This is a genomic window from Pannonibacter phragmitetus, assembly GCF_050510895.1.
Taxonomy (GTDB): domain Bacteria; phylum Pseudomonadota; class Alphaproteobacteria; order Rhizobiales; family Stappiaceae; genus Pannonibacter; species Pannonibacter phragmitetus_B.
Genome location: NZ_JBNINT010000001.1, coordinates 4,107,179 through 4,155,000, shown reverse-complemented (window position 1 = coordinate 4,155,000; position 47,822 = coordinate 4,107,179). Strand labels below are relative to the sequence as shown.

Sequence of the window (47,822 nt, the reverse complement as noted above, 5' to 3'; positions counted from 1 at the left end):
GGAAAGATATTGAGCCCGGAACTGTTGATCATCCGCTTGTCACGGCCAGCGAGATAGAGAAAGCCCGCCTCATCGATCCAGCCCCGGTCACCGATGGTCAGCCAGCCATCCTGCCAGCGCACTTCTTCGCCGCCGCCGCAGATATAACGATCGAACAACAATGGGCTGCGCACCCACAGATGCCCAACCTGACCAGGAGGCAGAACGCGGCCCTGCGCATCGCGGATACTGGTATCCACACCCGGAAAGGGGCGGCCGACCGAGGCTTCGGGGGCCGTTCCATCCTGCAGGGAGATGAAACTCATCTCGGAGGCACCGTAGAACTCACAAGTCCGCGCGCCGGGGAGATGGCGGGAGAGCATCTGCCGATCCTCTGGCTGCAGCTTGGCGCCGCTCGACAGGACAAGCCGCAAGGCCGGTGCGGTCTCCACATCACGCAGGATCAGCTGCAACTGGGTGGGGGTAGCGTAAAGGATGGTCATCCCGGCGTCTGCCAGACGGCGGGCAACGGCCTTCGGCTGAAAGCGCGGCATCACCTCGACGCTGGCGCCGGCACAAAGCCCTTCAACCGCCGCATAGAGATGCAGTGAATGCACAAGCCCTCCGCAGACCAGCACCTTGTCCTCAGGTGACGTGCCAAATGCAGCTGCGCTCAGGCGGAAGCTCTCTGTCCAGGAGCGGTGGGTACGGGCAAAGCCCTTGGGTACACCAGTGGAGCCGGAAGTGAAGCCGGCATAGAAAAGATCTTCGGGCGCGGGAAAGGGCAGCGGCGCCCCCGCCGTTGCCTTCCGGTCCTCCGGACCTGCCAGCAGCGCCGGAAAAGCGGCAGCATCAATGACAAGGTCAGGAACGGAGGCGGCCAGAATCTGATCGCGCAGCGCATCGGGCCATGTGGTGTCGAGCATCAGCGCAATGCCCCCGGCCCGGCCCGCAGCGAAAAAGGCCAGCAAGGCCTGCAGGGGATCTTCAAGAAAGACACCGATGCGAGGCTGGCCTTGCTGCGGCGAAGGCAAACACCCGCTTATCTGAAGGGCCAGTGCTTCGATCTGCTCGTGGAGTATGGCAAAGGTCAGGCTTTCTTCGCCGCAGACGAGCGCAGTCTGGCCGGGACGGGTGGCCGCGTGATGCGCCAGCTCCGCCCCGGTGAAACTCATGGCCGGCTCAGCAGGGCACGCGGCAGGCCACGGGCAACCGTCTGTGCCACGACAGCGGTGATCGCGACCTTGATCAGGTCACCCGGCAGATAGATGGCAGTGCCGGCCAAGGCCTTGGCGAAAGGCAGATCCGCCAGAACCATCAGGCCAGGAATGCCGAAGAGATAGACAATGCCAACGCCCCCGCGGCTGCCGAAAGGGCGGCGGCGGCAAGCACCGGCAGATTGCGGCTGCGCTCCATGATGAAGCCCGCCACGAAGGCGCCGACCGGCCAGCCGATGAGGAAGCCGGCAGAAGGACCGGCAAAGACGGCAAGCCCGCCGCGCCCGCCCGCCAGCAGGGGCGCGCCGAGCGCAACAACAAAGAGGAAGAGCAACATGGAAAGGCCGCCGCGCACAGAGCCCAGCATCACGCCAGCCAGCATCACGCCAAGCGTCTGCGCGGTGATGGGCACGCCTGCCAGAAACGGAATCGCGAAGGGCGGAAACTGCCCCAGCACAGCAATCAACGCCGCATAAAAGGCGATCTGTACGAGTGCGTAATCCTTGCTTGCCATGAGCGTGCTCCGTTTATCGTCAAAAATAACAGTCCATACGCGCATCCATCTCGGGTTTTAATCCCATCCGGCAGCCAGTGCAAATCCCCGGAAAGGCCGAGGGACATTGCACTGGCACAGGCCTCTATAGGGTGGCAGACACGGGACACTGCCACGGTTCGCAGCGCATGAGCAGCACCAGTTCAACGGCCAAGGTCATGCTCCGGATTGGCGCTGATGTGGTGGATGGACAGATCCGCACCCCGGAACTCCTCTTCCTGGGAGAGACGCAGCCCGATGATGGACTTGATCACTCCGTAAACAAGAAAACCAGCCAGCAGCGCAAGAAGCACCCCTGCCCCCGTGCCCGCAATCTGGGCCAGAGGCGACACACCGCCCATGCCGCCAAGGCTTTCCAGACCGAAGACCCCCGCCGCAACGCCGCCCCAGGCACCACAAAGGCCATGCAGCGGCCAGACACCGAGAACATCATCGATCTTCAGGCGGTTCTGGCAGATCTCGAAGCCCTTGACGAAGATGACACCGGCAATTCCGCCCACCAGCAGCGCACCCACCGGGTGCATCACGTCGGAACCCGCGCAAACGGCAACAAGGCCGGCAAGTGCGCCATTGTGTACAAAGCCCGGATCGTTGCGTCCGGCGATGAGTGCGGTGAGAATTCCGCCGACCATGGCCATGAGGGAGTTGAGCGCCACGAGGCCGGAGACATTTGCCAGCGAGGCTGCCGTCATCACGTTGAAGCCAAACCACCCCGTACACAGCAGCCAGGACCCGAGCGCGAGCCAGGGAATGGAGGACGGCGGGATGCCAATGGCGCGTCCGTGCTTGTCATAGCGCCCGCGCCGCGCGCCCAGCAGCAGAACGGCGGCCAGAGCCACCCAGCCGCCGAAGGCATGCACCACAACGGACCCGGCAAAGTCATGGAACTTGGCGCCAAATGCCGCCTCGACCATGGCCTGAAGACCGAAATTGCCATTCCAGACGATGCCTTCAAACAACGGATAGGCGACGCCGACGAGCACCACGGTCGCCAGGCATTGCGGCAGGAAGCGCATCCGTTCGGCAATGCCACCGGAAATGATGGCGGGAATGGCTGCGGCAAAGGTGGTGAGGAAGAAGAATTTCACCAGACTGAGGCCCTGCGGCTCGAATGTGCCGTCCGCACCGGCGAGGACCTGCGCACTGACGAAGAACGTGGTGCCGTAGGCGATGGCATAGCCGGCGAAGAAATAGGCCAGCGTGGAAATGGCAAAATCGGTGAGGATCTTCACCAGAGCATTGACCTGGTTCTTGTGGCGGACGGTACCCGCTTCGAGAAAGGCAAACCCGCCATGCATGGCAAAGACGAGAATGGCCCCGATCAGCACAAAGAACACATCGGCGCCAGCCGGTGCAGTGGACATGAATTGCCTCCCAAACGTGCAATCCGCCTCTTCATGGGGCGGCGTCAGGGGAACGCCAGAACAAGATGCGTGCCAATCGGGCAAATGGCGAAAATCAGGGCTTTCCGCCGGCTTCCTTTTGACCTGAACGCCAGAGATTTGGGCACAAGGCGATCAAAACGAATGCAACAGAAGAAAACATGCCCACTTTAAGGGCAGCACCAAACAAAATGACCCGGGGCATATGCCCCGGGCCTGAGGTTTGGCCATATGGCCTGCTCCTGGGAGAGCTGGTCCGGATCAGAGGCGCTGAGAGCCCTGACCGAATTCCGGATAGGCTTCGACGCCGATTTCCACCTTGTCGAGACCGAGAGCCTCTTCCTCGGGGCTGACGCGAATGCCGACGGTGGCCTTGAGGATCATCCACAGAACCAGCGAGGTCACGAAGATGAAGGCGCCATAGGCAGCAACGCCGACCAGCTGGATGCCATACGAGGTCTCGGCATTGGACAGCGGCACGATGAGGGTGCCCCAGATGCCGCAGACGAGGTGGACCGGAATGGCGCCCACCACGTCGTCGATCTTCAGCTTGTCGAGCAGCGGCACGACGAAGACGACCAGAACACCGCCAACGGCACCGATGAAGACGGCCTGTGCAACAGTCGGGTTCAGCGGCTCGGCGGTGATGGACACGAGGCCAGCCAGCGCGCCGTTGAGAGCCATGGTGACGTCGACCTTCTTGTAGAGGATCTGGGTCAGGGCCATGGCAGCAACCACACCACCAGCAGCAGCCATGTTGGTGTTGGCGAAGATGCGGGAGATGTCGGTCACGTCACCGATGGTGCCCATGGCGAGCTGCGAAGCACCGTTGAAGCCGAACCAGCCGAGCCACAGGATGAATGTGCCAAGGGTGGCCAGCGGAATGGAGGAACCCGGCATCGGGATGACCTGGCCGCTGGAGGTGTACTTGCCCTTACGCGCACCGAGAACCAGCGCCCCGGCAAGAGCCGCCCAGCCGCCGACAGAGTGCACCAGTGTGGAACCGGCGAAGTCGGAGAAGCCCATCACCGACAGCCAGCCCTTGCCCCACTGCCAGGAACCGGCAATCGGATAGAGCAGGCCGGTCAGGACGACCGTGAAGAGCATGAAGGGCCACAGCTTGACGCGCTCGGCAAGCGTGCCGGACACGATCGAGGCGGCGGTCGCGACGAAGACCATCTGGAAGAACCAGTCAGAAGCGGTGGAGTAGCCCACGCTCAACGCGTCGCCGCCGACCGGATCGAAGGAGTAGGGACCGAAGGAGCCCATGAAACCGCCGTCTACGCCGGTGTACATGAGATTGTAGCCGGTGAGCCAGAACAGGATGCCGGCGACGGAGTAAAGAGCAATGTTCTTCAGGCACTGCATCGATACGTTCTTGGACCGCACAAGGCCCGCTTCCAGCATGGCAAAGCCCGCTGCCATCCACATCACAAGGAAGCCGCCCATCAGGAACAGCAGTGTGTTGAAGATGTAAGCCGTATCAGCGGCAAGAGCGTAAACCGGAGCCTCGGCTGCAGCGGCCGGAGCTTCGGCGGCAGCGGGAGCGGCAGTCTGGGCAAGGCCCGGATCGGCCATCAGACCGAGGACCGCCATGCCGATTGCGGCATAAGCGAAAGACTTCTTCATGTTACTCACCCCTCAAAGCGCTTCTGTGTCGGTTTCGCCGGTACGGATGCGAACCACCTGATCGATCGAATAGACGAAGATCTTGCCGTCGCCGATCTGGCCGGTCTTGGCGGCGCCGGAGATGACTTCCACCACCTTGTCGACGGACTCGCTGGAAACAGCGACTTCGATCTTGAGCTTCGGCAGGAAGCTCACTGCATATTCGGTGCCGCGGTAGATCTCGGTGTGCCCCTTCTGGCGCCCGTAACCCTTGACCTCGGTGACTGTGAGTCCCTGGATGCCGATGCTCGTGAGGGCGTCACGCACCTCGTCGAGCTTGAACGGCTTGATGATGGCCATCACGATTTTCATGCTCGTTACCCGTTTCCCCTGTTTGTCACCGGTCCGGGACTGGACCGGTCTGGCCACCGGGCCCGCGTTCCCTGCGCCTTGGGAGGAACCTGCGCTGAGGGCGGGCCGGGCCGGCTTTCCCCTTCTCATAAACAAGGACCGTGCCAACTTTGGCAGGCGGCCGAAAAATGCCAGATTTCCGCCAGATTCATGAAAGGGACCGGAAGCATGGCGATCACTTGACCGTTCAGGAGGCAGCCGCAACGCAACATATCTGCCTATTTTTCACCCATTTCCCAAAATTTGCATACGTTATAGGCAAACTCAAAAACAGAAACGCCACCGCTGCTTTTTAAGGCAGCGATGGCGTCCTGCTCGAAGAGAACCATTCGAGGGAAATAGACGGGCAGCCTCTGATCTCAGGCCGAAAAACCGCCATCGGCCAGATAGGCCGCCTCGTCCTCAGTCGTTTCGCGCTCAAGCACATGGTTGCGGTGAGGGAAACGGCCAAAGCGGCGGATCACGTCGAGATGGATGAGGGCATAGAGATAGAATTCCTTGTCCCCGAGGCGGCGGAACAGATCGACGGATTTTTCCTGCTCGCCCATGTCTTCTGCATGCTCGAACGGCAGATAGAAAAACGCGCGGGCATCCTTCGGGAAGGCCTTGTCAAAGCCTCTTGCCAGGGCAGCAGCCGCGATGACCCGCGCCTTTGCATCCGTCGCAAAGGCGCGTTTGTCCTGACGGTAGACATTGCGCGGGAACTGGTCGAGCAGAAGCAGGAGGGCCAGCGCGCCATGCGGCGTTTCCTGCCAGTGATCCAGCGCGCCCGAAGCCGCATCATCCATCAGCGGCACGAAATGACTGCGGATATCCGCGTCAAAAGCATCGCTGCGCGTGAACCAGGCCTCCCGGCCCGCCTCCCACCAGAAATCAAGAACGGTCAGGGGATCAGCGTCGGAAGCATGGGTGGACGTGCTGGTCACAGGCAGTTTCCTTCTCGTTTGCGATCTTTCAGGTCCCTTTCAATGTCGGCCATTTCGGCAGTGTTTCAAGCCTTTGCGGCTTGACGCAGTGTTCACGGCAGGACAAGAGCTGGAGGCAGAACAAGACCATGCGGGATATCATGACGGCACCAGACACATGGACAGCGGAGCAGCATCTGGACCTCAGGGGCCTCAAGTGCCCTCTGCCCGTGCTGCGCAGCCGCAGGGCACTGACAGACCTGAAGCCGGGCACGGTGCTTGTGGTGGAAGCAAGCGACCCGATGTCGGTGATCGACATTCCGCATATGTGCAACGAGGACGGGCACGAGCTGCTGGCGCAGGAGAAACACGATGGCTCCCTGCGCTTCACAATCCGCCGGGGCGCAAGGAAAGACGCAGACTGATCAGCTTGCCCGCGCGGCGATACGGTCCATTTCTGCGGCCAGCTCCACGTCCAGCGCCGTCAGCCCGCCCGCATCATGGGTGGACAGCGTCACCTCCACCGTGCGGTAGACGTTTGACCATTCAGGGTGATGGTTCATCCGCTCCGCCACCAGCGCCACTTGCGCCATGAAGCCGAAAGCCTCGACAAACCCGGAGAAAACAAAGCGCCGGGTGATGGCATCACGCCCGTCTACCAGCCGCCATTGCGCAAGCCGGGCCAGCGCTTTTTCACGCTCTTCATCCGTCAGACGTTCCGCCATCTGCATCTCCCGTCTTGAAATCCGCCGCGTCGCGGGCATCTTCTCCCGCGTCCATACGAATATAGGCCGGGAGACACCTCTGGCCAGCACCACATCATACGAAGGCTCAGACGCCGCACGGGCTTGACCAAATCCCGATGAGTCAAGCTCATCAGAATTTGGATCACACAGGAGCCCAGCCATGACCTCCGTTCTCTTCGTCTGCCTTGGCAACATCTGCCGCTCACCGCTCGCCGAAGGCGCCTTCCGCAAGGTGGTGGAGGATCTGGGCGCAAAGAACCGGGTGCTGATCGATTCGGCCGGCACCGGCGGATGGCATCAGGGCGAAGCGCCCGACCCGCGCTCCATCGCGGTGGCAGCCCGCCATGGCATCGACATTTCCGCCCAGCGCGCAAGGCAGGTGGTGAAGACAGATTTCAGCCGCTTCGAGCACATCCTCGCCATGGACAGCAGCAATCTGACCAATCTGCGCAAGCTGAGCCCGGCGGAGGCCCCTGCCAGTATCCGGCTGTTTCTGGAGACAGATGAAACGGACGTGCCCGATCCCTATTACGGCGGGCCTGCCGGTTTCGAGACCGTCTTCCGCATGGTGATGAAAGGCGCAGAGGATCTTGCCGCGGAGCTGGGGCTTGGCCGCTGACGTGCTTTAACGGAACTTTGCCACAAATGCCCGCAGCGCACGGCCAATGCCAGCCAGAACCGGCGGCACGGCGCGGCGCAGGCGGAAGCCGGCCGCGGACAGGCCAGCATCAAGGCTCTGGTCCTGCGCCCAGCGCGGCGTCTTCACATAGAGCAACCAGTGGACAGACAGGATCACCAGGAAGGTCAGCCCCCAGGCCAGCAGCGTGTCGGAGAGGAAGTGGCCGCCAAAGGCAACCCGGTTCACCGACAGCGCCAGCATCAGCGGCAAAACGGTCAGAACCACAGCCGGACGCCAGCTCTTGGGCACCACGAAAGCCAGCGCCATCAGCCACATGCTAGCCGAACCCTCGCCCGAGACGAAGGAGCAATTGGTGCTGCACCAGTCCGTCTTGAGCCAGACCGGCATGAACGGCATGTCGCCGCCGAACTGCTCCACCATCACCGGGCGCGGACGGCCCCAGTTGTTCTTAAGGATGCTGTTGACCAGGATGCCGGGGCCCAGCACCAGCGTGGACAGCAGAAAGACCGGCTTGCGCAAAGGCATCACCGGCGGCAGCTCCGGCAACAGCAGCTTGAGAAGCAGGGTGAGCACGCAAATGATGGCCACGGTCTGCACCAGATAGGGGCCGAGATAGCGCAGCTTCTGCAGGAAGGGGAGGACGCTGCCGTGAAGCCTTCGCCGGGTGTGTAGAACAGGCCGCTGGCCAGAAGATCGAGATCCGGCACCGTCAGAAACACGAGTGACACAACGCCCGTGAACGTGAAGGCTGCCCCGAATGGGTGGGCGCGGCACCAGCGCATGATTGCACAGATCTGAGCGCGGGCACGGGAGAAAGCGGAAGGAGCAGCGGTATCGGTCATTCGGGCTCTCTAGCCTATTTTCTCAAGCTCGGCCAATATCTGCGCAGCGGCGGGGCGCCGCAGACGGACCAGATGTAAGAGGAATTTTCCATGCAGCAACGGCCGAGGCTCGATTTCTGGTTCGAATTCGCCTCCACCTACAGCTACCTCACCGCCATGCGCATCGAAACCGTGGCCAAGGACCGGGGTATCGACCTGGTCTGGCGGCCGTTTCTGCTCGGCCCCATCTTTGCCCGTCAGGGCTGGGACACGTCGCCCTTCAACCTGTTTCCGGCCAAGGGCCGCTACATGTGGCGCGAGATGGAGCGGATGTGCGAGGACATGGGCCTGCCGCTGACCGTGCCCGACCCCTTTCCGCAGAACGGCTTGATGGCGGCCCGCATCGCCCATGCCGGGCGGCTGGAGCCCTGGATCGGCAGCTTCGTGCGCGCCGTCTATATGGCAGAGTTTGGCGAGGGGCGGGATATCAGCGACACTGGCCTTCTGGCCGGCATCCTCTTGGAACTGGGGCTGGATGCAAAGGCGCTGCTGGCAAAAGCAGAGAGCATCGAGGTGAAGATCGGCTTGCGGGCAGCGGTCGCGGAAGCAGAGGCAGCCGGGGTCTTCGGGGCGCCAAGCTTCGTCACCGCAGACGGGGAGCTCTACTGGGGCAACGACCGGCTGGAAGATGCCGTGGAATGCGCCCTGCGTCTCACCCGCTAGCCTTCACAGCACCACGATGCCCGAGTGCTTGGCCTTGTGCTCGGGCTCCACATGGATCGTTACCCTGGCCCCTGACAATGCCTTGCCAATGGCCTGCTCGATCCGGTCGCAGATGTCATGCGCCGCATCAACGCTCATCTCGCCGGGAACCACGAGGTGGAAATCCACGAAAGTGACCCGCCCGGCTTGCCGGGTACGCAGATCATGGGCCTCGATGGCCCCTTCCCCATGTTCGGAAATCAGCCCGCGCAGCATGTCCTGCACATCGGTGGAAGCAGCTTCATCCATAAGGCCGCTGACGGAAGCTTTCATCAGAACCCAGCCGGACCACAGGACGTTGAGCCCGACAAGCCCGGCGAGCAGCGAATCGAGCTGCCGCCAACCGGTCAGAAAGACAAGAATGACGCCCACAAGGACACCCACGGATGTCACAACATCCGTCATCAGATGCTGGCCGTCAGCCTCCAGTGCCGGAGACCCGTTCTTGCGGCCAAAACGGATCAGCAGCACTGCCCAGCCGCAATTGAGCACACTGGCAAGACCGTTCACGGCAAGGCCCTTGACCGTGTAATCGGCCATTTCCGTGGCGTGATAGCCCTCCCAGGCCGCATTGAAAATCGACAGTGCGGCAAGCACGATCATCACGCCCACAAGAACCGCAGCGAAATACTCCGCCTTGTCATGACCATAGGGGTGATTGGAATCGGCAGGCTTGGAGGCATACCAGACCGCCAGAAGCGTGGCGAAGGATGAGGCCACATTGACGATGGATTCCAGCGCATCTGAGTAGAGCGCCACGGATCCGGTCAACACAAAGGCCAGATACTTCAGGCCAAGAACGGCGGCACCGACGATCACGCTGCCGAGGGCAATGCGCAGACGCAGGCTCATGGCTACCTCACGGATTGAGGGCGCGGCACTCCGCGCGCCCTTTCAGGAGGCGGCCGCCTTGATGGCGCACCGTCCCGTTCGGGCAAGGCCTTAGGCATGTTTCAGGCAGAACGCAAGGGCGTCGCGGGCAGAGAGGCGCTAGATTCCCGTATCCCACAGGTTGGAGGCTGCCCCAATAATCCGCCCCGGCCCGCTGTCATCTTCAAGCTGGACAATGACCGCGCAGCGCTTTCCGCCCTTTTTCATGGGACGCTTGGGCAGCTTCAGCTCCATCTGGCCGCCAGACCACATGCCAACCGCTTCCAGCCGCTTCACCACATTGACATAGGTGACCTGGCGCCCCTCATTCTCGCCCCGGCCGACCTCCACTGTCTTGGAAGGCATGACATGGAGCAGATAGACAGTCGCCATCTTCGCCCCTTCGGGCAGCGTTCCGTCGATGGTGACTTCCAGCATGTCCGGCGTCGAATGCAGCGAGACCGAGGCCGTCATTTTCGTGGCGCGGTCCAGCGCGGCCTTCACCGCCGGTTCATCACCGCCCACCACATGCTCACCTCCGTTGATGACGATCTGCGGCGTATAGACCGACCTGTCACCACGGCGGGCCGAATACAGCCGCTGGCGCTCGGAGTTTTCCGGAGAGGCGAGCGTGTCCTTCCAGCCCAGATAGTCCCAGTAGTCGACTGGCAGGGAGAGAGCGAGGATACCGGCGTTTTTCGCCAGATCCTGGAGCAGCTTATCAGCCGGCGGACAGGACGAGCAGCCCTGGCTGGTGAAAAGTTCCACAACGACCGGAGGCGTTTTTTCCTCTGCGGCAGACGCATTGCCCGGCAGGGCCATAACCAGCAGCCCAGCGGCAACCGCCAGCCGTGAAATCAGCATTCGCACAGGGCCCATGGCCGGGGAACTCTCTCTTGTCTTCCAAGTCTCTCTTCTGCTCAAAATACATATTCTTCGCCGCCGCGCGAGTCACGTCGCGGTGAGACCCTTCTGACCGCAGACGGCGGCCGGAGTGCCGGGAAGATGTCCGCAGGCTTTAACCGGCAGGAAACAATGCCATTTTGACAGACCGCAGCCGCAGCCTATAAAATATTACGATATTTCATGATCAGCAGAACATGCGCAGACAGTGTGCGGCGCTGCCGGAGAAGGAAGCATCGGAAGATGGCGCGTGCACCCAGCGATTCCAGCCACACGGAAAACACGGAGCCTGATCAGGCGAAGCGGCGCAATTCGGTCAATCTGTTTGAACTCGCCTATGAACGGCTGGAAGACCTCATCGTCAGATGCGAGCTGAGCCCCGGCAGGTTCCTGTCGATCCAGGACCTGCAAACACTGACCGGCATCAGCCGCACACCGGTCCATCAGGCGGTTGGCCGCCTTGCCGAAGATACGCTGATCCATATCCGCCCGCGCCACGGCCTGCAGATTGCGCCCATTGATCTGGCCCGCGAGCGGGTGCTTCTGCGGCTGCGGCGGGATCTGGAACGGTTCGTCATCAAGCTTGCGGCAGAAAACGCCTCCCCGGCACAGCGGAACCAGATGCTGCATCTGGCAAAGGTCATACGGGAGCGCCGCGCAACCATCTCGATTGACGACTTCAACACATTCGACCGGCGCATCGACACGCTCATTCTGGCGGCTGGCAACGAGCCCTTTCTCGTCCACACCCTAAGGCCACTGCACACGATCTTCCGCCGGATCGGCTGGATTCATCACAACCACACCTCCGGCAGCCTCAGCCTCGACGGTACGGTTGATCACCATCTTGCCGTGCTCAATGCGGTGGCAAACCGCCATGTCGAGCAAGCGGTGGACGCCTCCGATGCGCTCATCGGGTTCGTCAATTCGATGTTTGACGTGATGGAGAAGGAAATTGATCCTTCCCTGCTCGACTGCAGCATCGAGCCGCTGATCCCCGAATAACGGAAACGCCTCCTTCCCGAACGCAATCCTGCTGGAGCGGCCCTGGAGCAACGGGCGTGCCGCAGAAGCGGCACGCCAGTGCCCTGCCCACGGACAGGAGCCACCCAGGCGATGGCCCTGTAAACGTCATTTTTTCAAACACTTAATCCATCCTCAGATGCCTGGATCGAGCGGACTTGATCTCCGCGTTGCAGCGTTTGAAATTTTGTGATATTTCACGACATATCAATTAGGCGCCCGGGAGGTGGGAGCCTTGTTGAAATGGGAGGAAATCAGCATGAATATTCTTCGCACCGGTCTTGCCGGAGCTGTTGCACTTGGCCTTACCGTAATGGCGCCTGCAACAAGCCAGGCCGCAGACCCCACGACGCTGCAGTTCCAGACACATCACAGCGCGTCATCGCTTCAGGGCAAGGCATTGCTGCGCTTCGCCGAACTGGCGAACAAGATGTCCGGCGGCTCGCTTCAGGTGCAGATGCTTACGGACTCCTCCGTGGTGAAGGCGTCCGAAGCCTTTGAGGCAGCAGCAACCGGCATCATCGACGGCGACGCCACGGGCGCAGGCTATGTCACCGGCAAGAATCCCGCGTTCCAGTTCTACGGCGACGTCATGGGCGGCTACTCGACGCCTTACCAGATCCTTGGCTGGTACAAGAACGCGGGCGGGCTGGATCTCGCCAACGAGCTCTACGAACAGTTCAACATGCATCTGATCGGCACCTTCGTCGCCACGCCGGAATCACTCGGCTCCACGACGCCCCTCGCCGGTATCGATGACCTGAAGGGCTGGAAGTTCCGCTCCCTCCCGGCATGGAATCCGAAATCTTCCAGAAGCTTGGCGCGGCTCCGGTGGTCATGCCGTTCGGCGAGGTCTTCACCGCCATGACCACGGGCACCGTTGCAGGCGCAGATGCCTCGACACTGGCCGTCAACAAGGGCCTTGGCCTTTATGACGTCGGCAAGTTTGCCACCTACCCCGGTTTCCACTCCATGCCGATCGAGCATGTCACCATCAACCTCGACAAGTGGAACTCCCTGACCGACGAGCAGAAGCAAGTCCTTCAGTCGGCCATCGACACCATTGCCATCGAAGTAGCCACGCAGTCGGAGATCAACGACCGCAAGGCAGCGGCAGAACTGAAGGCCGCCGGCGTGACCATCCAGGACTGGAGCGAGAAGGATCGTCTGGCCTTCCGCAAGGTGGCACAGGAAATCTGGGCTGACTGGGCAAACCGCAGCCCGGAAGCTCAGGCCGCCTATGATTCCCATGTCGCCTACATGAAGTCGCTCGGCATCCTCGACTGAGCCGCATCTGACTGTTCCGGAAGACAGGGGCTGGCGGACTTCATAGCGCCGCCAGCCCGTCCCCCGGATCTGCGAGGCCCAGCAGGCACCACCCACCCTTGCGGCCGCACATTGCCTTCAGCCAGACGAGGAAATCATGCCGGCACCATCCGAAAGTCCTGATCCCAAGTTCACCCCGAAGGCGGCGCTGCTCGCCTCTCCCCTGCTCGTCATCGTTGCCATCACACTTTACGAGGTGGCGGCGCGCTATCTTTTCGGCAGTCCGACAAGCTGGGTCAATGAACTGGCCTTGTTCCTGTCAGCTCTCGTCTATCTGGTGGCAGGTGTCTACGTCATGGCACTGGATGATCACCTGCGGATCTCGGTGATCTACGACGTAGTGCCCCGGCCCGTCCGCCGTGTCTTCGATTTCATCACTCTGGCTGCAACCCTGGTTTTCTGCGGTGGGCTTGCCTACTTCGGCGCACCGACCGCATGGCGTGCCCTTGTCACCTTCGAGCGGTTCGGCACGGCCTGGAATCCGCCAATCCCGGCAATCGTCAAACCTTTTGTCGTCGTTGCAGCGGCCCTGATGGCTGTCCTTGCAATCATCAACTTCCTGCGCGCCAGCCGGCATCCCCGGCCCGGCAGTGACCGGATCGACTGAGGCTGCCATGACCATCCTGACAATCTCGATCATCCTGCTTCTTGGCATCTTCGCACTGATGGCCGTGGGCGTGCCACTGGCCTTTGCCGCCGGTTCACTGGCGATGGTGGTTGCCTATCTGAAATTTGGCCTGCCGGTTCTCGCCATCGCGCACAAGACCGTCTACGGGCTTGCCACCGAATACAGCTTCCTGTCCGTGCCGATGTTCATCCTGATGGCATCATTGCTGGAGCGGTCCAGACTGGCCCGCGATCTCTATGATGCGCTCAACAGCGTCTTCGGCCGGGTTCGCGGCGGCATCGGCTATGTCACACTGGTGATTTCAGTGCTGCTTGCCGCAATCAGCGGCATCATCGGCGGCGAGATCGTGCTGCTCGGCCTGGTCGCCCTGCCGCAGATGCTGCGCCTCAAATACGACCGCAATCTTGCCATCGGCATTGTTTGCGCGGGCGGCTCGCTGGGCACCATGATCCCGCCGTCTATTGTTCTGATCGTCTATGGCTTGACGGCCGATGTCTCGGTGCACAAGCTGTTCCTGGGCTCGTTCATTCCGGGCTTCATGCTGGCAGTCTTCTATCTGATCTACATCGCCATCCGTTGCTGGCTCGATCCGGCGGCCGCGCCAAAGCCATCGGAGGTGCGTCCCGCCCCCTTCTCCCTCTCCGTCTTCCTGCGCGGCGTCCTGCCCACCGGCGTGCTGATCTTCACGGTCTTTGGCTGCATCTATGGCGGTATTACCTCCATCACCGAGGCAGCGAACATCGCTGTTGGCATGACGCTGGTGATCATTGCGCTGCGCGGCGAGTTGAGCGTCGCGATGCTGGCTCAGGCCCTCACCCAGACCTTGCGCGCCTGCGGCATCATCCTCTGGGTCACCTTCGGCGCAGCCGTCATGGTGTCGATCTACAATCTGTCCGGCGGGCAGAAATTCGTGACAGACCTCATTCTCGGGCTGAACATCTCGCCCTTCCTTACGATACTGCTGATGATGGCAATCTTCGTCATCCTCGGCATGTTCATGGACTGGATCGGCATCCTGCTTCTGTGCATGCCCATCTTCGTGCCGATCGTTGCAACTCTCGGCTACGATCTGGTGTGGTTCGGCGTGCTCTTCTCGATCACCATGCAGGTTGCCTTCCTGTCGCCCCCTTCGGTCCGGCCGCGTTCTATCTGCGAAGCGTGGCCCCCCGAAATCACCCTCCCCGTGATCTACAGGGCACTCTGGCCTTTCATCCTGATCCAGCTGTTCATGCTGGCCCTGCTGCTGGCCTTCCCTGACATTTCGCTTCTCCTACCCAATCTCGCACGCTGATGTGATCCGGAGCTTTCCGATGAAAATTACTGCCATCAAGACCTACCGCCTCGAAGAGTTCGCCAACGTCCTGTGGGTTCATGTCGAAACGGATGCCGGCATCACCGGCCTGGGTGAAACCTTCTATGGCGCCGGTGCCGTCGAAGCCCATATTCACGACACCCTGGCAGGCCGTCTGCTCGGCAAGAATCCGCTGCACATCGAAGCCCTGCACAAGGAAATGGTGTCGCTGCCGATGGCCCAGTCTTCGACCGGCGCCGAATACCGGGCAGCTTCCGCCATCGACATTGCCCTGTGGGACATCTTCGGCAAGGTCTGCGGCCTGCCGGTGCACCAGATGCTGGGCGGGCAGTGCTGGGACAAGATCCGCGTCTACAACACCTGCGCCGGCTACCGCTATGTGCGGACCAACAACATCAAGCCGGTTTCGAACTGGAATCTTGGCGATGACGAAGGCCCCTACGAGGATCTCGTCGGCTTCATGACACGGGCGGACGCCCTGGCCGAAAATCTGCTGGAACAGGGCATCACGGCCATGAAGATCTGGCCGTTCGATCCGCATGCCCAGGAAACCCGCGGCCAGTACATCACCGCCGAACAGATGAAGGCCGCCATCGAGCCCTTCGAGAAGATCCGCAAGGCCGTTGGCGACAAGATGGAAATCATGGTCGAGTTCCATTCGCTGTGGAACCTGCCCACCGCCAAGAAGATCGCCAAGGCGCTGGAGCCCTATTCCCCGACCTGGTACGAAGACCCGATCCGCATGAACTCGGCCCAGGCGCTCGGCGAGTTTGCCGCGTCCACGGACGTGTGGACCTGCGCCAGCGAAACCCTCGGCTCGCGTTGGCCCTACAAGGACATGCTCGACCAGAACGCCACTCACGTGGTCATGGTTGACCTGTGCTGGACGGGCGGCCTGACGGAAGGCCGCAAGATCGCGGCCCTGGCTGAAACCTGGCATCGTCCCTTCGCCCCGCATGACTGCATCGGCCCTGTCGGCTTTGCTGCTGCCATTCACATGTCCTTCAGCCAGCCCAACACGCTCATTCAGGAATCCGTCCGCGCCTTCTACCGCGGCTGGTACAACGAGCTCGTCACGGCGGTGCCGAAAATCGAGAACGGCTATGTCTATCCGATGGAAGGGCCGGGCCTTGGCGTCGAGCTGCTTCCCTCCTTCTTCAACCGCCCGGATCTGAGCGGCCGCACTTCGGTGCTTTGAGCCTGATTGTCAGCATTGCAACACGGAGCTTGCCATGACCCTTTTTGATCTGACCGGGCGTACCGCACTTGTAACCGGGTCCTCCCGCGGCCTCGGGCTCGCCATCGCAACCGGCCTCGCTGAGGCCGGGGCTTCCTTGTCCTGAACGGGGTTGACGCGGGCCGCCTTGAAGCAACCGCCGAAGCGCTGCGGGCCGCCGGGCACACGGTGCGCACGGCCGCATTCGATGTCACGGATGAGGCAGCGGTCACCGCTGCCTTCGAGGCCTTCGACCGCGACGGGATTGCGATAGACATTCTCGTCAACAATGCCGGCATCCAGCTGCGCAAGCCGATCGTGGAACTCTCTACGCCGGAATGGCAGAAGGTGATGGACACCAACCTCACCAGCGCCTTCGTGGTGGGACGGGAAGCGGCCAAGCGGATGATCACGCGCAAGAGCGGCAAGATCATCAACATCGGCTCGCTGACCAGCGAGCTGGCCCGGGCAACGGTTGCGCCCTACACGGTGGCCAAGGGCGGCATCAAGATGCTCACCCGCGCCATGACGGCGGAATGGGCCGAACACGGCATTCAGGTCAATGCCATCGGCCCGGGCTACATGCTCACCGACATGAACGAAGCCCTGATCAACAACCCGCAATTCGATGGCTGGGTGAAGGGCCGCACGCCCGCACGCCGCTGGGGCAAGCCAGAGGAGCTGGCCGGCACCGCCGTCTATCTGGCGTCTGCCGCGTCCAATTACGTCAGCGGCCAGATCATCTATGTCGATGGCGGCATGATCTCGGTCCTCTAAAGCCAGGAAAGAACCATCATGCGCGCTATCGTCGCTCATCAGCCCCATGACCTTCGTATCGAGGAGCGGCCTGCGGCAGCAGGCCCGGTCCGGGTGAGGTGCGTGTCCAGATCACCCGGGGCGGCATCTGCGGCTCCGATCTGCACTATTATCACCATGCCGGGTTTGGAACGGTCCGGCTGAAGGAACCCATGATCCTCGGCCACGAAGTTGCCGGGCGTATCGTGGAGACAGGCAGCGGGATCACCTGCGTGGCGGCAGGTGATCAGGTGGCGGTCAATCCGAGCATGCCTTGCGGGCATTGCCACTTCTGCCTTCGAGATCAGCGGAACCAGTGCCTCGACATGCGCTTCTTCGGAAGTGCCATGCGCTTCCCGCATATGCAGGGGCTTTTCCGGGACGAAGTGACGCTGCCGGTGGAGCAGGTCTTCAAGGTTCCCGCCACCCTTGACCCCGGCCTTGCCGCCTGTGCCGAGCCTTTTGCGGTCTGCCTGCATGCGGTCGCGGGCGCAGGGTCACTCCTCGGCAAATCCGTGCTCGTCTCCGGCTGCGGTCCCATCGGCAATCTGGTGATTGCTGCGGCAAGACATGCAGGGGCCGCAGAGATCACGGCCTCGGACCTTGCCGATGCCCCCTTGCAATCGCTGCAAGCCTTGGCGCAAGCCGGACCCTGAACCTTGCCGCGGCGCCGGATGCCCTCGCCCCCTTTGCGGAACGCAAGGGCCTGTTCGATGTGGTGTTCGAATGCTCCGGCAGCGCCAAGGCGCTGGCCACGGCGCTGGATGTTGTGCGTCCGGGCGGCACACTGATCGCCGTCGGTCTTGGCGGCGATATCCCGCTGCCACTCAACCTCGTTGTGGCCAAGGAAGTCACCCTCAAGGGTAGCTTCCGGTTTGATGCTGAATTTGGCTGGGCCGTGCAACTCATCTCCAGCGGCGCAGTCGATCTGTCGCCGCTGATATCCGCAACCCTTCCCGCCGAAGAGGCCGATGCAGCCTTCCGGCTGGCGTCAGACCGCAGTCAGTCGATGAAAGTGCAGCTAGCCTTCAACGCCTGACCAGCACTTCCCTCTGCCAACACGCCAAGATTGGACCATTTCATGAAAATCGTGTTCCACGGCCAGAATGCCTGCAGTTTTGTCCCCGGCTTTGCCAATCTGCTTTCCGAGCCGCATGACATCGTCGAGCTGCCCGATCTCGCTGGCGGCAGAGGCAGACCGGCAGACCTATGCGGCTGCCGATGTGATCATCGGTGTGCAACTGACGGCGGACATGCCGGTTTCGGCATCGCTGAAGCTCTATCAGCTTCCCGGTGCCGGATATGACGGGATCGACCTGAGCCATGTTCCGGAAGGCGCTGCCCTGTGCAATTGCTTCGGTCATGACGCAGCTATCGCAGAATATGTCATGGCCGCGCTGCTGCTGCGTCATGTGCCGCTTGCCGATGCCGACCAGCGTCTGCGCAAGGGCGACTGGGCCTACCGCTCTGGCGGCGCAAATGCCCTGCGCACTGAACTCGGGGACCAGACCATTGGCCTGATCGGCTTCGGTCATATCGGCAAGACAATTGCCGCGAGGGCAAAAGCCTTCGGCATGAAGGTCATCGTGGCCAACAGGTCCACACCGCAGGAAACGGACCTGTTTGACCGGCACTACCCGCTTGCCGCACTGGCCGAGCTTGCAGGCGCTGCGGACGTCATCGTCAACACCCTGCCCTTCACCCCACAGACCGCAGGTCTTGTTGACGCATCCGTCATCAGCGCAATGAAGCCGGAAGGAGTGATCGTCAACGTCGGACGCGGCCCGGTCATCGAGGAGAAAGCCCTTTATGACGCGCTTGCGGAAAAGCGGATCGGTGGCGCCATCATCGACACATGGTATGTCTATCCGGACGGCAGCACGCCCAATCCGCACCCTTCGGCCTATCCGTTCCATGAGCTGGCTAACGTTGTGATGACGCCGCACATGTCCGGCTGGACCCATGGCACGGTCAACCGCCGCCGCGTCGCAATGGCAGACAACATCAACCGGCTGGCCGCAGGCGAGCCGCTGGCCAACACGATCCGCAAGGGTTAAAGCTCTCCTCAAAGCCCCGCCAAGCCTGATGCCAGGCGGGATGGTGGATATGAGATCCTCTTGTTTTGTCTATCTTTTCGGGAAGTGCGGTCTTCACTTTTCCCGGCAGGATCTAAACCGCCAGAAAAGGAAGCCCTTGGGCCTCCAGTCCATCCCCATCCAAAAAACTCATCAACGGGAGGAATGACAATGAAGCGTTTTCTGAAGACAGCCTCGGTAGCTGCAGTGGCAGCTTTTGCCCTGGCAACGGGCGCAGTGGCTCAGGAATATTCGTTCCGGTTCCAGTCCTCGGACCCGGCCGGCAACCCGAACTTCGAGTATCAGAAGGGCTGGACCGATCTGGTCGCCGAAAAGTCCGGCGGCAAGGTCAAGATCGAGCTGATGCCCGTGGGCTCCGTGGTCGAATACAACGAGACGCTGGATGCCGTTGCGGCTGGCATTCTCGATGGTCAGATCTGTGATTCGTCCTACTGGGCCGGCAAGGATCCGGCCTTCGGCCTCATCGCCAATCCGGTCGGCGCCTGGTCTGATCCGGCGCAGATGATCGACTTTGTCGAAAATGGCGGTGGCAAGGAAATCATGCAGGAATTGCTGGGCGCCTATGGCCTGCACTTCATCGGTGTTTCCACCCCCGGCCTCGAAGCCTTCGTCTCGCGCGTGCCGCTCGACAGCGTCGATGACCTGAAGGGCGTCAAGGTGCGCTCGCCGGAAGGCCCGATTGCCAACGTCTTTGCCGCAGCAGGCGCTGCTCCGGTGAACCTGCCGTCGTCGGAAGTCTTCACCGCGATCGACAAGGGCGTGGTGGACGCTGCCGACTATTCCGTGTTCTCCGTCAACCAGACACAAGGTCTCAACAAGGTTGCCCCGCACCCGGTCTATCCGGGCTTCCACTCCCTGCCGCTCGTGGAAGTGTCCATGAACAAGGCCAAGTGGGATGCCCTGCCGGATGACATCAAGACCCTGCTGGAGACGACCGTGAAGGAGTTCCAGCAGACCCAGATCAACGGCCTCAAGGCGGCTGATCTGAAGGCCATCGAGGAAGCCAAGGCGGACGGCTCCATCACCATCCACAACTGGCCGGACGAGGAGCGCGCCAAGTTCCGCAAGATCGCCATGGCCGAGTGGGAGCGCATCGCCAAGGGCTCGCCGATGGCACAGAAGGTCTATGACACCCTCACCAGCTATCTGAGCCAGAAGGGCCTGCTCTGAGACAGGAGGCTTGAAGCGGGAATCCGGCATGATCAGTCCTGCCGGGCGCCCGCGCAAGCGCCCTGCCATGAACAAAGACCACGAAGCGGCGCAGGCTTGTGCCGCTTCTGTCCTTAAGGCCCGCCCCGCTGGATAGAGACATGACACACGGCACCACCCCTACTGATGCGCAGGCCCCCGGCCTTCCGCCCGAGCCGGAACAGGGCGCAGCCCCTGAGGCCGGGCTTCTGGGCCGCCTGATCAACGCATCAGGCTTCATTTTTGCGGCAGGCATCGTTCTGGCAGCAGCCATTCTGCTGCTCGAAGTGTTTCTGCGCTATCTCTTCAACAGCCCCACCATCTGGGCGCATGAGGCAACGGTTTTCCTGTGCGGCCTCGCCTTCGTGTTCGGCGGGCTCTATTGCACCAGCCGCAACACCCATATCCGGGTGGTGCTGCTTTACGACATCCTGCCGCCGCGCTTGCGCAAGGCAGCCGACGTGCTCATTTCCCTTGCCTGCGCCATCGCCAGCGGCTTCTTCGCCTATGCCTCCTGGCACATGGTTCAGCGTGCGGTTCTGGCGCCTTCCGGGGAGATCAGGCTGGAGACCACCGGCAGTGCCTGGAGCCCGCCAACCCCGGCCTTGATCAAGGTCTTCATTCTGGTGGTGATGGTTGCGCTGGTTCTCCAGTTTCTGGTGCTCGCCTTCAACCACGCCCGCCGCAGCCTGAAGGACTGAGCCATGACCGATCTTCTGGATTTCAGCTTCAACCTGCAGGCCCTCGGCATCGGCTGGGGCACGGCGGTCATGTTCATCATGATGGTCGTGCTGCTGCTGACGGGCATGCCGCTCGCCTTTGTGACGCTGCTCGTGGCGCTCGTCTTCGCGCTCGGCTGGTTCGGCCCCATGTCGATCCCGCTCATTACCAGCCGCGTCTATTCCTTCGTGATGAATTTCGTGTTCGTCTCGGTGCCCATGTTCGTGCTGATGGCCGCCATCCTCGACCGCTCCGGTATTGCCCGGGACCTGTTCGATGCGATGAAGCTGTTTGCCGGGCGCATGCGCGGCGGCGTTGCTGTGCAGACCGTCTTTGTCTCCGTGATTCTGGCGGCCATGAGCGGCATCATCGGCGGCGAAATCGTGCTGCTGGGCATGATCGCCCTGCCCCAGATGCTGCGGCAGGGTTATGACCGCAATCTGGCCATCGGCGTGGTCTGTGCGGGCGGCTCGCTCGGCACCATGATCCCGCCGTCCATCGTGCTGATCATCTATGGCCTGACCGCCAACGTCTCCATTGGCGAGCTGTTCACCGCAGCCTTCCTGCCCGGCTTCATGCTGGCCATGTTCTATGTGGCCTACATCCTGGCGCGAGCCTGGCTGACGCCACATGTGGTGCCACAGGTGGACCCGGAGCCGATCCCGCGCGAGGAAAAGCTGCGCCTCCTGAAAGGGCTGGCACTGCCGGTTCTGGTGGTCGCCATTGTTCTGGGGTCAATCTATGGCGGCATCGCCTCGGTGACGGAGGCCTCGGCCATTGGCGTCGGCGGCGTGATCCTGTCGACGATCCTGCGCGGTGAGTTCTCGTTCAAGCTGCTGCGGGATGCGGCGATGCAGACGCTCTCCACGGTCGGCATGATCGTTTGGATCGGCATCGGCGCCACGGCCATTGTCGGCGTCTACAATCTGATGGGCGGGGTAAACTTCGTCTCGGGCATGATCACCGGCATCTCGGACAATCCCACCGTCATCGTGCTGGTGATGATGGCGATCCTGTTCGTGCTCGGCGCCTTCCTCGACTGGGTAGGCATCGCCCTGCTGACGATGCCGATCTTCGTGCCGATCATCAAGTCGCTCGGCCTTGACCCGGTCTGGTTCGGCGTCCTGTTCTGCATGAACATGCAGATCTCGTTCCTGTCGCCGCCTTTTGGTCCTGCCGCCTTCTATCTGAAGTCCGTGGCCCCTCCCGGCATCACGCTGGGTGTCATCTTCCGGGCACTGCTGCCTTTCATCGCCCTGCAAATCCTGGCTGTCGGCCTGCTGGTCGCCTTCCCCGGGATCACCGGGCGCTGAAAAAACCAAACGCTGCGGCAGGCCCACCCCTGCCACAGATATGAGAACGCCGCCCTGCCAAACAGCAGCGGGCGGCGTTCTTTTTATATCAAAACCCTGAAATCAGTTGCCGCCGGCCAGAACCCGTTCCAGCTGGGGCAGGAGCACCTGCTCGTAGCTTTCAGGCGAAAGCGGACCGATGAACTTGTAGCGGATCACGCCCTTGCCATCGACCACATAGGTCTCAGGCACGCCATAAACGCCCCACTCGATGGCTGCGCGGCCACCGGCATCAGCGCCCACCTTGTCATACGGGTTGCCGAGCGTACCGAGGAAGCGGCGGGCGTTCTCGGGCTGGTCCTTGTAGTTGATGCCGTACATGCGGAACCGGCCGTCCTTGGCCATTTCCTCCAGCACCGGATGCTCCTGCCGGCAGGGCACGCACCAGGAGGCAAAGACGTTGACCACCGACACGCCCCCTCAAGATCCGCCGCCGTGATGCCGGGCACGGGCGCGCCATTGTCCGTCAGTCCCTCCACCGCGGGCAACTCCATGCGGGGCGCGGGCTTGTTGAGCAGCGCTGAAGGCAGTTCGGACGGATCGCGGCCGAAGAACATCTGGAACATGAACAGCACGGCCAGCGCGGCGAAGACCACCAGCGGCAACAGCGCAAACACGGGGATACGGCGGCGCGGCTGGGAAACAGATCCGCTCTGGCCGGCCGGGGTGTGATCCGGCGCGCTCATTGGCCTTGCGCCCCGGCTGCTGTGCGGCGGCGCACACCTTGCGCCTCAAGCGCCCTGAGATCGGCATTGAGCCTGCGCCGGTCCAGCCACACCCATCCGGTCAGCCCCAGCACGACGCCGAAACAAATCACGAAGGAAGCAATGATGAAGCCCGCGTGGGGGCCAAGGTCGAAGGCAGCCATGCTCACCTCACTCTGCCGCGACAGGGGTTGCGGCGCTGGCTCCAGCCGGGCGGACAGCCGCAGCACGCATGCGCAGCGCCCGCACCCGCCGCCGCAGGATTTCGTTGATCATCGCGTGGGCATGCAGAACCAGGAACAGCAGCGTGAAGGCTGCCGCCATCACCATCAGCGGCCACAAGAGATCCGGGTGGATCGTCGGCCCGTCCATACGGATGACGCTGGCCGGCTGGTGCAGCGTGTTCCACCAGTCGACGGAGAATTTGATGATGGGCAGATTGATGACCCCGGCGAGCGTCAGCACCGCTGCCGCTTTACCCGCCCGGATCGGGTCATCCATCGTCCGCCACAGGGCCATGAGGCCCAGATACATGATGAAGAGCACCAGAACCGAGGTCAGGCGCGCATCCCACACCCAATAGGTGCCCCACATGGGCTTGCCCCAGAGCGAGCCGGTGATCAGCGCCATGAAGGTGAAGGCAGCGCCGAGAGGGGCCGCGGCCTTGGCCGAAACATCGGCCAGCGGGTGTTTCCACACCAGCGTGCCCAGCGACGACAGGGCCATGATGGAATAACACATCATCGACAGCCAGGCGGCGGGTACGTGGATGTACATGATCCGCACCGTGTCGCCCTGCTGGTAATCCTCCGGCGCCACGAAGAAAGTCATGTAGAGCCCGGCGGCAAACAGCAGCGCACACAGGCCCGTTGCCCAAGGCAGGATAGCCCGGGCAAGGCTCATGAAACGGGTCGGGTTCGCCAGATCAACAAGTGCCATGGAATGGTTCTAATCCCTCTCACCCGCCGCCGCAATGCAAGCTCGCAGGTCAGCTTTCTATGCCTCAAGGGTTTTCGCATTGCCTTGCGCTGGGTCAAGCCCCCATCTAACCGGAATCACGAAAGCGTCATTGCCATGACGGGTTCAATCCGCCGCAAAACGCAAGGCTGCCGCTGCCGCCACCGGCCCGAGGACAGCAGAGAAAAGCGTCAGCGCGCAGAGAATGAGGAACGGCGTCATGAAGGGCACCGGGTCATTCACCGCAGCATCTGCCGCGCTCACGCCGAAAATCAGCACCGGGATCGTCAACGGCACCACAAGAACGGCGAGAAGCAGCCCGCCCCGGCGCAGCGACACGGTCAGTGCCGCGCCGATTGCCCCGATCAGGGTCAGAGCGGGAGTACCCACCAGCAGCGTCAGCGTCACCGCCCCCATGGCCACCGGCCCGAGATTGAGGAAAACGGCCAGAACGGGCGCAGCCAGCACCAGCGGCAGGCCGGTTGCCACCCAGTGGGCAATGCACTTGCCCAGCACCACCAGCTCCAGCGGCTGCCCGGCCATCAGCATCAGATCCAGCGAGCCGTCATCCCGGTCGGCCTGAAACAGCCGGTCAAGCCCCAGCAGCGCCGACAGCAGCGCCCCGATCCACAAGATCGCCGGACCGATGCGGGACAGGAGATTGAGATCCGGCCCGACGCCAAAGGGAATGACCGTGACGACGGCCAGAAAGAACAGCACACCGATCAGCGCCCCGCCGCCAACCCGGACGGCAAGGCGGAATTCGCGGGCAACGAGGGCAAGGAACCAGCCGTTCATGCCTCATCTCCCTCATCTTCAAGCTCATCCCCCTGCTCCGGCGCAGCCAGATGCAGCGCATCAGCGGGATGCAGCGCAAGTTCGGAGTGGGTGGCGGTGATGATCTGCCCGCCTGCCGCCAGATGCGCGTTCATGAAACCGAGAAGCTGCGCTTCCGATGCCTTGTCGAGGGCTGACGTGGGCTCATCCATCAGCCAGATGGGGCGCGGCGTCACGAACAGGCGCGCCAGCGCCAGCCGCCGGGTTTGCCCAGCCGACAGATAGGCCGCAGGAAGGTTCGCCGTATGGGCGATGCCGAGCCGGTCCAGAATCTCCAGCGGCTGCAACACCTCACCTGCAAAGCCTTCCGGTCGGGCCGGAGCCATGAAACTGCGCCAAAAATCAAGGTTCTCAAGCACGCTCAAGGCCCGCTTCACCGCGCTTTCATGACCGAAATAGTGAGCATGTTCGGCAAGGCTTCGGTCCGCTTCGCCGCCTTCCAGGGTCAGCTTGCCCTCACTCACCGGGACAAGACCTGCCAGCGTGCGCAACAGCGTCGATTTGCCGACACCATTGGCCCCGGTGATGACCAGCGCCCGGCCCGCCTCCAGCTGAAAGCCCAATCCGGCAAACACCCGGCGTCCGCCCCGGTCCACGGCAAGTTTGTCGGCAATCAGTTTCAGGGGACAGCTCCGCGCTTCATTCCGGTCCTTGTTAGGATGCCCCCGGACGATGGCAAGCAGCTAGAACTGCGTAGTGCGGGGCAGAGCTGCCCCTCAAAATGGAACGGCCGCCCTTCCGGGTCAGATCCATGAGGATCATCACCGGAGGGCGGCCGCTTGAGATCAGGCCATCAGAGGCTCAAATAGCTCCGGCGGCTCAGAAGTGAACCGAGCGCGCCGTTGCCAGCTTTTCGACCGGCGGGGAGAACTTCGTCAGATCGATCCCTTCCACGGCCTGCTTGTACTCGTCCACGTTGGGCGTGCGGCCCAGAACGGCGGCGAGCACCACCACAGGGGTGGAGGCGAGCAGAGATTCGCCCTTCTTCTCGGTGCTGTCTTCCACCACGCGGCCCTGGAACAGGCGGGTGGAGGTGGCCAGAACCGTGTCGCCCTTCTCGGCCTTTTCCTGGTTGCCCATGCAGAGGTTGCAGCCCGGGCGCTCCAGATAGAGGATGTTTTCGTACTGGGTACGGGCCTTGTTCTTCGGCGCGCTGTCGTCGAATTCGAAGCCAGAGTACTTCTGCAGCACTTCCCAGTCGCCTTCGGCCTTCAGCTCGTCGATGATGTTGTAGGTCGGGGCAGCCACCACCAGCGGAGCCTTGAACTCGACGGTGCCATGCACCTTTTCGAGGTTCTTCAGCATCTGAGCGACGATCTTGATGTCGCCCTTGTGCACCATGCAGGAGCCAACGAAGCCCAGATCGACCTTCTTCTCGCCGCCGTAATAGGACACGGGGCGGATGGCATCGTGGGTGTAGCGCTTGGACACGTCCGGGTTGTTGACATCCGGGTCGGCGATCATCGGCTCATCGATCTGGTCGAGATCGACGACGACTTCGGCAAAGTACTTGGCGTTCTCGTCCGGAGCCAGAGCCGGCTTTTCGCCGGAGCGGATTTCGGCGATGCGCTTGTCGGCCTTGGCAATCAGGCCCTTCAGAACCTGAGCGTCATTGTCCATGCCCTTGTCGATCATCACCTGGATGCGCGACTTGGCCAGTTCCAGCGAGCCGATCAGCGTCTCGTCATCGGAGATGCAGATGGAGGCCTTGGCCTTCATTTCTGCGGTCCAGTCGGTGAAGGTGAAGGCCTGGTCGGCCAGCAGCGTGCCGATATGCACTTCGATGACGCGGCCCTGGAAGACGTTGTCGCCGAACTGGCTCAGCATCTGGGCCTGGGTGGCGTGCACCACATCGCGGAAATCGACGTGATCCTTCATGGAGCCCTTGAAGGTCACCTTGACGGAATCGGGGATCGGCATGGTGGCTTCGCCGGTGGCAAGAGCCAGCGCAACGGTGCCCGAGTCAGCACCGAAGGCGACGCCCTTGGACATGCGGGTGTGGCTGTCGCCGCCGATGATGATGTCCCAGTCATCCACGGTGATGTCGTTCAGCACCTTGTGGATCACGTCCGTCATGGAATGATAGACGCCCTTCGGGTCACGGCCGGTGATCAGGCCGAACTTGTGCATGAAGCTCATCAGTTTCGGGATGTTGGCCTGTGCCTTCAGATCCCAGACCGATGCCGTGTGGCAGCCGGACTGATAGGCGCCATCCACCAGCGGCGAAATGACGGTGGCCGCCATCGCTTCCAGCTCCTGCGCGGTCATCAGGCCGGTGGTGTCCTGCGAGCCGACGATGTTGACGCGCACACGCACGTCGGAACCGGCATGCAGCACCTTGCCGGGCGCAACGCCAACCGCATTGCGGTTGAAGATCTTCTCCACAGCCGTCAGGCCCTGGCCCTCGTGGGAAACTTCCTTGGCCGGAGAAAACACCAGCGGTGCCTCGACGCCCAGCGTCTGCGCCGCAAAGGTCTGCAGCTTCTTGCCGAAGACGATGGCATAGGAGCCACCGGCGCGCATGGATTCCATCTTCTGCGGACGGAAGGATGCGGACAGATCGGCCAGCTCTTCCTTGCCATCTTCGCTGTACAGCTTCTTGGCCTTGCTGTTGATCTTCAGCACGGTGCCGGTGTCGACCGAGTACTTCTGCACCAGCACCGGGTTGCCGGCGTTGTCGAGGATCGGCTTGCCCTCGTCATCCAGCTTCTTGACCCAGTTCTTCAGGTCGATACCGATGCCGCCCGTCACGTCGACGGTGGTCAGGAAGATCGGCGAAATGCCGTTGGTGCCGGCCACGATCGGAGCAATGTTGACGAAAGGAACGTAGGGGCTCGCCTGCTTGCCAGTCCACAGCGCCACGTTGTTAACGCCCGACATGCGCGAGGAACCAACGCCCATCGTGCCCTTTTCGGCGATCATCATGACGCGCTTGTCCGGATGCTGCGCCTGCAGAGCGCGGATCTCGGCCTGGGCGGCTTCGGAGATCATGCACTTGCCATGCAGCTCGCGGTCCGAGCGCGAATGCGCCTGATTGCCTGGCGACAGCAGGTCGGTAGAGATATCGCCTTCTGCGGCGATGAAGGTAACGACCTTGATCTCTTCCTCGACCTCGGGAAGCTTGGTGAAGAACTCGGCCTTGACGTAGCTCTCCAGAATGTCCTTAGCGACCGGATTACCTGCCTCGAAGGCAGCCTTCAGACGGTCGGTGTCAGCGGCATAGAGGAAGACCTGGGTCTTCAGCACTTCAGCTGCGTCACGGGCGATGGAAGCATCATCGCCCAGCGCCAGATCCAGAAGCACGGCGATCGACGGGCCGCCCTTCATATGGGACAGCAGCTCGAAGGCGAAGGCGCGGGAGATTTCCGGCACCACTTCGGTTCCCAGGATGATTTCCTTGAGGAAACGCGACTTTTCGCCAGCAGCGCTCGTCGTGCCGGGAATGGTGTTGTAGATGAAGAACTGCAGCGAATCGGCGCGATGTGCGCTGCCCGTGTCCTTGATATTGGCAATCACCTCGGCGAGGAGCGCAGCATCCTCGATCGGCTTCGGGTGAAGGCCCTGACCCTTGCGGGTCTCAATCTCGGCGAGATAGTCGTTGTAAAGGCTCATGGTGATCCCGGAATCCCTTGTTGGTCAGTGCCAACCTCCGGATCGCGGTCACTTCTGGCGGGCCGGGGCAAGCGGGCTGAGTGTTATTTTTCAGCGCGGTATACAATAGTATGCAATGTCATTCAAGCGCTTTCCGTAACCCCATAAACTGAATGCGGGCCTTTGTCCTTGACCCCTGTTGCCCTTTGAAAAATAAACCCAATATCTGATGTCAAAGCCTTTGACCGCGAGGCCCCCGAAGGCCGGCTCCAAAGGTTGAAACAGCGCCCGAAGACCGGCTCCAGTTGCAGATGCTGCGGTCATGACTCGCCGCAAAAGCCAAAACCGGCTATAGCGGCAGCATGCAGCAGCCAACTGCCGGCCCGCCTCAGGGCAACGGCGGAGCCTGTGCGGCACCAAATGCGAGGCCCGGTAAGAGGCCAGTCAGATCCGGCAATGGCCGGGACCAGAGATCTTTAATCCTCCGGGCAGGCACCATCCCGCCGCCGAGCCCGGTCTTGAGAGGAGAGTGCTCGACGTGACCCAATCCCTCGACAGCTTCAAGTCCAGAAAAACCCTTGAAGTCAACGGCCAGACCTACACCTATTTCTCTATTCCAGAGGCCGAGAAGAACGGCCTCGAAGGCGTCTCCCGCCTGCCGAACTCGCTGAAGGTGGTTCTGGAGAACCTGCTGCGCTTTGAAGACAACCGCACGGTAACGGCTGATGACATCCGCGCAGTGGCGCAGTGGCTCGTCACCCGCACCTCCGAACACGAAATCTCCTACCGCCCGGCCCGCGTGCTGATGCAGGATTTCACCGGCGTTCCCGCCGTGGTGGATCTTGCAGCCATGCGCGATGCTGCGGTGAAACTCGGCGGCGACCCGAAGAAGGTGAACCCGCTCGTGCCAGTGGACCTCGTCATCGACCATTCGGTGATGGTCGACTACTTCGGCACCAAGGATGCCTTCACGAAGAACGTGGAGCTGGAATACCAGCGCAACGGCGAGCGCTATGAATTCCTGCGCTGGGGCCAGTCCGCCTTTGACAATTTCCGCGCCGTGCCCCCGGCACCGGCATCTGCCATCAGGTGAACCTCGAATATCTGGCCCAGACGGTCTGGATCAAGGAAGAAAACGGCGAAACCATCGCCTATCCGGACACGCTGGTGGGCACTGATTCCCACACCACCATGGTCAATGGCCTTGCCGTTCTGGGCTGGGGCGTCGGCGGCATCGAGGCGGAAGCGGCCATGCTCGGCCAGCCGATTTCCATGCTGATTCCGGAAGTCGTCGGCTTCAAGCTGACCGGCAAGCTGAATGAAGGCATCACCGCGACCGACCTTGTGCTGCGCGTCACCGAGATGCTGCGCAAGAAGGGCGTGGTCGGCAAGTTCGTGGAATTCTACGGCCCCGGCCTCGACAACCTCAGCCTTGAGGATGCCGCTACCATCGCCAACATGGCCCCCGAATATGGCGCAACCTGCGGCTTCTTCTCCGTGGACCGCGAGACCCTTGCCTATCTGAAGGCCACCGGCCGCGACCCGCAGCGCGTTGCTCTTGTCGAAGCCTATTCGAAGGCGCAAGGCATGTTCCGCGATGCGGCTTCCCCGAACCGGTCTTCACCGATACGCTGGAACTCGACATTTCAACTGTCGTGCCCGCCCTTTCCGGCCCGAAGCGCCCGCAGGACCGCATCAATCTCGATGCTGTCGCCGCAGGCTTTGCCAAGACCATGGCCGATGAGTTCAAGAAGGCGGACGAGCTGTCGAAGCGTGTGCCCGTCGAAGGCCGCAGCCATGACCTCGGTCATGGCGATGTGGTCATCGCTGCCATCACCTCCTGCACCAACACCTCGAACCCGAGCGTGCTGATCGGCGCCGGCCTTGTTGCCCGCAATGCCCGCAGGAAGGGTCTCAAGGTCAAGCCCTGGGTGAAGACCTCGCTGGCGCCCGGTTCGCAGGTGGTGACGGACTACCTTCTCAAGGCCGGGCTTCAGGACGATCTCAATGCCCTCGGCTTCAATCTTGCCGGCTATGGCTGCACCACCTGCATCGGCAACTCCGGGCCGCTGGCGCCGGAACTGTCGAAGGCAATCTCGGACAATGACCTCGTCGTTAGCGCCGTGCTCTCGGGCAACCGTAACTTCGAAGGCCGCGTCAACCCGGATGTGCGCGCCAACTACCTGGCCTCGCCGCCGCTGGTCGTTGCCTATGCAATTGCGGGCAACATGAACATCAATGTTGCCACGGACCCGCTGGGCGAGGATCAGGACGGCAAGCCGGTCTACCTCAAGGATATCTGGCCCTCGACGGAAGAGATCACCCAGATCATCCGTGCCTCGATCGACGATGACATGTTCCGCAAGCGCTATTCGGACGTGTTCAAGGGCGACGAGCACTGGCAGGCGATCAAGGTGGAAGGCGGCATGACCTACAAGTGGCCGATTGCCTCCACCTACGTGGCCAATCCGCCCTATTTCGAGGGCATGACCATGGAGCCCAAGCCCCTGACGGACATCGAGGGCGCCGCCGTGATGGGCCTTTTCCTCGATTCCATCACCACCGACCACATCTCCCCGGCCGGTAACATCAAGGCCAGCAGCCCGGCCGGCAAATACCTGTCCGAACATCAGGTTGCCGTTACCGACTTCAACTCCTATGGCGCGCGGCGCGGCAATCACCAGGTGATGATGCGCGGCACTTTCGCCAACATCCGCATCAAGAACCAGATGGTTCCGGGCGTGGAAGGCGGCGTCACCATGAAGGATGGCCAGCAGAAATGGATCTATGACGCCTGCATGGAGTATCAGGAAGCCGGCATCCCGCTGGTGATCTTCGCAGGTAAGGAATACGGCACCGGCTCATCGCGTGACTGGGCCGCCAAAGGCACCACGCTGCTTGGCGTGCGCGCCGTCATCGCCCAGTCCTTCGAGCGCATCCACCGCTCCAACCTCGTCGGCATGGGCGTCATTCCGCTGACCTTCAAGGAAGGCGAGAGCTGGCAGTCCCACGGCATCACCGGCAAGGAACGGGTGACGATCAAGGGCATCGCCGATATCACCCCGCGCCAGATGATGAACGTGGAAGTGACCTACGAGGACGGCACGGTGAAGAACATCGAGTGCCTGTGCCGTGTCGATACACTGGACGAGCTGGAATACATCAAGGCCGGCGGCATCCTGCACTACGTCCTGCGCAACCTCGTGCGCAGCTGATCTGGTGTAAACGCAACGCTGACAGGGCCGCTCCGAAAGGGGCGGCCCTTATTCTTTACGCAACCTCTCCATCGTCATACCGGTCCCAGCTCGCGCTGCGCTCGGCCGGGATGACGGTGGAGCGAAGTAGGACAACTCCCCTACCCCGCCATCTCCTCCAGCCGCAGCTTATGCCGGGTGCGGGCGAGGTTGAGGGTCTGGTAGAGCTGCGAGGGGAAATGGGTTTGGGCAGCACGTCGTCAAATCCGGCCTGCCGCAGCTTGCGGTCGCCCACAGATTCCAGTGCAGCAGTCACGGCAATCAGCGGCAGACGCGAACCATCCGGTCCCTGACGCAGGGCAGCGGCGGTTTCCATGCCGTCCATGCCGGGCATATGCAGATCCAGCAGCACGCCGTCATAAGCCGTTGCGGCCGCCATGTTCACGGCCTGCTGGCCGGTTCCGGCGGCGTCGCTGGTCATAGCAAAGGATTCCAGAAGCGCCGCCAACAGGCGCCGGTTGGTTTCGTTGTCATCGACGATCAGCACATGCGGCCCCGGCTGGGCCGCGCCAGCCCCGGAGCCCCCGCACCGCCCGGCAGAGGCAGATGCATGGTGAAGCGGCAGCCGCCGCCCGGCGCGTCATCCAGATCAAGCCGTCCGCCTGCGGCCTTCACCACCTCCGCAGCCCCCAAAGGCCAAGGCCCGAACTGCTGCCATCCCCGGCGCGCCCGGCGGTTCCGCGTGTAAACGGCCGGAACAGGCGGCGGCGCTCCATCACGCCGATCCCCGGCCCCGTGTCGGTGATCTCCAGCAGCAGGTTGCCGCAGTCTTCGCGCAAGACCACGCGCACCTGCCCGCGCGGGGTGTAGCGGATAGCATTGTCGATGAGGACCGTGGCCGCACGGCGCAGGGCCATCTGCACTTCCGGCGGACAGAAAAGCGGCGCTTCGGGCACACTGGCGGCCAGCGCCAGACCCTTTGCCCTCGCAAGCGGCTCGAACAGACCAGCGATTTCCAGCACGAGCCTTCCGGCATCCGGACCTTCCGCGTCCGCACGCGCAGCTTTCGGCAAGGGCGTAAGTCCGGCTGCCGCACGGCCCTCGTTCAGCACCCCGGCAGTCATTTCAGCCAGACCGTCGATGGCGGCGATGAGCGTTGCCAGCCGCACCTGTTGCATCGGGCTCAGCGGCTCCATGCCGATCAGCTCCGCCGTCAGCCGCATGGCATTGAGCGGCGTGCGCAGGTCATGGGCCATGAGGGCGAGCCGCTGGCTTTCCGGACTGCCCTTCTCCTTACCCGTCATGCTGTTCCCCTGCTGCCAGCGTCAAAAAGGCTGCCGGTTGACCGGTCAGCCATGCCTCTTCTACAGTTGTGGCTGTAATGCCTGTGCGCCGCCTGCCCTGAATCGCGGTTCACCGTTGCATTGTGTCACGGTGCCCCGGGCTGGTCCATGCGCCGTGAGCCTGCCGTCCCGCCTTGTCCGCAGCCCTCTGCTGCGCGCCGCTCTGAAATCCGTCCCGGATGCATGTGGAACCCGCCATGTTCGAGCAGATCCTGACCATCGTTGTCCCCGTTTTCGTGCTTGTCGGGCTCGGCTATCTGGCTGCACGCACGGGCCTGCTTTCCCAGTCCGTGGGCGAAGGGCTCGGCCAGTTCGTCTTTGTGGTTGCGATTCCCTCGCTCATCTTCAAGACGCTGGCAACTGTGTCCATGGATCAAGGCTTCCCTGGGCGCTATGGGCCGCCTATTTCAGCGGCGTTGCCATCACATGGGCGATTGCCACGCTGATCGTACGCACGATCTTCGGCCGGGATGCCAGGGCGGGCGTGATTGCCGGCATTTCCGCTGCCTTTGCCAATACGGTGATGGTCGGCATTCCACTGGTCTCTTCGGTTCTCGGTCCAGAAGGCCTGTTGCCGCTGGTGCTGCTGATTTCCGTTCACCTGCCGGTGATGACCATCGTGATTGCCGTCTTGATGGAGCGGGCTGCCGCCGCCGATGGCGCCAATGGCTCCCAGTCGCTCCCGGTCCTTCTGAAAAAATCATCGCCAGCCTGATGACGAACCCGATCGTCATCGCCATCCTTGCCTCGCTGGTGTGGCGGGTTTTCTCCCTGCCGCTCACGGGCATTCCGGCAGATGTGATCGGACGCCTCTCCTCCACCGCCCTGCCCGTCGCCCTGTTCTCGCTGGGCATGAGCATGGTGCTCTATGGCATCCGCGGCAATCTGGGAGCAGGCATAATCCTGAGCGTGCTGAAGGTCATCGTAATGCCCGCGATCGTGCTGGTGCTCTGTGCTTATGTCTTCGCCCTGCCAGCGGTCTGGACCGCCGCGATGACGCTGACAGCGGCCTGCCCGACGGGCGTCAACGTCTATATCTTTGCCAACCGCTATGGCACGGGCCATGCGATGTCAGCAAACTCCATCACGCTCACCACCGCCGCCGCCGTCGTCACCTGCGGTGCATGGGTTCTGGCGCTGGACATGCTGGGGCTGATCTGAATTCAGATCCCGATCCGGCGGCGCACGTCTTCCACCGTCCATCCGGCGGCACGCAGCTCCCGCAAGGCCGTATGGCCTTCGGATTTCGACAGTTTGCGCCCGTCCGCCCCCAGGATAAGCCGGTGATGGTGATAGCGCGGTTCCGGCAGGCCAAGCAGCACCTGCAGCAGCCGGTGTACAGAGGTGGCATGGAACAGATCCTGCCCCCGCACCACATGCGTCACACCTTGCAGGGCATCATCCAGCGTGACGGAGAGGTGATAGCTCGTCGGCGTATCCTTGCGGGCCAGGATCACATCGCCCCATGCAAGAGGATCAGCGGCCACATTGCCGGCACGCTCTGCCTGCCACTCCTCCTGCCAGAACAGTGGCCCAGTCAAAAGGCTCACCGCCCTGCGCATGTCGAGCCGGAGGGCAAAGGGGGCGCCGGAGGTGCGGCGGCGGGCAATTTCCGCCTCATCCAACATGGCCGCATCGCCGGGATAGAGCGGCGCACCGTCCGGATCCCGCGGCCAGGTTTTTCCTTGCGCTTCCGTCTCTGCTACGAAATTGCGGATCTCGGCTCGGGTTAGATAAGCCTCATAAACCAGCCCCATCGCTCGCAAGCGGTCCAGAGCCGCAGCGTATTCGCCGAAATGCTCCGACTGGCGGCGTGGGGGCTCCTCATGAGCAAAGCCGATCCAGCGGAGATCCTCCAGCATCGCCGCTTCCAGCGCGGGCGTGCAGCGGGCCGTGTCGATGTCCTCGATCCGCAGCAGCATCCGCCCGCCCGCTGCTTGCGCAAGCTGCTGGTTGAGCAGCGCCGACAGGGCGTGCCCCAGATGCAGATAGCCATTGGGGGAAGGCGCGAAACGGAAAACGGCGGTCATGACGCCTTATGGCAGGGATGATGAACCGGGAAAAGCCGGTCCGGGCAGATCGCCCGGACCGGAGAACTTTAGCTTAGCGGGCGATTTCCGCCAGCAGGCTTGCAGCGACCGAGAACTTGGACACGCTGATCGAGCCTTCCAGGATCTCCGCCACCGAGCGGGTGGTCCGGGCCACTTCGGCCTCGTGCGCGGCCAGCCAGTTGGCAAAACCACCCGCCTTGAGCGCCGCCCCTGTCAGCTGGCGGTGCGCGTCGGAGAGGGTTGCCAGCGCCCGGTCGAGCGCAAGACCGTCATAGTAGTCGGCAATCACCAGTTCGCGGGCACGGACGCTCATCTCGGCAATGCCGAAATGTGCCGCCACTTCAAAGAAGGTGGAGGCTGCCGCATCCAGGTCAGAACCCGTGTCACCAGCAATGAGCACGATATCCGGAATGGTCGCTTCCACCGGCAGCCAGGTGATGCGCCGGGCCAGCGGCTCGGGCACGCCCTTGGCCACGGCTTCGGCAACCGCAGCCGTCAGAAGCGCGGCCTGTGCCGGAGTGACAACCTTCTCCAGATGCGGCCGCAGCGCAGCAATACCGGCACCGAAACGTTCGGCCACCGCCGCGATACCATCCTTGAAGGAGACATGGCGGCGGAACCAGACCACCTGATCGAGGAACAGGTTCTGCACTTCGGCATAAAGCTCCAGCTGCACCTTGCCGTCGATCTTCGTGTCGAGCGCGTCGATTTCCTCGTTGAGATCCGTCAGGTCATAGCTGTTGCGCACGGCAACGAAGCCACGGGCAATTTCGGCGGCGCTGGCTCCCGTCTGGTCAGCGATGCGGGTGATGAAAGTCGGTCCGCAGCGGTTGACCATGGAGTTGGCGAGCATTGTGGCGATGATTTCGCGCCGCAGCCGGTGGCCACGGATTTCATCGGCGTAAGTGTCCGCCATGTGATCCGGGAAGTAGCGGAAGAGTTCGCGCGCCAGATAGTCGTCATCCGGCACGTCGCTTTCCAGCAGCGCGTCATAGAGCGTGATCTTGGCATAGGCGAGCAGCACGCCAAGCTCGGCACGGGTGAGGAACAGCCCGGCCTTTTCCAGCTCGGCAAGCGCTGCATCATCGGGCAGGAACTCGACCTGCCGGTCGAGATGGCCCGCCTGTTCCAGCTGGCGCATCATGCGGCCCTGATAGCCGAAGTCTTCCAGCCCGCGCTGTTCCGTCATGGAGATAGCGAGGGACTGCAGGTAGTTGTTGCGCAGCACCAGCTCCGCCACCTCGTCCGTCATCTCGGCCAGCAGCACGTTGCGGGCGGGAATGTCGAGCTTGCCAGACTGGACGGCAGCGCCCAGCGCAATCTTGATGTTCACTTCCATATCCGACGAATTCACGCCGGCGGAGTTGTCGATGGCGTCCGAATTGGAGCGCCCGCCCCGGCGGCCGAACTCGATACGGGCGCGCTGGGTCATGCCGAGGTTTGCACCCTCGCCGATGACCTTGGCCCGCACTTCGCGGGCGGTGATGCGGATGGCATCATTCGCCTTGTCGCCCGCATCTGCATCCGTTTCCGTGCTGGCGCGGATATAGGTGCCGATGCCGCCAAACCACATCAGATCGACGTTGAGCTTCAGGATGGCGGTCATCACCTCCTGAGGCGTTGCCTTGGCCCTCGGGATGCCAAGCAGCTGCTGGACTTCCTCGCTGAGCGGAATCGACTTCAGCTGGCGGGAGAAGACACCGCCACCGGCGGAAATCAGGCTCTTGTCATAATCCGCCCAGGAAGAGCGGCCCATGTCGAACAGCCGCTTGCGCTCTGCAAAGCTGGAGGCCGCATCCGGGGTGGGATCAATGAAGATGTCGCGGTGGTCAAAAGCCGCTACCAGCCGGATTTCCTTCGACAGCAGCATACCGTTGCCGAAGACGTCACCCGACATGTCACCCACACCGGCCACGGTGAAGGGCTGGCTCTGGATATCCCGGTTCATTTCGCGGAAGTGGCGCTTCACCGCTTCCCAGGCGCCGCGTGCGGTAATGCCCATCTTCTTGTGGTCATAACCGGCCGACCCGCCCGAGGCGAAGGCATCGCCCAGCCAGAAATCCCGGCTCGTCGAAATGCCGTTGGCCGTGTCGGAGAAGGTTGCCGTGCCCTTGTCGGCGGCCACCACCAGATAGGGATCATCCTCATCATGGCGCACCACCTCCAGCGGCGGCAGGATCTGGTCGCCCTTGAGGTTGTCGGTCACATCCAGCAGCGAGCCAACGAAGATCTTGTAGGCTTCCGTGCCTTCGGCAAACACTGCCTCACGGTCACCGCCCACCGGCAGGCGCTTGGGCACGAAGCCACCCTTGGAGCCCACGGGGACGATCACCGCATTCTTCACCTGCTGCGCCTTCACGAGGCCAAGCACTTCGGTGCGGAAATCCTGCGGACGGTCGGACCAGCGCAGGCCGCCGCGCGCCACCTTGCCGAAGCGCAGATGCACGCCCTCGACACGGGGGCTGTAGACCGAGATTTCCCGGAAGGGCTTCGGCTGCGGCATGTCGTCGATACGGCGGGAGTCGATCTTGAAGGCAAAGGCCGGCTTCGGCTTGCCGTCTGCATCCAGCTGGAAGAAGTTGGTACGCAGGATCGCATCAATGACATTCTGGAAACGCCGCAGAATGCGGTCATCGTCCAGGCTGACAACAGCGTCAAACTCGGATGACAGCTCGTTCTCGATCCGCGCCGCATTGAGCGTGCGGTCGGCCTCGCTGAGCGCCGGGTTGAAGCGCACGTGGAACAGCTCGACCAGCTTGGCGGCAATGGCCGGGTAGTTGTTGAGCGTGGTCCACATGTAGTCTTCGGAATAGCGGATGCCCACCTGCCGCAGGTACTTCGACAGGGCCCGCACCATGGCGATATCACGCCAGCCGAGATCTGCCGTCAGCACCAGCGCGTTGTAACCGTCGCTTTCCGCCTGCCCCAGCCAGACGGCCATGAACAGGGCTTCAAGGCGGCCCTTCAGGTCGGCCGACAGCCCGATGCTGCCGCCCTTTGCCGCTTCCAGCGTCATTTCATGCAGATAGCAGAAGGGCATGCCTTCCGGCGTGATCCTGTAGGTGCGCTCGTTGATGACCTTGAAGCCCATGTTCTCCAGAAGCGGCACACGGGCCGACAGCGGGATCGGGGCCTCCAGGTGGAACACCTTCAGCGACAGGCGCGTATCCGGAGCGCCGGAGCTGCGGAAGAAGGTGATCGTGGTCTGGCGGCCATCGCCAAGGCTCTCGATCTTCTGGACGTCAGCCAGCGCATTTTCCGCGTTGTAGACTTCCTTGTAGCCACCGTGGAAGGCCAGCGCATAGCGGTCCGTCAGACGTTCCGCCACTTCCGGATTGAAGTTTTCCTTGAAGGCATCCATCAGCCCGTCCGGCCAGGTGCGGACGATGGAGGCAACCGCCTTTTCCAGCTCGTCCTGCTGCACGGCAGGCGTCTTGCCACCGGAGCGGCCAATGATGAAATGCACCCGCGCCAGAGGCCCTTCCGGATAAGTGACATACCAGGCGGACAGGTGTCCGTCGAAGACATGGGCGAAATAGGTGCCGATGTTGAGACGCACTTCCGTCGTGTAGCGGTCACGCGGCACATAGCAGAGGATCGACACGTAACGGTCGAACTTCTCCGGCCGGGCGAGCACGCGGATGCGCGGACGCTCATCCAGCTGCAGGATCGCCATGGCGAAGTCGTAGAGGGTTTCGTGGTCGATCTGGAACAGCTCGTCCCGCGGGAAGGTTTCCATCACATTGGTGAGGGCGCGGCCCGAATGGCTGTCGGAGTCAAAGCCTGCCTTCGCCAGCACGCTGCTGACCTTGCGCCGCAGGAACGGGATCTTGCCGGTCGGCTCGTTATAGGCGGTTGAGGCAAACAGGCCGACGATGCGCAGCTCGCCGGTCATCTTGCCGGAGGCATCAAACATCTTGGTGCCGACATAGTCCATGTAGACGCGCCGGTGCACGCGGCTCTTCACATTGGCCTTGGCAATGATCAGCGGGTCCGGACGCATCAGGAACTCGCGGATCTCCGGCGTGATCTGTACGAATTCACCACCCCGGCGCAGGACCCGCACGTCCGGATCAGCCAGCAGGCCAAGCCCCGTGCCATCCAGTGGCGTCAGCTCACCCTCGCCCGCGCCCCCGTCAAAGGCATATTCGCGCATGCCGAGGAAAATGAAGTTGTCATCCTGCATCCATTCGAGGAACTGGATCGCTTCCCACAACTCGTTGCTGGAACCATCGGCCTGCGCGGTCTTGTAGGTGTTGATGGCCTTGGTCAGGCGCTTGCGCATGCCCTTCCAGTCGATGACCGCAGCGCGCGCATCATCCATGATACGCTGAAGCCGCTGCTCCAGCCCCTGCCGGGCCTCATCGCTGGCGATACGGCTGACATGAATGTGGATCAGGCTTTCCTGACGGTCTTCCCGCGCTGCACCGCCCTTGTGGCCGCTGAAGGAAACGAGGGAACCATCGGCGGCGCGCTCGACATTGTAGATCGGATGCAGCACCAGATGGACGGTCAGCTTGCTGTCATGCAGCTCGGCCATGACCGAATCCACCAGGAACGGCATGTTGTCATTGACCAGCTCGATGACGCTCACCTCACCGGCCATCCGGCCCTTGGTCTTGAAGGCAGGATTGGTCACGCTGACCCGGCTGGTGCCCTGCGGATGGACCTTGAAGTCCTGGAACGCAGCGCGCGCAAAGGCGGCCAGCTCATCCGGTGAATAGGCGACAAGATCTTCGGCAGCCCCCTGCAAGTAGAGCTCACCGGCGAAATCCGCGAGGCCGGACTCCGCCGCGTCTGCCTTCGAAGTCAGGATTTTGCTCACCTCTTCGATGAGCTTCGCCTTCTGGATTTCCTTTGCGTGCGCCATCTCTGTCCTCCTGGCCCGCGAATCAGCGGCGGCATGCTAGGCTGCCAAAGCCGCTTAAAAAATGGCATTTGGGAGGAAACAACAAAATGACGAACAAAGATGTAATGGCGCTCAATTTACAGGTTGAAGGCGAGTTGAGCGAAGCGACGCAAGGATACTTTGCAAAGTGTGACGAAAAAATAGGATTTATTCCAAATGTGCTGCGCGCCTATGCCTTCAACGACACGAAATTGCGCGCCTTCACGGATATGTATAACGATCTGATGCTGGGGCCTTCAAACCTCTCCAAACTGGAGCGGGAGATGATTGCCGTAGCCGTGTCGAGCGTGAACCGCTGCTTCTATTGCCTTGCCGCCCATGGCGCCGCCGTCCGCCAGCTGTCCGGCGATCCGGTGCTGGGTGACATGCTGGTGATGAACTACCGGGTTGCAGGCCTGACACCGAAACAGAGGGCCATGCTGGACTTCGCCGTTCTCTTGACCGAACGCCCCGCCGAAGTGGTGGAAGCTGACCGCCAGGCGCTGCGCGATGCAGGCTTTACCGACCGGGACATCTGGGACATTGCCGCCCTTGCCGCCTTCTACAACATGTCCAACCGTATGGCGGCGGCCACCGAGATGCGGCCGAATGATGAGTATCACTCAATGGCCCGTTGAGAACGTTGACGGCATGCGGGGTCCGCTTGCCCGTGACAGCCTGCCGGAATGTGTGTAAAACCCGCTTCATTCTTCTGTCCTTGCAAATGAGGGAGCGGGCGCAATGGTGGCGCGGATTTTCATTGATGGCGAAGCTGGCACGACGGGTCTGCAGATCCGCGAGCGCCTCGCCGTGCGCCGCGACATCGATCTGCTGTCCATCGCCCCGGAACAGCGCAAGGACATGTCCGCCCGTGCGGACATGCTGAACAGCGCCGATGTGGCCATCCTCTGCCTGCCTGATGATGCGGCGAAGGAAAGCGTGTCGCTGATCACCAACAGCACCACCCGCGTCATCGATGCCTCCACCGCCTATCGCGTGGCGGACGGCTGGACCTACGGCTTTGCCGAAATGGACCGGAGCCAGGGCGCGGCGATTGCTGCAGCCCGTTTCGTGTCCAATCCCGGCTGCTGGCCGCAGGGCGTCATTGCGGCGCTTCGTCCGCTGGTGGCCGCTGGTCTCGTTCCGGCGGATTTCCCCGTCACGGTCAACGGCATCTCCGGCTATTCGGGTGGCGGCAAATCCATGATTGCCGACTATGAGGCACAGGGCGATGCGGCAAACGTGTTCCTGCCCTATGGGCTCGCGCTCGGCCACAAGCACCTGCCGGAGATGAAGACCTATTCGGGCCTCACCGATGCACCGCTGTTCGTTCCGGCGGTCGGCAACTACTACAAGGGCATGATCACCAGCGTTCCGCTCAATCTGGCGCGTCTGCCAAAGGTGCCCACGGGTGCTGAACTGCATGCCGCAATTGCGGATCACTTTGCCGGTCAGGCGAAGGGCTTTGTCGAGGTCGCGCCGCTGTCGCCGCTCGACCGGGCGTCGGAGCTGAACCCGCAGGCCCTCAACGGCACCAACATGATGCGCGTCTATGTCTTCGCCAATGACGCCCGTGCGCAGGCCGTGGTCATTGCCGTTTACGACAATCTGGGCAAGGGCGCCTCGGGCGCTGCCGTCCAGAACCTCAACATCATGCTGGGCGCAGACCCGGCAGAAAGCCTTGCCGCCTGAGCGCGGCCGGGCACAAGAACAACAAAGACAATTCAGAGAGCCTTTGGAGAGACCGCCTTGCAGAAGTTCACCTCCCTCACCGGTGTTGCGGCGCCCCTGCCGATCATCAACATCGACACCGACATGATCATCCCGAAGCAGTATCTGAAGACGATCAAGCGCACCGGCCTCGGCACCGCGCTGTTCTCGGAGCTGCGCTACAACGAGGACGGTTCGGACAATGCCGAATTCGTGCTGAACAAGCCGGCCTACAAGGGCGCAACGATCCTTGTAGCGGGCGACAACTTCGGCTGCGGCTCCTCGCGTGAGCATGCCCCTGGGCCCTGCTCGATTTCGGCATCCGCTGCGTGATCTCCACCAGCTTCGCCGACATCTTCTACAACAACTGCTTCAAGAACGGCATTCTGCCGGTGGTCGTCACCCGCGAAGAGCTGGACAAGCTGCTGGATGACGCGTCGCGCGGCGCCAACTCCACCCTGACGGTGGATCTGGACGCGCAGGAAATCCGCGGTCCGGACGGCGGCGTTATCTCCTTCGAGATCGACCCCTTCCGCAAGCACTGCCTGATGAACGGCCTCGACGACATCGGCCTGACCATGGAAAAGGCCCCTCGATCGACCGCTTCGAAGGCGCCACCTCCGAAAGCCGCCCCTGGGCGTGATAGCGCCGGGCTGGGTCTGATGCGGATGCGCTGAAAGGCCCGGCCAGATGGTCATGGATACAAGTTGCAAGGGCCGCCCTTTGGGCGGCCTTTGTTCATTCATGCTCCGGACTGCCTCGATGCAAGGCAGCCTTTAGAGGCCCTTGCCGGCAAGCCAGCTGGCGACCATCTCTGCCACATAATCGCTGTTGTCATCCATCATCGGCATGTGGGAATTCCCCTGATGCCTTCCAATGGCAAGTCCAGCTGTGCGACGGATGCTCCATGCTCCTGCAGCATTTGGCAATGAAGCAGGACTTTTGCCTTGTAGCCCTGCCAGGCCGGGTGATCATTGCAATAGTCGCCCCAGACATAGAGATATGGCACGCTGGCAGCCAGCTTCGTCTCGGCCTCGCTCAGCGTGGGCGCGCCGGCCGGCTCGATTGCAACAATGGCAGCGATCTGTTCGGGCTTCCTGGCTGCAATTTGCTGCGCAAACCAGCCGCCCTGACTGTGGGCGATGATGATGGCAGGGCCAACCCGGTCCAGCAGCTTTTCATAGGCTGCCAGAGTACGCTCGTTGTTTGTCGTCCACCGCGCCACGAATTGTGCCGACAACTGGTCGAAGGCCGACAAGGGAAAACGCTGCCCCTCATAGCCGCGCCTCAAGGCCTGGTCCTCGTGGTAGCCTTCCTTCAGGCCCATTCTGAACAGGGTCCAGGCATCTTGCTGCGTGCGGAACAGCGGGCTGCCATCATAGATCTCGGGAAACGGGGCCCAGGACGCCCTGCCCCGTTCGACTGCGTCGGAAACGACAACGTCATAGCCCTTGCGGAGAAAGTAGTTCTGCCAGCCGGGGCGGCCATCCGGCGTAGTTTCCCAGGTGACGCCGGACATGGCTCCGCCATGCCAGAAGAGCACCGGCAGACCTGATCTGGGCGAAGCCTGACGGAAGTGCTGGGCGTAGAGCTGCCCGACGAAATAACCTCCGTTGAGATCAACCGTCCTTGCGTCGCCGTTGGCAGAAACCTTCACCTCCCGCCTTGGCTGGCCCTGCAGCCTGACCACACTGCCGCCGATGTGGAACGAGTTGATGCTGCTCAGAACGATGGGATCATGACTGCTCATCTGCCAGCCTCATGAATATCGCAGGCGGAAATATAGGCCGGGTCTATGCCGATCAGCCGGACCCGGATGGATGCTCCCAGAAGGCCGTGAAGCTGCGTGGCAATCTGGTGCGCCAGTTCATCGCGAATGGGCTTCGGGCGTTCGTCCGAGGCCCTGTGATCGACGGCCACGAGAAGCTGGCAGCCCTTCGGCATGTCAAGTGCGGCCACGATGGCGATCTGGATCTTGTCAGGTGACGCTGAAAGCAGACTGATGAGCCCCTGTTCGATGATTTCACCAATCTCGCGGACCTTGAGGCCAGCCTGACCGGCAATTTCTGGAGCAACATGAACCTGTACGACGGGCATGGGGATCCCCTGCAGATTTTAGTTTTTGTTGAAGACGAACGCCGGAAGCCAGGTAGAAATTTCCGGAACGAAGGTGATGACGGCCAGAAGCCCGAGCATCAGCACGATGTAGGGGCCCACGCCCTTGATGACATTGGCGAGCGGCGTGTTTGCAATCGACTGCAGCACATAGAGATTGAGCCCCACAGGCGGCGTCAGCAGGGCAATCTCCATGTTGATCACCAGGATAACGCCAAAATGGATCGGATCGATGCCAAGGTGGTGAATGATCGGAATGACCAGCGGCACAAAGATCAGGATGACTGAGATCACTTCCAGGAACATGCCGAGAATGAACATCACCACGTTTGCAACAACGAGGAACTGCCAGGCCGAGAGATCTGCCTTCACGACAGCTTCGCTCAACATCGCGGTTGCACCTGCCGCCGTCAGCCAGTGAGCGAATGTCAGTGCGCTGATGACAATGAAGATGATGACCGCAGTCTGCCGTATTGAATCGGCCAGAATTGGCAGAACGTCGCGCAGCCCGATGTCCCGGTAGAACAGAAGACTGACGAGGATGGCAACGACGGCAGAAAGGCCAGCAGCTTCGGAGATCGTGACCAGGCCGGAATAGATTCCGCCGAGAATGATCACCGGCACCAGAAGAGCCGGCAATGCACGCACATGAGCGTTCCAGAACGCGGCCCGGTCCAGCCTTGGCTCCAGCGGCAGATTGTGACGCCTGGCGAACCAGATGATGTAGACGATGAAGATCAGGGCCTGCAGGAGACCGGGAATGACACCGGCCAGAAAAAGCCGCGGCACGGATTCATCGGCAATGATGCCATAGATCAGCATGGCAAGGCTTGGCGGTATCAGGATGCCAAGCGTGCCGCCAGCACCGATCGTGCCCGTGGTGAAGGCAATCGGATAGCCGCGATGCAGCATCGCGGGCACCAGAACCGCACCAATTGCCATTGCGGTCGCCACTGACGACCCGGATATGGCTGCAAAGACGCCGGTCGCCATGATGCAGACGATGGCCAGGGCACCCTTGCGCTGCCCCACCCATGCTGCCGCCAGATCGATCAGGGCCTTCGCCACACCGCCGCGCTGCATGAAGGTGGCTGCGATCACGAAGAGAGGCACAGCCACCAGCGTGTGGGAGTTCATATGATTGGAGAACTGCTGCCCGAAACTGACGAGAGGCTTGCCCTCAATCAGCCACGCGAAGAGAGAGACCGGACAGGGACAAGAAGATGGGAACGCCGGCCAGCAGGAGAACGATGAAGGCGGCAACGATAAAAAGCAGCATCATCTCAGCGCTTCCCCGGAAAGCCGCAACCAGCTGGATTGCGTACTGGAGGCCCGTCAGTCCAAAGCCGAAAGGGATGGAAAGATAGAAGAGCCACATGGGAAAGCGGATCGAGCTGTCGCTCTGTTCACCGAACCGCCAGGCGAATTCGACGGATTTCGCGCCTGCATAGACGATGAAGCCGGAAACGATCAGGCCGAAAAGGGCGGTAAATATTTCGAGATAACGCAAGCTGCGGGAAGACAGTGTCTGCAGTACAATGTCGACACCAACATGCATTTTCTCCCGGACCATCTGCCCGGCACACAGCATGACGGCCCAGCCAATCAGATAGATGGTGACTTCCCGCCCCCAGTCGGGCAGGTTTTCCGGTGCGACAAACCGTATAAACGCCTCGCTCACAACGAGAATACAGGAAAGCAGGGCAAAAACGCCGATGATCGCGTTTTCAACCGCCCCGATTATCTTATAACTACTTTTCATCTTGAACTGCCCTGCCACTATCAGGTTGCAAGCGGCCCGCAAGTGAAAACCTGCCCGAAGGCAGGCTTCAGCAAGTCAGATCACTGAATGAGAACCTTCTGGACCTTGGTGACGAAGTCAGCGTCCATGCCCAGTCTCTTCACCAAGTCGGGCTGTGCCTGAAGCAGCTGCTCGCGCATGGCGTCGAGGCTTGCCTGTGACGGCTCAACCGAAACGATGCCGTTCGAAGCATTGAGCTGCCTGGCTTCATCCTGGCGCTGATGCGCGGCATCCCGCTGAGCATCAACCATGCTGTCCCAGGTCTGTGTGAAGAGATCGCGCAGATCTTCCGGAAGCGATTCCCAGACAGTGGTGTTCATCAGCGGCACATACTGAACGATGGCCTGACGGTCATCGAGGCCATATTTCACGCCGGCATCCCAGAGCTTTGCACTGGCGAGGGATTCCTGCGTCGTCCAGAGAGCCGAGATCGTGCCGGTCTGCAAAGCTTGCGGCACATCCGGCCAGGCAATCTGGGCAGGCGCAGCACCCATGATTTCATAGCGCCGTGATGTTGCGGGCCCGCCAGGCACACGCACCTTGAGGCCCTTCAGATTTTCAGGAGTGGTGAGTTCCGTTTTCGTCGAAAAGACCGTGCCAAAGCCGAGATCAATCGGACGCCCGATCACGGTGACACCCAACTTGCTCTCGATCTTTTCGTTCAATTCCTTGCCAGCTTCGCCATCAATGACCGCATAGATCTTTTCGCGCGGCGCGCCGTAGAACATCGGCAGCTGCTCGATATCGGCATCAGGAACAAACTTGGAGATGAGCTGATACTGCGGAACCGCCATGTCGACGGCACCCTGGGCAACCGCAGCCGCCGCCTCGACATCCTTGAAGGCCGAAGCCGCTTCGAAGATCGTGATGTTCAAGCGCCCCTGAGACTCAGCCTGCACCTTCCCGGCAAATTCTTTCAGCCAGACATTCCGGACATGCAGGGGGCTCGTATCGAGCGTGACCTTGATCATGTAGCTATCGGCCGATGCCGGCGTGATGAGCATGACGGCCAGGCTGGCAGCCGTCAGGAACTTGCAGAATGTCATGGAAATTACCCTCCCGAGTTTGTTCTGCCGGGGAGAGTAGTTGAACCTGCCAGATAGTTCGCATATTTCTTTTCCATGTTGGCATAAGGATTTTCATATATCAGCCATGCGAAATCTGTCCTACAAGTTTGATCTTTCGCGGCTTTCGGCATTCATTGCCGTTTGTGAGGAAGCCAGCATCACGCAGGCTGCTGTGCGTCTGGGCGTCGCCCAGCCTGCGCTGTCGGCAACGATCCGGCGGCTTGAAGCTGACCTTGGCAACACCCTGTTCCGCCGCCTGCCTCGCGGCATGGACGTCACCGATGCGGGGAAGCTGCTGCTGGAGCGCAGCTACGAAATCTTCAGTCTGGTTCAGGATGCCGAGCGCGGACTGCTTACCACGGCAGAGGAGCCGCAAGGTGAAGTAGCCATTGGTCTGCCCCCTCAGCAGCAGCGGTTCTGACCTACCCGCTGCTGACCCTGCTGAAGCGCAAATATCCGCGCGTCGCCATTCGTCTCGTCGAAGCCATGTCGGGTTATCTGCAAGGCTGGCTGGAAAACCGGGAAATCAGCATCGCCGTCACGTTCAACACGCCCAGCAGCGAAAGCATCGTGAGCAGGCGCATCCTGCGTGAAGACATCATGCTGATCGGCCGCTGCAAGGACCTGGAAGAACTGCCATCCCCCTACCCCTGGAGAAACTCGATCAGCTGCCACTCATCGTCACTTCCGCACGCCATGGCCTGCGCCGCAACATGGAGAACCATCTGGCTTCCGTCGGCCGCAAGCTGAACATCAAGTACGAGATCGATGCAGGCCATCAGCTGGTGCGGATGGTCAGTTCCGGCGAAGGCTTCGGCATCTTCGCCCGCAGCGCCTTTCACGCAGAGATCGCGGGCGGTCTGGTCGCCGGAATTCCCCTGATCCCCGCCTACTCGCGTGACGTCTGCATCTGCCACCACAGATCAGCATCCGCAGACCGCGCCGTTCAACTCGCGGCCGAAGAAGTCCGCACCCTGGCGCATACTCTTGCCAGAAATGGCACATGGCCCGCCGGGATAATTGAAGCCGGGCAGAGATAGCCCCTTCACGGAACCAGCCGTTCTTTCGCGGCCCCCTTTGGCATTCCTCTTCGCGCAATTCTCCCCATATA

At 61.9% G+C, this 47,822-nt stretch carries 47 protein-coding genes and 5 pseudogenes (1 of these 52 cut by a window edge); 25 read left to right on the top strand and 27 right to left on the bottom strand.

Annotated elements, in window-relative coordinates:
- The 7 genes from ACQB61_RS20025 to ACQB61_RS19995 all read right to left on the bottom strand — a co-directional run.
- A protein-coding gene (locus ACQB61_RS20025) for an AMP-binding protein (RefSeq protein ID WP_430514045.1) crosses the window boundary here: on the bottom strand, window positions 1–1,154 show its 5' portion. It extends 295 nt beyond the left edge of the window; only the first 1,154 of its 1,449 coding nucleotides appear in the window; it begins with the start codon at window positions 1,152–1,154; its stop codon lies beyond the left edge, outside the window.
- On the bottom strand, window positions 1,151–1,297 hold the full coding sequence (locus tag ACQB61_RS20020; RefSeq protein ID WP_430514044.1) for a hypothetical protein: 147 nt from the start codon (window positions 1,295–1,297) through the stop codon (window positions 1,151–1,153). The genes ACQB61_RS20025 and ACQB61_RS20020 overlap by 4 nt, the downstream gene beginning before the upstream one ends.
- Window positions 1,297–1,710, bottom strand: coding sequence for a biotin transporter BioY (locus ACQB61_RS20015; protein WP_430514043.1), 414 nt, complete (start codon window positions 1,708–1,710; stop codon window positions 1,297–1,299). The genes ACQB61_RS20020 and ACQB61_RS20015 overlap by 1 nt, the downstream gene beginning before the upstream one ends.
- 182 nt (window positions 1,711–1,892) lie before the next feature.
- Window positions 1,893–3,113, bottom strand: coding sequence for an ammonium transporter (locus tag ACQB61_RS20010; RefSeq protein WP_430514042.1), 1,221 nt, complete (start codon window positions 3,111–3,113; stop codon window positions 1,893–1,895).
- Between the two features lie 279 nt (window positions 3,114–3,392).
- Window positions 3,393–4,760: an ammonium transporter gene (locus tag ACQB61_RS20005; protein ID WP_430514041.1), complete on the bottom strand. Its 1,368-nt coding sequence runs from the start codon at window positions 4,758–4,760 to the stop codon at window positions 3,393–3,395.
- Window positions 4,761–4,772: 12 nt separating this feature from the next.
- Complete coding sequence (locus ACQB61_RS20000; RefSeq protein ID WP_026355689.1) at window positions 4,773–5,111, bottom strand: P-II family nitrogen regulator; 339 nt, start codon at window positions 5,109–5,111, stop codon at window positions 4,773–4,775.
- Between the two features lie 398 nt (window positions 5,112–5,509).
- Window positions 5,510–6,076: a DUF924 family protein gene (locus ACQB61_RS19995; RefSeq protein WP_430514040.1), complete on the bottom strand. Its 567-nt coding sequence runs from the start codon at window positions 6,074–6,076 to the stop codon at window positions 5,510–5,512.
- Window positions 6,077–6,216: 140 nt separating this feature from the next.
- Between ACQB61_RS19995 and ACQB61_RS19990 the strand changes: the two genes are divergently transcribed.
- Window positions 6,217–6,480 carry a sulfurtransferase TusA family protein gene (locus tag ACQB61_RS19990; protein WP_430514039.1) on the top strand — a complete coding sequence of 88 codons (264 nt, stop codon included), beginning with the start codon at window positions 6,217–6,219 and terminating at the stop codon, window positions 6,478–6,480.
- On the opposite strand, the gene ACQB61_RS19985 is transcribed toward ACQB61_RS19990, so the two are convergent.
- The gene (locus tag ACQB61_RS19985; protein ID WP_430514038.1) at window positions 6,481–6,780 is read right to left on the bottom strand and encodes a 4a-hydroxytetrahydrobiopterin dehydratase; all 300 of its coding nucleotides are present in this window, start codon (window positions 6,778–6,780) and stop codon (window positions 6,481–6,483) included.
- Window positions 6,781–6,961: 181 nt separating this feature from the next.
- On the opposite strand from ACQB61_RS19985, the gene ACQB61_RS19980 reads away from it, so the two are divergent.
- Window positions 6,962–7,420 (top strand): low molecular weight protein-tyrosine-phosphatase, encoded by a 459-nt coding sequence (locus tag ACQB61_RS19980; RefSeq protein WP_430514037.1) that lies wholly within the window; start codon window positions 6,962–6,964, stop codon window positions 7,418–7,420.
- A gap of 6 nt (window positions 7,421–7,426) precedes the next feature.
- Here the strand turns inward: ACQB61_RS19980 and ACQB61_RS19975 are convergent, their stop codons facing one another.
- The gene (locus ACQB61_RS19975; protein WP_430514036.1) at window positions 7,427–8,029 is read right to left on the bottom strand and encodes a phosphatase PAP2 family protein; all 603 of its coding nucleotides are present in this window, start codon (window positions 8,027–8,029) and stop codon (window positions 7,427–7,429) included.
- Between the two features lie 344 nt (window positions 8,030–8,373).
- On the opposite strand from ACQB61_RS19975, the gene ACQB61_RS19970 reads away from it, so the two are divergent.
- The gene (locus ACQB61_RS19970) at window positions 8,374–8,985 is read left to right on the top strand and encodes a 2-hydroxychromene-2-carboxylate isomerase (protein WP_430514035.1); all 612 of its coding nucleotides are present in this window, start codon (window positions 8,374–8,376) and stop codon (window positions 8,983–8,985) included.
- Window positions 8,986–8,988: 3 nt separating this feature from the next.
- On the opposite strand, the gene ACQB61_RS19965 is transcribed toward ACQB61_RS19970, so the two are convergent.
- Entirely contained in the window at window positions 8,989–9,876 is an 888-nt protein-coding gene (locus ACQB61_RS19965) for a cation diffusion facilitator family transporter (RefSeq protein WP_430514034.1), read from the bottom strand.
- A gap of 138 nt (window positions 9,877–10,014) precedes the next feature.
- Window positions 10,015–10,758 carry a DUF1223 domain-containing protein gene (locus tag ACQB61_RS19960; protein WP_430514033.1) on the bottom strand — a complete coding sequence of 248 codons (744 nt, stop codon included), beginning with the start codon at window positions 10,756–10,758 and terminating at the stop codon, window positions 10,015–10,017.
- 282 nt (window positions 10,759–11,040) lie between these two features.
- On the opposite strand from ACQB61_RS19960, the gene ACQB61_RS19955 reads away from it, so the two are divergent.
- The 12 genes and pseudogenes from ACQB61_RS19955 (at window position 11,041) to ACQB61_RS19900 (ending at window position 22,414) form a co-directional block, all read left to right on the top strand.
- On the top strand, window positions 11,041–11,802 hold the full coding sequence (locus ACQB61_RS19955; protein ID WP_430514032.1) for a GntR family transcriptional regulator: 762 nt from the start codon (window positions 11,041–11,043) through the stop codon (window positions 11,800–11,802).
- 277 nt (window positions 11,803–12,079) lie between these two features.
- Window positions 12,080–12,688, top strand: a complete 609-nt coding sequence (locus ACQB61_RS19950; protein ID WP_430514031.1) for a hypothetical protein — start codon at window positions 12,080–12,082, stop codon at window positions 12,686–12,688.
- Window positions 12,658–13,107 (top strand): TRAP transporter substrate-binding protein DctP, encoded by a 450-nt coding sequence (dctP, locus tag ACQB61_RS19945; protein ID WP_430514030.1) that lies wholly within the window; start codon window positions 12,658–12,660, stop codon window positions 13,105–13,107. The genes ACQB61_RS19950 and dctP (ACQB61_RS19945) overlap by 31 nt, the downstream gene beginning before the upstream one ends.
- 136 nt (window positions 13,108–13,243) lie before the next feature.
- On the top strand, window positions 13,244–13,753 hold the full coding sequence (locus ACQB61_RS19940) for a TRAP transporter small permease subunit (protein ID WP_430514029.1): 510 nt from the start codon (window positions 13,244–13,246) through the stop codon (window positions 13,751–13,753).
- 7 nt (window positions 13,754–13,760) lie between these two features.
- A complete protein-coding gene (locus ACQB61_RS19935) occupies window positions 13,761–15,065 on the top strand; it encodes a TRAP transporter large permease (protein WP_430514028.1) in 1,305 nt (434 codons plus the stop codon).
- A gap of 19 nt (window positions 15,066–15,084) precedes the next feature.
- On the top strand, window positions 15,085–16,284 hold the full coding sequence (locus ACQB61_RS19930; protein ID WP_334250890.1) for a mandelate racemase/muconate lactonizing enzyme family protein: 1,200 nt from the start codon (window positions 15,085–15,087) through the stop codon (window positions 16,282–16,284).
- A gap of 34 nt (window positions 16,285–16,318) precedes the next feature.
- Window positions 16,319–17,079: pseudogene (locus ACQB61_RS19925) on the top strand (SDR family oxidoreductase).
- Between the two features lie 18 nt (window positions 17,080–17,097).
- Window positions 17,098–18,136, top strand: a pseudogene (locus ACQB61_RS19920) (L-idonate 5-dehydrogenase).
- A 115-nt stretch (window positions 18,137–18,251) separates the two neighbouring features.
- Window positions 18,252–19,154, top strand: a complete 903-nt coding sequence (locus ACQB61_RS19915) for a 2-hydroxyacid dehydrogenase (protein ID WP_430514027.1) — start codon at window positions 18,252–18,254, stop codon at window positions 19,152–19,154.
- 189 nt (window positions 19,155–19,343) lie between these two features.
- Complete coding sequence (locus tag ACQB61_RS19910; RefSeq protein ID WP_430514026.1) at window positions 19,344–20,363, top strand: TRAP transporter substrate-binding protein; 1,020 nt, start codon at window positions 19,344–19,346, stop codon at window positions 20,361–20,363.
- A 140-nt stretch (window positions 20,364–20,503) separates the two neighbouring features.
- Complete coding sequence (locus ACQB61_RS19905) at window positions 20,504–21,082, top strand: TRAP transporter small permease subunit (protein WP_430514025.1); 579 nt, start codon at window positions 20,504–20,506, stop codon at window positions 21,080–21,082.
- Window positions 21,083–21,085: 3 nt separating this feature from the next.
- On the top strand, window positions 21,086–22,414 hold the full coding sequence (locus ACQB61_RS19900; RefSeq protein ID WP_430514024.1) for a TRAP transporter large permease: 1,329 nt from the start codon (window positions 21,086–21,088) through the stop codon (window positions 22,412–22,414).
- A 102-nt stretch (window positions 22,415–22,516) separates the two neighbouring features.
- Here the strand turns inward: ACQB61_RS19900 and ACQB61_RS19895 are convergent.
- The 6 genes and pseudogenes from ACQB61_RS19895 to ACQB61_RS19870 form a co-directional block, all read right to left on the bottom strand.
- Window positions 22,517–23,139: pseudogene (locus ACQB61_RS19895) on the bottom strand (DsbE family thiol:disulfide interchange protein).
- A complete protein-coding gene (ccmD, locus tag ACQB61_RS19890) occupies window positions 23,136–23,321 on the bottom strand; it encodes a heme exporter protein CcmD (RefSeq protein WP_430514023.1) in 186 nt (61 codons plus the stop codon). The pseudogene ACQB61_RS19895 and the gene ccmD overlap by 4 nt, the downstream one beginning before the upstream one ends.
- Before the next feature lie 7 nt (window positions 23,322–23,328).
- The gene (locus tag ACQB61_RS19885) at window positions 23,329–24,096 is read right to left on the bottom strand and encodes a heme ABC transporter permease (RefSeq protein ID WP_430514022.1); all 768 of its coding nucleotides are present in this window, start codon (window positions 24,094–24,096) and stop codon (window positions 23,329–23,331) included.
- Between the two features lie 144 nt (window positions 24,097–24,240).
- On the bottom strand, window positions 24,241–24,912 hold the full coding sequence (gene ccmB, locus ACQB61_RS19880) for a heme exporter protein CcmB (protein ID WP_430514021.1): 672 nt from the start codon (window positions 24,910–24,912) through the stop codon (window positions 24,241–24,243).
- The gene (gene ccmA / locus ACQB61_RS19875; protein WP_430514430.1) at window positions 24,909–25,574 is read right to left on the bottom strand and encodes a heme ABC exporter ATP-binding protein CcmA; all 666 of its coding nucleotides are present in this window, start codon (window positions 25,572–25,574) and stop codon (window positions 24,909–24,911) included. Before ccmA ends, ccmB begins: the two co-directional genes overlap by 4 nt.
- Window positions 25,575–25,770: 196 nt before the next feature.
- Entirely contained in the window at window positions 25,771–28,563 is a 2,793-nt protein-coding gene (locus ACQB61_RS19870) for a bifunctional aconitate hydratase 2/2-methylisocitrate dehydratase (protein WP_430514020.1), read from the bottom strand.
- A gap of 517 nt (window positions 28,564–29,080) precedes the next feature.
- Here ACQB61_RS19870 and acnA point away from each other — a divergent pair.
- A pseudogene (gene acnA / locus ACQB61_RS19865) lies at window positions 29,081–31,757 on the top strand (aconitate hydratase AcnA).
- Window positions 31,758–31,812: 55 nt separating this feature from the next.
- On the opposite strand, the gene ACQB61_RS19860 reads toward acnA, so the two are convergent.
- Genes ACQB61_RS19860 through ACQB61_RS19850 form a run of 3 tightly spaced genes read right to left on the bottom strand, consistent with a single transcriptional unit; the run spans window position 31,813 to window position 33,040 of the window.
- A complete protein-coding gene (locus ACQB61_RS19860) occupies window positions 31,813–32,283 on the bottom strand; it encodes a response regulator (protein WP_430514019.1) in 471 nt (156 codons plus the stop codon).
- Complete coding sequence (locus ACQB61_RS19855) at window positions 32,277–32,414, bottom strand: hypothetical protein (RefSeq protein ID WP_430514018.1); 138 nt, start codon at window positions 32,412–32,414, stop codon at window positions 32,277–32,279. The genes ACQB61_RS19860 and ACQB61_RS19855 overlap by 7 nt, the downstream gene beginning before the upstream one ends.
- Complete coding sequence (locus ACQB61_RS19850; RefSeq protein ID WP_430514017.1) at window positions 32,408–33,040, bottom strand: sensor histidine kinase; 633 nt, start codon at window positions 33,038–33,040, stop codon at window positions 32,408–32,410. Before ACQB61_RS19850 ends, ACQB61_RS19855 begins: the two co-directional genes overlap by 7 nt.
- A gap of 236 nt (window positions 33,041–33,276) precedes the next feature.
- On the opposite strand from ACQB61_RS19850, the gene ACQB61_RS19845 reads away from it, so the two are divergent.
- Genes ACQB61_RS19845 through ACQB61_RS19835 form a run of 3 tightly spaced genes read left to right on the top strand, consistent with a single transcriptional unit; the run spans window position 33,277 to window position 34,240 of the window.
- Window positions 33,277–33,525 carry an AEC family transporter gene (locus ACQB61_RS19845; RefSeq protein ID WP_430514016.1) on the top strand — a complete coding sequence of 83 codons (249 nt, stop codon included), beginning with the start codon at window positions 33,277–33,279 and terminating at the stop codon, window positions 33,523–33,525.
- A complete protein-coding gene (locus ACQB61_RS19840; RefSeq protein WP_430514429.1) occupies window positions 33,501–33,794 on the top strand; it encodes an AEC family transporter in 294 nt (97 codons plus the stop codon). Before ACQB61_RS19845 ends, ACQB61_RS19840 begins: the two co-directional genes overlap by 25 nt.
- Window positions 33,794–34,240: an AEC family transporter gene (locus ACQB61_RS19835; RefSeq protein WP_430514015.1), complete on the top strand. Its 447-nt coding sequence runs from the start codon at window positions 33,794–33,796 to the stop codon at window positions 34,238–34,240. Before ACQB61_RS19840 ends, ACQB61_RS19835 begins: the two co-directional genes overlap by 1 nt.
- Before the next feature lie 2 nt (window positions 34,241–34,242).
- Here the strand turns inward: ACQB61_RS19835 and gluQRS are convergent, their stop codons facing one another.
- Window positions 34,243–35,109 carry a tRNA glutamyl-Q(34) synthetase GluQRS gene (gluQRS, locus tag ACQB61_RS19830; protein WP_430514014.1) on the bottom strand — a complete coding sequence of 289 codons (867 nt, stop codon included), beginning with the start codon at window positions 35,107–35,109 and terminating at the stop codon, window positions 34,243–34,245.
- Window positions 35,110–35,182: 73 nt separating this feature from the next.
- Entirely contained in the window at window positions 35,183–40,000 is a 4,818-nt protein-coding gene (locus ACQB61_RS19825; protein ID WP_430514013.1) for an NAD-glutamate dehydrogenase, read from the bottom strand.
- A gap of 86 nt (window positions 40,001–40,086) precedes the next feature.
- Here ACQB61_RS19825 and ACQB61_RS19820 point away from each other — a divergent pair, with 86 nt between their 5' ends.
- The 3 genes and pseudogenes from ACQB61_RS19820 (at window position 40,087) to leuD (ending at window position 42,371) form a co-directional block, all read left to right on the top strand.
- Window positions 40,087–40,656 (top strand): peroxidase-related enzyme, encoded by a 570-nt coding sequence (locus tag ACQB61_RS19820; protein ID WP_430514012.1) that lies wholly within the window; start codon window positions 40,087–40,089, stop codon window positions 40,654–40,656.
- 103 nt (window positions 40,657–40,759) lie between these two features.
- Window positions 40,760–41,710 (top strand): N-acetyl-gamma-glutamyl-phosphate reductase, encoded by a 951-nt coding sequence (argC, locus tag ACQB61_RS19815; protein WP_430514011.1) that lies wholly within the window; start codon window positions 40,760–40,762, stop codon window positions 41,708–41,710.
- A gap of 57 nt (window positions 41,711–41,767) precedes the next feature.
- Window positions 41,768–42,371, top strand: a pseudogene (gene leuD / locus ACQB61_RS19810) (3-isopropylmalate dehydratase small subunit).
- Between the two features lie 198 nt (window positions 42,372–42,569).
- Here leuD and ACQB61_RS19805 read toward each other — a convergent pair.
- The 5 genes from ACQB61_RS19805 to dctP (ACQB61_RS19785) all read right to left on the bottom strand — a co-directional run bounded on the left by ACQB61_RS19805 (window position 42,570) and on the right by dctP (ACQB61_RS19785) (window position 46,690).
- Window positions 42,570–43,478, bottom strand: a complete 909-nt coding sequence (locus ACQB61_RS19805) for an alpha/beta fold hydrolase (protein ID WP_430514010.1) — start codon at window positions 43,476–43,478, stop codon at window positions 42,570–42,572.
- Window positions 43,475–43,825: a hypothetical protein gene (locus ACQB61_RS19800; protein ID WP_430514009.1), complete on the bottom strand. Its 351-nt coding sequence runs from the start codon at window positions 43,823–43,825 to the stop codon at window positions 43,475–43,477. Before ACQB61_RS19800 ends, ACQB61_RS19805 begins: the two co-directional genes overlap by 4 nt.
- Before the next feature lie 18 nt (window positions 43,826–43,843).
- Window positions 43,844–45,106: a TRAP transporter large permease gene (locus tag ACQB61_RS19795; RefSeq protein ID WP_430514008.1), complete on the bottom strand. Its 1,263-nt coding sequence runs from the start codon at window positions 45,104–45,106 to the stop codon at window positions 43,844–43,846.
- On the bottom strand, window positions 45,024–45,623 hold the full coding sequence (locus tag ACQB61_RS19790) for a TRAP transporter small permease (protein WP_430514007.1): 600 nt from the start codon (window positions 45,621–45,623) through the stop codon (window positions 45,024–45,026). Before ACQB61_RS19790 ends, ACQB61_RS19795 begins: the two co-directional genes overlap by 83 nt.
- A 62-nt stretch (window positions 45,624–45,685) precedes the next feature.
- Entirely contained in the window at window positions 45,686–46,690 is a 1,005-nt protein-coding gene (gene dctP, locus ACQB61_RS19785) for a TRAP transporter substrate-binding protein DctP (RefSeq protein WP_430514006.1), read from the bottom strand.
- 106 nt (window positions 46,691–46,796) lie between these two features.
- Between dctP (ACQB61_RS19785) and ACQB61_RS19780 the strand changes: the two genes are divergently transcribed.
- The 3 genes from ACQB61_RS19780 to ACQB61_RS19770 are packed head-to-tail and all read left to right on the top strand — an operon-like array spanning window position 46,797 to window position 47,751.
- The gene (locus ACQB61_RS19780; RefSeq protein WP_430514005.1) at window positions 46,797–47,132 is read left to right on the top strand and encodes a LysR family transcriptional regulator; all 336 of its coding nucleotides are present in this window, start codon (window positions 46,797–46,799) and stop codon (window positions 47,130–47,132) included.
- Window positions 47,129–47,461 carry a LysR substrate-binding domain-containing protein gene (locus ACQB61_RS19775; RefSeq protein WP_430514428.1) on the top strand — a complete coding sequence of 111 codons (333 nt, stop codon included), beginning with the start codon at window positions 47,129–47,131 and terminating at the stop codon, window positions 47,459–47,461. Before ACQB61_RS19780 ends, ACQB61_RS19775 begins: the two co-directional genes overlap by 4 nt.
- Window positions 47,350–47,751, top strand: coding sequence for a LysR substrate-binding domain-containing protein (locus ACQB61_RS19770; RefSeq protein WP_430514427.1), 402 nt, complete (start codon window positions 47,350–47,352; stop codon window positions 47,749–47,751). Before ACQB61_RS19775 ends, ACQB61_RS19770 begins: the two co-directional genes overlap by 112 nt.
- Window positions 47,752–47,822 lie beyond the last annotated feature (71 nt).

Coding starts and splice junctions, on each gene's coding strand:
- ACQB61_RS19980 (WP_430514037.1), top strand. CDS start 6,962: ATGACCTCCGTTCTCTTCGTCTGCCTTGGCAACATCTGCCGCTCACCG.
- ACQB61_RS19900 (WP_430514024.1), top strand. CDS start 21,086: ATGACCGATCTTCTGGATTTCAGCTTCAACCTGCAGGCCCTCGGCATC.
- ACQB61_RS20005 (WP_430514041.1), bottom strand. CDS start 4,760: ATGAAGAAGTCTTTCGCTTATGCCGCAATCGGCATGGCGGTCCTCGGT.
- ccmB (WP_430514021.1), bottom strand. CDS start 24,912: ATGAACGGCTGGTTCCTTGCCCTCGTTGCCCGCGAATTCCGCCTTGCC.
- ACQB61_RS19965 (WP_430514034.1), bottom strand. CDS start 9,876: ATGAGCCTGCGTCTGCGCATTGCCCTCGGCAGCGTGATCGTCGGTGCC.
- gluQRS (WP_430514014.1), bottom strand. CDS start 35,109: ATGACCGCCGTTTTCCGTTTCGCGCCTTCCCCCAATGGCTATCTGCAT.
- ACQB61_RS19970 (WP_430514035.1), top strand. CDS start 8,374: ATGCAGCAACGGCCGAGGCTCGATTTCTGGTTCGAATTCGCCTCCACC.
- ACQB61_RS19805 (WP_430514010.1), bottom strand. CDS start 43,478: ATGAGCAGTCATGATCCCATCGTTCTGAGCAGCATCAACTCGTTCCAC.
- ACQB61_RS19910 (WP_430514026.1), top strand. CDS start 19,344: ATGAAGCGTTTTCTGAAGACAGCCTCGGTAGCTGCAGTGGCAGCTTTT.
- ACQB61_RS19870 (WP_430514020.1), bottom strand. CDS start 28,563: ATGAGCCTTTACAACGACTATCTCGCCGAGATTGAGACCCGCAAGGGT.
- ACQB61_RS19935 (WP_430514028.1), top strand. CDS start 13,761: ATGACCATCCTGACAATCTCGATCATCCTGCTTCTTGGCATCTTCGCA.
- ACQB61_RS19915 (WP_430514027.1), top strand. CDS start 18,252: ATGACATCGTCGAGCTGCCCGATCTCGCTGGCGGCAGAGGCAGACCGG.
- ACQB61_RS19820 (WP_430514012.1), top strand. CDS start 40,087: ATGACGAACAAAGATGTAATGGCGCTCAATTTACAGGTTGAAGGCGAG.
- ACQB61_RS20010 (WP_430514042.1), bottom strand. CDS start 3,113: ATGTCCACTGCACCGGCTGGCGCCGATGTGTTCTTTGTGCTGATCGGG.
- ACQB61_RS19985 (WP_430514038.1), bottom strand. CDS start 6,780: ATGGCGGAACGTCTGACGGATGAAGAGCGTGAAAAAGCGCTGGCCCGG.
- ACQB61_RS20015 (WP_430514043.1), bottom strand. CDS start 1,710: ATGGCAAGCAAGGATTACGCACTCGTACAGATCGCCTTTTATGCGGCG.
- ACQB61_RS19955 (WP_430514032.1), top strand. CDS start 11,041: ATGGCGCGTGCACCCAGCGATTCCAGCCACACGGAAAACACGGAGCCT.
- ACQB61_RS19835 (WP_430514015.1), top strand. CDS start 33,794: ATGACGAACCCGATCGTCATCGCCATCCTTGCCTCGCTGGTGTGGCGG.
- ACQB61_RS19990 (WP_430514039.1), top strand. CDS start 6,217: ATGACGGCACCAGACACATGGACAGCGGAGCAGCATCTGGACCTCAGG.
- dctP (WP_430514030.1), top strand. CDS start 12,658: ATGCCGTTCGGCGAGGTCTTCACCGCCATGACCACGGGCACCGTTGCA.
- ACQB61_RS19930 (WP_334250890.1), top strand. CDS start 15,085: ATGAAAATTACTGCCATCAAGACCTACCGCCTCGAAGAGTTCGCCAAC.
- ACQB61_RS19780 (WP_430514005.1), top strand. CDS start 46,797: ATGCGAAATCTGTCCTACAAGTTTGATCTTTCGCGGCTTTCGGCATTC.
- ACQB61_RS19940 (WP_430514029.1), top strand. CDS start 13,244: ATGCCGGCACCATCCGAAAGTCCTGATCCCAAGTTCACCCCGAAGGCG.
- ACQB61_RS19950 (WP_430514031.1), top strand. CDS start 12,080: ATGAATATTCTTCGCACCGGTCTTGCCGGAGCTGTTGCACTTGGCCTT.
- dctP (WP_430514006.1), bottom strand. CDS start 46,690: ATGACATTCTGCAAGTTCCTGACGGCTGCCAGCCTGGCCGTCATGCTC.
- ACQB61_RS19905 (WP_430514025.1), top strand. CDS start 20,504: ATGACACACGGCACCACCCCTACTGATGCGCAGGCCCCCGGCCTTCCG.
- ACQB61_RS20000 (WP_026355689.1), bottom strand. CDS start 5,111: ATGAAAATCGTGATGGCCATCATCAAGCCGTTCAAGCTCGACGAGGTG.
- ACQB61_RS20020 (WP_430514044.1), bottom strand. CDS start 1,297: ATGGTTCTGGCGGATCTGCCTTTCGCCAAGGCCTTGGCCGGCACTGCC.
- argC (WP_430514011.1), top strand. CDS start 40,760: ATGGTGGCGCGGATTTTCATTGATGGCGAAGCTGGCACGACGGGTCTG.
- ACQB61_RS19960 (WP_430514033.1), bottom strand. CDS start 10,758: ATGCTGATTTCACGGCTGGCGGTTGCCGCTGGGCTGCTGGTTATGGCC.
- ACQB61_RS19800 (WP_430514009.1), bottom strand. CDS start 43,825: ATGCCCGTCGTACAGGTTCATGTTGCTCCAGAAATTGCCGGTCAGGCT.
- ACQB61_RS19845 (WP_430514016.1), top strand. CDS start 33,277: ATGTTCGAGCAGATCCTGACCATCGTTGTCCCCGTTTTCGTGCTTGTC.
- ACQB61_RS19850 (WP_430514017.1), bottom strand. CDS start 33,040: ATGACGGGTAAGGAGAAGGGCAGTCCGGAAAGCCAGCGGCTCGCCCTC.
- ACQB61_RS19885 (WP_430514022.1), bottom strand. CDS start 24,096: ATGGCACTTGTTGATCTGGCGAACCCGACCCGTTTCATGAGCCTTGCC.
- ACQB61_RS19825 (WP_430514013.1), bottom strand. CDS start 40,000: ATGGCGCACGCAAAGGAAATCCAGAAGGCGAAGCTCATCGAAGAGGTG.
- ccmD (WP_430514023.1), bottom strand. CDS start 23,321: ATGGCTGCCTTCGACCTTGGCCCCCACGCGGGCTTCATCATTGCTTCC.